We start from the raw sequence: 57,671 nt of genomic DNA, 5'->3' as shown, positions 1-57,671 counted from the left end.
TCTCGTGACGGCCATTACTTCAAATCCCTCTAGTGAATTTGTTGAGCCTTATTTGCAATCCCTAGGTGAAAGGTTTCCGAAATCCAAGATTATTGCGTCAGGATATCAAATCCTTGGACAGAATTTTAATTTGCCTCCAAACATTATTTTGATGCAATATTTGAAGGAGATAAAAGAGTACATCAATTTACTACCTACAAATGCAGCCTTATCTTAGCCCTTAATTTGAGCTGACATTGTTTTGAAGGGGTTTTCTGGTGTAATTTTTAACCTGATAATTGTTAATTGCTTAATAAATATCGTGATATGGGTAAAATATTAAGTAGAATAAAGGTAAAATCACACATTTTTTATACTTTTGCCATCGCATTAGCCCAAAATATGCGAAAATCATGTCTTTCCCAAATGGAACCTTCTTGTTAAGCTCAGGAAATGCTGACATAGAAACTAGATTTTGCATCCTTGATCCTTTGGTTTTTATAAAGAAAATCTAAAGTTACGCCCAATTATAGCCCCACATAAACAAGTGAAATCAATTCAAATTTGATTTAGCCCAAAATAGGTCTCGACCTTTATTTATATGAAATTTTGGTTAGAAACTTAAGGTAGGAACCATTTCCATCCTGCTGTACCCACTTAAGTAATTTTTTTTTATTATTACACTTGTATTTTAAGGAAATTTTATGATTTCAACTTAACTTACCTATCTAATTTATAATACCATCACCCACTTAAAATTAAAAAGACGAATCTATAATTATCCATATATGATGAAAAATATTTCTTTTAGCACACAAAATCGTTTGGCTTACTACACGTTGATGTTTGTTCTTTTTACTCTTGGAGCTTGCCAATCAGGAGTGAAATTGCCAAGTGGAGATTCTGACAATGGAGGATTAACGCTTCCTGGTGGATTTGAGGCAGTTGTAGTAGTAGATAGCATTGGGAGAGCAAGACATCTTACTGTAAGGGACAATGGCGATATATATGTAAAGCTTAGGGTTCCTAATGAAGAAGGGCAAGGATTAGTGGCTTTGCGTGATACTGACGAAGATGGGAAAGCTGATATCGTTGAATACTTTGGTAGCTACCCTGATGAGGGGAACTATGGTACGGGTATGGAGATATACAATGGATACCTTTACTTCGCTACCGCCGGAGATGTATATCGGATAAAAATTGACCCCGAAACACTAATTCCCGAGGGCGAAGCAGAATTAATTATGCGTGATGATTATAAAAATGCATTTTATGGTCATGAGCACATCGCTAAACCACTTGCATTTGACAATGAAGGCAATATGTATGTGCCTTTTGGGTCTCCAGGTGATGTTTGTCAAGAGTTTAACAGGCGTCCAGGGTTACCAGGCATGCTTCCTTGTCCTCAGTTAGAATGGCATGGTGGTATTTGGAGATTTGATGCCAATAAGCCTAACCAAACACAGAAAGATGGATACTTGTATGCAACAGGAATCAGAAGTGTCGTAGCAATGGATTGGAACGATAAGGAGAATAGTCTTTATGTGGTACAACATGGGCGTGATAACTTGTACAGAACATGGCCAGATCTTTATTCAAGATGGGAGTCAGCTGTTCTTCCTTCTGAAGAATTTTTGAAGGTTGTAGAAGGTACCAATGGAGGATGGCCTTATTTCTATTACGATCACATTCGTGGTAAAAAACTTTTAAATCCAGAATACGGGGGAGACAAAGAATTGGCCACAGGTGCTGATACAGTGGCGATGCCTATTATGGGTTTCCCTGGTCATTATGCACCAAACGACCTGCTTTTTTATACGGGAGATCAATTTCCAGAGCGGTATAAAAACGGAGCATTTGTAGCTTTTCATGGAAGTACTATCAGAGGCCCATATCCTCAAGCAGGATATTTTGTAGGGTTTGTACCTTTCGAAGGGGATAAACCTTCAGGACCATGGGAAGTTTTTGCTGATGGCTTTGCCCAATTGGATACGATTGTGAATACTGGAGATGCAGCTGCGCGACCTATGGGACTTTCCATGGGACCTGATGGATCACTTTATATAACTGAGAGTGTAAAGGGTAAAATTTGGAGAGTGATGTATCCCGGAGATAAAGAAGACTTTGCAGAAGATGATTTAGCCGAACTTGCAAAAAGGAAGGAATCCAGAACCAATATAAGGAAGCCCGATGAAGAGAAAGACAATTTGGAAAAAGAGTTATTAGAAGTTGGTGCGCAAACTTACAATGTATATTGTGCCACCTGTCATCAGGGCAATGGGATGGGTGATGGTACCAGATTCCCTCCTTTAGCGAGAACCAAATGGGTTCGTGGCAATAAAAAGGAATTGATCAATGTTATATTGCAAGGTCTTGAAGGACAAATTGAAGTTGATGGTGTGCCCTATAATGGGATAATGCCGGCACATTCCTTCCTAAGTGATGCGGAAGTTGCGGGTGTGTTGACCTACATAAGAAAAAGCTTCGGTAACAACTCCTCTAGTATTTCAGCTAAAGAGGTGGCCAATGTACGTAAGGAAATTAAATGACATTCATTCAGCCTCTAACTTTAAATAGCTAAAACATGAAATTAATTGTGTCCATTTTAATTGTATTATTTGGGCTGATTCAAGGTCCTAAACCTAAAGCTATGAAAGAAAGCAAGTCACCTATGGCTGAGTACATTGTAAAATCAGTAGAAAAACCAATTACTATCGATGGTAACTGGGACAAGCCAGAGTGGAAAGAGGTTGAAGCCGCCTCAATAGCACTTCATATGGGGCCGGAACCGGAGAAATTTATTCCAAAAACACAAATAAAATTAAGATACGATAAGGACAATATTTATGGTATCTTCAAAGTGGAGGATAAGTATGTCAAATGTATCGTTCAGGATGTAAATGGTAGTGTTTCAGGTGATTCTTGTGTAGAGTTTTTCTTTGCACCTGATACTAACTCGCCTTTGGAATATTTTAATCTTGAGATCAATTGTTCGGGGGTTCCTTTGTTTCATTATGTAACAGTGCCAAGAAAAGAATTCAAAGTATTGAAGCCTGAAGAAATTAAACAAATAGAAATTGCACATTCAATGCCTGGTAAGGTAGACCCTGAAATCACGGAACCAGTTACTTGGTTTATTGAATTCAAAGTACCTTTGGCTTTATTAAAGGAATATAGAGAAATTACCAATCCAGCACCGGGTGTGACTTGGAAAGCTAATTTTTATAAGATTGCAGGCCATACCAGCAACCCACATTACTTTACTTGGAACGAGGTAATTAATCCTTATCCAGATTTCCATTTACCGAAATATTTCGGAAAAATAACCTTTCAATAAATTGCTATACCTATGAAATTATTAAAGCTCACCTTTGTCTTATTCATGGCGATTGTCCTACAAGGCATGGCCCAGGATTTTGACCTATTGATAAAAAATGGTCATGTAATAGACCCCAAAAATAAAATTGATGGGGTAATGGACGTTGCAATTAAGGACAAGAAAATTGCGAAGGTATCCAAAAACATTAGTGAAAAATCTGCTAAAAAAATCATTGAAGCCAAGGGTCTAATCGTTACACCTGGCTTAATCGATATCCATGGCCACCATTTTTTCGGAACTATAGCCCACAGGGATTATAACAATAGCTTTTCTTCTTTGCCTCCTGATGGTTTTACCTTTAGGGCAGGAGTTACTACTGTAGCTGATGCAGGAAGTCCTGGCTGGAAAAATTTTCAGATATATAAAGATCATGTGATCAATCGATCTAAGACCAGAATATTGGTTTTTATCAATATTGTGGGTGAAGGTATGAGTGGCGTAAGCTCTCGCGAGCAGGATACCACTGACATGAACCCTAAGATGACCGCTATGATTGCGAGACAAAACCCTGAAATTATTGGGGTGAAAATTGCCCATTATAGAGGACATGAATGGGGACCTTATGAGAAAGCTGTCAAAGCAGGTGAAATGGCAAATATTCCAGTAATGGTTGACTTAGGTGGTGCAGATCCTGCTTTACCACTTTCCACTTTGCTTTTTGATGTATTAAGACCTGGCGATATTCTTACCCATATGTATGGTGGAGATCATTCAGGACATGGTCCAAAAGAAGGTACTTTGAATGCAGAAGGTAAAGTTTGGCCACACTGGTTTGAAGCTCAGAAAAAGGGGTTGATATTTGATGTTGGACATGGCGGAGGCTCTTTCTTATTCAGAGTAGCCGTGCCTGCAACACAACAAGGCTTTTATCCCAACACCATTAGCACTGACATGCATACAGGTAGTATGAATAACGGTATGAAAGACATGTTGAATGTAGTCTCTAAAATGATGAACCTGGGGATGAGTTTACAGGAGGCCATTACCGCATCTACCTGGAAACCTGCTCAGGTTATTCAAAGAGAAGAATTGGGTAACCTATCTGAAGGAGCAGAGGCTGATGTAGCGATTTTCAGAATGCATGAAGGAGATTTTGGTTTTATTGATTCCTCTGGTGCTGCTGCTAAGGGTACACAGAAATTAGAAACTGAATTGACTTTAAGAGCGGGAAGAATTGTTTGGGACCTTAATGGAATTGGTGCCAAAATATGGGAATAACAATTCCTTTAAATAATTTATTATTGACCTAGTTTTTACTAAAAATAAAATTTGTTATGCTTAAATCATTTGTGTTTTTATTTCTTATAAGCCTGGTTTCTTTGCCTTTAATATCCAATGCGCAGCAAAGTCCTGAGCAAAAGTTAAAGGCAATGGGAATAACCCTGAAAACCCCAGCGCCTTTTACAGGCAGTATTGTAAAGGCGGTAAGGACAGGTAACTTGGTGTTCCTTTCAGGACATGGTCCAGTAAAGCCAGAAGGTGGAATGGTAACAGGTAAACTTGGAACTGAACTAACGGTGACTGAAGGTAGAGCAGCAGCTAAATTGGTTGGTATTGATTTACTTACCTCCCTAAAGGCTGAAATTGGAGATTTGAGCAAGGTTACAAGGATTGTAAAGGTTCTTGGTATGGTGAATGGAAGTCCTGACTTCATTGATCAACCTAAAGTTATGAATGGTTTTTCTGATTTTATGGTAGAAGTCTTCGGAGAAAAAGGAAGACATGCCAGATCAGCAGTAGGTATGGGGTCTTTGCCTGGTGGCATTGCCCTGGAAATTGAAATGATTGTTGAAATCGAAGACTAATCCTGCTTTTCATTTACAAATGAAGCAGATTGTCTTCCAAAATATATTCTTATGTTAAGTAGAAGAAAATTATTAAAAAGATTAGGTACCCTTCCTCTTGTAGGCGGCGTACTTGGCGCAGGCATCCCTCTATCTTCAGTACAAGCTGAGACAATGGTGGCAGCTCCCAAAAGGAACGTCATCAAAGAGTTGGGGCTTAGAAGTTTTGTTAATGCAGCAGGCACCTATACTGCAATGACGGCTTCACTAATGCCAGATGAAGTGATGCAGACCATTAACTTTACCTCAGATCATTATATAATGTTGGATGAGGTTCAGGATAAGGTAGGAGAAAAAATTGCTGAGCTTTGCCATGCCGAATATGCTACAGTTACAGCAGGATGCTGGTCAGCCATGGTTTTGGGTACTGCTGGTGTGCTTACTGGAAAAGACAGAAAAAAAATTAGCCAACTTCCTGATTTAACAGGAATGAAATCTCAGGTAATCGTTCAAAAATCGCATAACACAGGTTATGTTCATGCCCTTACCAATACGGGCGTTGATATTGTTGAGGTAGAAACTGCCGCTGATGTAGATCGAGCAGTAAATGACAAAACTGCAATGATGTGGTTCTTAAATTATCAAGGCCCGGCAGGAAAGATTAAGCATGAGGAGTGGGTTGCTTTGGCTAAAAAGCATGGCCTTCCTACCATGATTGATATGGCTGCAGATGTTCCTCCTGTTGAGAATCTATGGAAATACAATGACTTAGGTTTTGACTTGGTTTGTGTTTCAGGAGGAAAAGCCCTTAGAGGACCACAAAGTGCTGGGATTCTAATGGGACGAAGAGATCTTGTAGAAGCAGCAAGATTAAGTGCGCCACCAAGAGGGGGTACCATTGGTCGTGGAATGAAAGTAAATAAAGAGGAAATTCTTGGCATGTATGTGGCACTTGATACTTATATCAAGAAAGATCATGACAAAGAATGGAAAGAATGGGAAGCTAAAATTGCACATATTTCCGATGCTGTTTCAGGTATTGAAAGTGTAAGTACAGATGTGTCTGTTCCAGAGATTGCAAACCATACACCTTATTTGCAAATTGGTTGGGATCCTAATAAGATTAAACTTGATCAAGGAGAATTACGCAAAAGATTACGTGAAGGAAGTCCTTCTATAGAAGTGATAAGTGGTGGAGATAATGCAGTTAAACTTACTGTATTTATGTTAAGACCAAAAGAAGAGAAAATTGTTGCTAAGAGAATTGCTGAAGAATTGCAAAAAGCTAAAGTTTAACTGATGAATTTAAAATATAGATTATTACTTGTTGCGATGGTGTTTACCTGTAGCTTGGTAAGTGCCCAAACCTATGACATGCTCATCAAGGGTGGTAGGTTAATTGATCCGAAAAACAATATTGATGCTACTATGGACATCGCCATTAAAGATGGTAAGGTGGCTAAAGTGGCTAAATCAATCGCAGGAAAAGAGGCGGCCAAAGTTATTGAAGCTGATGGTCTTGTTGTAACTCCCGGATTAATTGATATTCATGGTCACGTATTTCATGGTACCGAGCCAAATCATTACTTAAGTGATGGACTTGTGGCATTGCCACCAGATGGGTTTACTTTCCGGGTTGGTGTTACTACTATTGTTGATTGCGGAGGTGTTGGATGGAAAAACTTTGATACTTTCAAAAAGAACGTTATTGATGCTAGTAAAACCAGGGTATTGAGTTTTATGAATATCGTAGGTGAAGGAATGCGTGGTGGAGCCTGGGAACAAAATACAGGTGATATGGATGCCAAATTGAGCGGCATGGTAGCCAAGCAAAACAAGGAACACATTGTGGGATTCAAGGTGGCCCATTATGGCAACCGTGACTGGATTCCAATAGACCGAGCTGTAGAAGCGGGCAGGATAGCTGAAATGCCTGTAATCGTTGATTTCGGTGGTTCTAATGCATTTGAACCGCTTTCAATTCGTGAATTGTTTTTTGAGCGCTTGAGACCAGGGGACATTTACACCCATACCTATGCTGAGCTTAATGGTTCAAGGGAAACAGTTATAAACCGTTCCAGCAGAGAGTTGGAGCCATTTATTTTGGATGCGCAAAAAAGAGGGATTATTTTTGATGTGGGATATGGTGGAGCTAGCTTCGAATTCAAGCAAGCGATTCCTGCTTTGGCTGCTGGGTTTTATCCAAACACTATCAGTACGGATCTTCATACTGGAAGTATGAATGCTGCTATGAAAAACATGCTTAATGTAATGACCACCTTTATGGCAATGGGAATGGAACTTCCTGATGTCATTGAAGCGAGTACTTGGAAACCGGCTCAGGTAATTCAAAGGACAGAATTGGGGCACCTTTCTGAAGGAGCAATAGCCGATCTTAGTATTCTAAATATTAGAAATGGTGATTTTACCCTTTGGGATAGAACTGGACAGAAAGTCCCTACAAATAATAAATTTGAGTGTGAATTAACCGTAAAGGACGGAAGAGTGGTTTATGATTTAAATGGGCGATCCATTCAATAATAATAGATACCATAAAATGCGATGAAAAAAGAAAAAGTCCTTCGAAAGAAGGACTTTTTTTATGCTTAAATACTTTTGGTAAAAATTATACCTGAGCTTCCAGTTTATCCGCAATTACAGATTTAGGAACTGCACCTACTATTTTGTCTACTACCTCTCCACCTTTAAAAATCAAGAGGGTAGGAATGCTTCTGATTCCAAATCTGCCCGGGATGTCTTGGTTGGCATCTACATCTAATTTACCGATGGTGACCTTACCTTCATATTCTCCTGCAAGTTCTTCAACTATGGGTCCTATCATTTTACAAGGTCCGCACCATTCTGCCCAAAAGTCTACCAATACTGGTTGTTCAGATTTGATTACTTCATCAAAACTGCTATCTGTAATTTCTATCGTTTTTGCCATTTTAATGTAATTATGGTTTTTATTAAAATATATAACTTAATCAGTTTCACCATTAATAAGTTCCAGACTGATCAAATTAATTTTAATATCAAATGATCTTATAGGCCACTTCTGGTATTTGATCCAAGGCCTGTATGAGTTCATTTGATGGATCTATCCGGTACTTTGAGGATATTAGATCCAGGGTTAAATTTTCTTTATTGTCTATAATATTAATATATAATTTTGCCTCCCCTTTGTATTTTTGTGTGATGGCTTCTAGTTTTTCCATCAGTTCCAATCCAAGGTCATCCAGGTCAATATGAACCCTTAAACCTTTGATCATTTTACTTCGGATTTCATTAAGCAAAGTAATTTGAGTGATTTTAAATTCAAATTCTTCGGGGTTGAATCGTTTGGGTTGCACAGATCCCGTGATATATAAAAACCAGTTGGGCATGAAATATTCCTTGAATCTCACATAATCCTCTCCAAATATGAAAAAGGTATGTCCACCATGATAATCTTCCATGGTAAGCGTGCCAAATGGTTTTCCATTTTTTGTCGTACGGTGTGCAAAAGTGGTTACTGCTCCTGCAAGTTTAATTTCGCCTTTTGATTTAAGTTGCGCAGTGTCGGCGAGTTCAGGTAGTCCAGTGTTGGTAAAAGCTTCTATTTCTACCTTATACTGATCCAATGGATGCCCTGAAATATACAGTCCAACTACCTCCTTTTCAATGTTTAATTGTTGCAATTGGCTAAAAGGTTCCATTTGTGGAATTGTAGGGACAGGGATATCTAAACCTCCCCCTCCTCCAAACATAGAAACTTGTGAACTCTCCTCCTCTTGGATAACTTTTTGGGCATATTTAACAGCTTTTTCCAGGAGTGAGGCTTCACCTTCTGGTGCTTCAAGGTATTGCCTGCGGTGAAAGTCTACAAAACAATCAAAACCACCTGCCATTGCCAATACTTCCATGGTTTTCTTGTTGACAGCTTTAAGGTTTACCCTTTTGGTAAATGAAAAGATGTTTTTGTAGAGTCCGGCATTTTCCCTTTCTTCGATTATAGCGTTGACCGCAGCATTACCTGCACCCTTTATCGCTGCCATCCCAAATCTTACCTGCCCTTCCATGTTTACTGTAAAATCACTTTTAGATTCATTTACATCAGGACCAAGTACTTGAATGCCCATTCGTTTACACTCCTCCATAAAGAAAGTAACCTGCGTTATGTCATTCATGTTATTGCTCAGCACAGAGGCCATGTACTCCGCAGGGTAATGCGCCTTCAGGTAAGCTGTTTGATATGCAATCCAGGCATAGCATGTAGAGTGGGACTTGTTAAAGGCGTAAGAAGCAAAGGCTTCCCAGTCTTTCCATATTTTTTCTAGTTTTTTACTGTCGTGACCTTTTGCAGCTGCCTGGTTGACAAACTTTGGCTTCATCTCATCCAGCACATTTTTTTGTTTCTTACCCATGGCCTTACGCAAGACATCTGCTTCACCTTTGGTAAAATCAGCTAGCTTTTGCGAAAGTAGCATTACTTGTTCCTGGTAGACGGTGATTCCATAAGTCTCCTCCAGGTATTCCTTCATGTCTTCCAGATCGTAAGTGATGGGCTCTGTCCCATGCTTTCTTTTAATGAAACTCGGAATGTATTCCAAGGGACCAGGTCTGTACAAGGCATTCATTGCGATAAGGTCAGCAAATACAGTAGGTTTCAATTCCCTCATGTATTTTTGCATACCGGCAGATTCATATTGGAATATACCGACAGTTTCGCCTCTCTGGAAGAGCTCATAGGTCTTGACATCGTCAATGGGGAAGTTTTCAGGATCCAGTAATATGCCGTGGCGCTCATTTATGATCCTTACTGCATCCTTGATCAGGGTTAGGGTTTTAAGCCCCAAAAAGTCCATTTTCAGTAAGCCTGCACTCTCAACAACAGAGTTGTCAAATTGGGTACATACCATTTCGGAATCCTTGGCAAGTGCTACGGGCACAAAATTGGTGATGTCATCCGGAGTAATAATCACCCCACAGGCATGTATACCGGTGTTTCTTACTGAGCCTTCCAGGACCTTGGCCTGATTAATGGTTTTGGAACTTTCATCATTTCCTTTTGAAATTCGAATAAGCTCCAATGCTTTCTCTAAATTGTCGTTGTTGTTTTTAAGCTTGGCTGAAAGCTTGGCCCGGTCATTGGCCAATTCAAACAGCGCCTTAAGTTTGATATCCGTTACAAGCTTTGCCAGCCTGTCGGCTTCAGGGAGGGGAAGGTTAAGCACCCTTGCTGTATCCCGAATGGCAGATTTGGCCGCCATTGTTCCATAAGTGATGATCTGTGCCACCTGATTGGCGCCATATTTTTTTATAACGTAGTCGATTACCCGTTGTCGTCCTTCATCGTCAAAGTCAATGTCAATATCAGGAAGTGAAACCCTATCGGGGTTAAGGAATCTCTCAAAAAGCAGGTCATAAGCGATGGGATCCACATTGGTAATTGCTACGCAATAGGCAACCGCAGATCCTGCGGCAGAACCCCTTCCGGGCCCTACTGAGACGCCCATGTCTCTGGCAGCACGGGTAAAATCCTGGACGATCAGGAAATAGCCCGGGTAGCCAGTCCTCTGTATGGTTTCCAATTCAAAATCCAGCCTTTCCCTAATTTCATCCGTAATTTCCGGGTACCTTTTTTTAGCTCCTTCGTAGGTGAGGTGGCGTAGGAAGGCATTTTCACCCCTTTTACCTCCATCTTCATCGTCTTTAGGATCGACGAACTCCTCCGGAATATCAAATTTGGGCAATAACACTTCTCTTGCCAGCTTGAAAGGCTCAATTTTAGACACGATTTCGTCAGTACATGTGATGGCATCTGGTAGATCAGCAAAGAGTTTCTTCATCTCTTCTTGAGACTTGAGGTAAAATTCATCGTTGGGAAACCCATAACGAAATTCTCGCCCTTTTCTTCCTATGTATTTCTTAGGCTTCTCGACCAATTCTCCATCCTTCACACACAATAAGATATCATGCGATTTGGCATCCTCCTGCACATTGTAATAGGTGTTATTGGCAGCAAAATACTTGACGTTATATTTTTCCGCCCATTGGAGCATTACTTCATTTACCTTTTCTTCTTCAGGAATGCCATGGCGGTTAAGCTCAACATAGAAATCTTCACCAAATTGCTCTACCCACCAGACAAAGGCTTCTTCTGCCTGGGTTTCACCTACATTGAGAATGAGGTAAGGGATTTCTCCCCATAGGCCACCTGTGGTAGCAATGATGTCCCCTTTATATTGTACAAGAATCTCCCTATCTATTCGAGGCAAATAGTAGAAACCTTCGATGTTGGCATAGGAAGACAGTTTAGCAAGATTATGGTAACCTGCTTTATTTTTAGCCAATAAAACGGTTTGATAGCCATCGTCTTTATTGGATTTATTTTTCCGGTCTCGGCTAAGATTGAATTCACAGCCAATAATGGGTTTAATGTCGTTGTTAAAAGCTTCTCGTACGAAGTTAAAGGCTCCCATCATATTGCCATGGTCAGTCATGGCCAAAGCAGGCATTCCTAAACTTTTTGCCCTTTTAATGATGGCGGGTATTTCTGAGGTAGACTGAAGTATGGAAAATTGAGTATGGACGTGCAAATGCGTAAAAGGTGTATCTTTGAGATCTGAAATGTCAGCACCATCTGCTGCCTTAAGGACTTTTTTGGCCGTTAGCTTAACATCATCTTTGGCCGCAGCAAAATTAGCGGCCTCAAGATTAGGGGCTTCATATACTATTTCCTCAATAGTGACCCCTTCGACGGGTGGTTGTACTCCTTCTTTTATAAGTCCGAAAAAACTCTTCGCTGTAGCGTCTACATCATAAGCCGCATCATGCGCATCTCCAAAACCTTCCCCAAACAATTTCTGGTGGAGCTCAATCAAGGTAGGCCACTTAAATTTCCCGCCTTTCCCCCCAGGGATAGCACAAAATTCCGTAGAAATATTCTTGGTATCGAGTGGCTCCTTTTCCAGGTCTTCAACGGACTTGTTGGTCCTCAATAATTCCGCCCCCACAATGGATATATCGAAGCCAATATTATGGCCAACAAGAAAGGTGGATTTTTTGAGGTCTACTTCAAATACCTCCAATACCTTGCTCAGCTCATGCCCTTCTTTGATGGCTCTTTGAGTGGAAATACCATGTATTTTCTCAGAGTTATAAGGGATGGTGAAACCTTCTGGTTTTACTATAAAATTATTGTTAGAGATAAGCCGCCCTTTATCATCATGTAGTTGCCAGGCCAATTGAACCAATCGTGGCCAATTCTCCAGGTCGGACATAGGGGCATTGTAATTGCGAGGAAGCCCAGTAGTCTCAGTGTCAAATATCAGGTACATATATGTCTATTGAAAAGGGAATGAAAATCATTTTTTGACTAAATGGTCCATTGGACAGAAGCTTTGTTCTGACCAAAACCATTTGGTTTATTTTAACCTCAGGAATGCAATGGGGGCTGATGTATCTTCAAAGTGCTGAATCAGTTCAGCCAATCCTCGCCATTACTGAGTACAAGCTATTTTAATCACTTAACCCGTTGTTTTTCTTATTATTACAGTTGTTTATAAGAAGGGAAAAGGTCATGTGTCAAGATTTCTATTGCGAAATCCGAGTTAAAAATACAGGTAATAAAAGGTTTCTACCAGTTTAATTTGAAAAATATCTGAGGCAAAAAAAAAGCCTGTTAACAGATAAACTGTTGACAGGCTTTAAAGCTTGAAAATCGTAATGTATTATTTGTTGATTAAAAACTGATCGACCTTCTCTCCATCAACATTGATGGTTTGGGCTTTCATTGTTTTCCCATCGATTGTAATGTATTGGTACAGGTGGTCTGCTGGAAACTGAATTTCCGCATAGGAACCTGTTTCTACATCTTTGTTTTTTCCAGTGGTACCAACAGAAATCCAGTAAATGGTCCCATCCTTAGGGCTTTTTACAATTTGCCCGTTGTTGATAGGTTTAGACCGCATATAGTAATGAAAATGCCCACCCATCACCATGTCAACATGGTATTTGTCAAAGAGTGGTCCCCATTCCGCCTGTATGTCCTCATATGGTTCTACTGCATTGAAAGGAGGAAAATGAAAAACGGCGATTTTCCAGGTTGCATCTGTTTCTTTTAATTTTTTCTCAATCCATTCCGTTTGGTCTTCATTGGGAAAAGTAGAGTCTATCATTAAGAACAGGGCATTTCCATAATTGAAAGCATACGAACGTCCTGCCATCTCAGGAGAAGGACTGTCTGAGGGGTAACTCAACATTTTTTCAAACATCCATGCGCCAAGGCCATCTTGACTATCGTGATTGCCAGGAACTGCCATAAGCGGTTTTCTTGCTACAGTACCTCCTGCATATTGAAACAACTTGTCCCAATCATCCCTATATAAACCGGTATTTACAAGGTCTCCAGCGATATAATAAAAGGCAATGTCTGGGAATCTTTTTTCTGCTTTTTGAATGTTATTTCCCCAAATTTCAGAAAGGTGAACATCACCGGACCAAACAAATGAAAAAGGTTTGTCTTTATCTGAGGCAGTGGTAAATGTTTCAGGGGATGACCAACCGGCTTCATCATTTCCCACAATATAGCCGTATTCAGTTTCGGGCGTCAAGGACCTGAGCTTGGCTGTAAATCTATTCATGTATCGGTCATTTTGAAGGAGACGGTCTTCCATCAGGAATTTTTCTGCCTCAGTTTCTAAAGTGTCGTTGGTTCCATTTTTCCAATATTTGGCTTTTCCAGAGGCGACTGTTTCCGTTGTTCTCCATTGGATGTCCATGGAGTTTTCCGGTGATTCACTCCAGGTAAGGAGTATCTGATCAGGTTTCTCAGCAGTAGGGAAAGCCGTAGTTCTAAAGGCATCTACCATATGCGCTTCCCTTGCTCTACCCCTAATTGTCGTCAATAATTTTTGTCCTTTGAGCGCATCAGGAACTTCTGTAAGCGTCAATCCACTCCAGTCGTGATACGTGAAAGCACCAACATCAAAAACTTCAATGTGTTGTTTTGCCGGGAATACTGGAGTAATTTCCAATTTCTCTTCAGTATTTTGTGGGGCAAGGCCTATAAAATAAACAGGCCTGTGTTTGCCAAAACCGTTGATACCCAACTGGATTTCTCCTGTATCAAAATCTTTCTGCCATACCTCATAGGTATCATGTTCATTTTTCACTTCCAGGTCTGTGAGTGTAAATCCCGCAGGTTTTATCCAGAAAGGAACGACTTCTTGTCCTTTATTTCTCATGAGAGAAACAGTAGTAGGGACATTTACCTTTACTTTCCAATATTGTGTAGCAAGGGATTCTTTCTCTTCATCCGTGAGGTATTGGGCCGCATAATTATGCGATATGGTATCAAGCGCTTCTTTATCCAACTCCTTATATAGGCGGGTTACCACCTCATCCATCGTTTCTTTTACCGAAGGCAAAGCTTTTTCATCTTTTTTTTGAGGTCCGCATGAGCTGAAAATCAATACAATGCAAACCAATAATAGTGGGAAACTTTTCATAAACAGATTAAAATTAGTGGCCATTGTTCTCCAAAGGCCGATTTTGGTATCAAATTATATTACGTATTAAAATGAAATCAGGCCACTTTAAGCTATGGTTAAGTTTGATAACGATTATTTAACAATAAAAAAGAATTGAATTAAATAGTCTCTTTTTTATAACCCATGGTATTTACGGTGGAGGGCATTTATATGAAAAAGAAAAAAGCAGAGGCTCTAATGCAGAGACTTGTACAAAATAAGATTTCACGGCCGGAGTTTGAGGAACTTTTAGGAAGTCTTGAAGATCCAGAGATGGTGAACGGGATGGAAGAAAGTATGCGGAATCATTTTGAGGAAGTCCTTAAAGATTACAACGATGAGTTAAAATCAAATACAGAAGATAAAAAAATAAACAATCAAAGTTTTAGTAAAACGCAAAAAGAAAAAGAATAGAGGTCCTTCAATGGACAAGGTTTGGAGAATCAATTCCAATTAATAAAATGAACGCAAAACTGAAAATTCAAATCAATCAATTATGAAAAAACATCGTACTAAAAAAATGATGAAGTGGATGGTGCCACTTCTCTCGGTAGGTATTCTATCTACTGGTTCAGTACTGGCGGAAGCCAATGGAAATCCTGCGATAGGGAATTCTTTTGCACCTGCTTTTACTGTCGAGGAGATGGTTGCCGTCACTATCAGAGGAAAAGTTACCTCCACAAATGATGACTCAGGCTTGCCTGGGGTAACCATTTTGGAAAAAGGAACAAGCAATGGAACAGTTACCGATATTGACGGGACTTATAGTATTGACATAGCAGGACCTAATTCAATATTGGTGTTCTCTTATGTAGGTTTTGAAAGTCAGGAAATTACTGTAGGAAACCAATCAAGTGTAAATGTAAGTATGGTCGAGGCGGCAACAGCCATGAATGAAGTAGTTGTAACAGCGCTTGGAATCAAAAGAGATCAAAGATCACTTGGTTATGATGTATCTACTGTATCTGCGGAGGATGTGACTCAGGTGTCTCAAGAAAACATTTTGAGTTCTCTTGCAGGTAGGATGCCAGGTGTGACCATCAACCAAACAAGTGGGGCAGGTTCATCTATAAGCATGGTGATTAGAGGTGCGAGTTCATTGACATCTGACAACCAGCCTCTATTTGTAGTAGATGGAGTACCAATGTCAAACTCTCTGAATAACAATTCTCAAAATGGGGATGGTAATCAGGTCGATTATGGTAATGCGATTTCCGATATTAACCCTGATGATATCGCGAATATCAGTGTGCTTAAAGGCCCAAGTGCAGCAGCACTTTATGGTACTCGTGCCGGTAATGGTGTGGTTATCATTACTACCAAATCTGGTAGCAAAGGAAAAGGAATGGGTGTTTCTTTCTCAACAAGTAATGTATTTGAACAGCCTTCTCGATTACTCGATTTTCATTACCAATATGCCAATGGTAACAGAGAAGGTGTATTCAATGACGGATCTGCTTATTGGGGTGGCCCACAGTTGGATGTAGGTAACTTAGCGCAACAATGGAACAGCCCGGTTGATGAAAATGGAAACGTAATCCCAACGGAGTTAAAATCTTATCCGAATGCCATGAAGGACTTCCTTCAAACCGGTATCACTTCAAACAATAATATCGCCATTAGTGGAGGAGATGACAAGGCTACTTATAGGGTGTCTTATGGAAATATGATCCATCAAGGTATGATCCCTAATTCTGATTTGAACAGAAATAGTATTTCTACCTCTGTTTCTTATGATATTTTGGATAAATTGACGCTAAACACAAACTTTAATTATACCAATAGTAGCTCTAACGACAGGCCGAGTACTGGTGATAGGAGGGGAAATGCGCTGGAAGCTATATATGCTTCTTCCTACATCGACTTTGAGCAAATGAGTGGTATTTGGGTGCCGGGTCAGGAAGACATTCAGCAAATTAGAACTCCAAATGGAGATAACCCGTATTTCATAGCTTATGGAATTGAGAATGCTTTCCGTAGAGACAGAATTTATGGCAATGTTTCTTTGGATTACAAATTCTCAGATAATTTAAATTTAGCTGTAAAGTATTCAATGGATCGATCTGATGAGAACAGGGAAACAAAGATTCCTTATAGCTACAGTAGAATGGCCAAAGGTGGTTATTACAATACCGACATGTTGAATCAGGAATCTAATGCTGATGTCTTATTAAGTTATAATAAAGATTTTGGGAATTTAGATTTCAATGCTTCTGCGGGTGGAAATATCATGAGTCGATTTGGGACTTCCTCTTATGTAGGTGTTGGAGGTGACAGGAATAATGGGCTTGTGGTACCTGGTATTTATAATGCGCAAAATATACCAGCTGATAACAGGTCTGTTTCTAGTGGATATTCTGAAAAGAGAATTTACAGTGTTTATGGTTTGGCTTCTTTTGGGTATGCCGATCAATTGTATTTGGATTTGACAGCTAGAAATGACTGGTCATCTACATTACCACTAGACAATAATTCTTATTTCTACCCTTCAGCATCTTTAAGCTGGTTGGCAAACTACACGCTGAATCTTCCAGAAAGCATTGACATGTTGAAAGCAAGAGTTGGTTGGGCAAAAGTAGGAAATGATACAGGTCCTTACCGTTTGGTGCAAAACCTATCTACAGGCACTTACAATTCTATTAATACTGCTTCAGTACCTTCAGGAATAAACAACCCTGATTTCTTACCTGAAGAAGCGACTTCTATTGAGGCTGGTATCGATTTGAATATGTTCGCCAATAAGTTAAGGTTTTCAGGAACGTATTATGTGATTGAAAATAGGAACCAAATATTTTCAGTAAATCTTCCTAGATCTTCAGGATACAGTAGTAGATTGATTAATGCTGGATTGATCCAAAGTAAAGGTTTGGAATTGGCTTTAGGTGGTACCCCACTTGATAGAAATGGTTGGAAGCTAGATGTTGATTTTAACTGGAGCAGAAACAGAACAAGTGTTATTGAGTTGGTTGAAAACTTTGATAGGATTACCCTTTGGGGAGAGAATGGTGGTGGAGCAATTACTTTTCTAGGTGACCAAGTTGGTGACTTGTACAGTAGAGGTTATGTAGAGGTAGAAGATCCAAATTCTCCTTATTACAAATGGCCTGTATTGAGTAGTGCTGGAGAATGGCAAGATTTGTCTTCTGACGATGCTTTAAGAAAAGTAGGTAACTTCAACCCTGATTTTATATTGGGTATGCAGACAGGAATAAGTTATAAGCGATTTGTTTTGAATGCAAGTTTTGATTGGAGACAAGGTGGTGAATTCATGTCTTTCACTTACAGGTATGGAGAGTCTGATTGGAAATCTCAAAGACAACTTGATGATTTAATCCCAGGTGGATTGTACTCTGAAGATGAATTGGCTGCTATGTTGAAGTCAGATCCTGAAAAATACATTATCCCAAGTCCAGGAAACTTCCCTCGTGTAGGTGGTCATACTGCTGAAACAGGTGGGTTCTATATCGATGAGAATGGTAGCGATGGTGCTTTCGTTCCTGGTGTAATCCAAACTGCCGGTGCAGATACACCAGACAATTATGCAGATGATGTATACGAAGAGCATTTAGGTGGTTCTGGAACCAATATTTATCCTATCACCAATACCTATCCTTGGAGTTTTAATGAGCAGGTTACTTTTGATGCTTCATTTATCAAATTAAGAGAATTGTCTTTAGGGTATAGGATACCTAACTTCAGTGTATTTACGAATGCTACATTCTCAATCTATACTAGAAATATTATGTTGTGGACAAAAGCTGATATAGGCATTGATCCAGAAAGAGCATTCCAAGCCTCAGGTTCTTCTTTCAAGCAGGGAATCGAGCGTCAAAATGTGATGCCTTGGAGTGTGCCAATTGGGTTCAAGCTTAATTTCAATCTTTAAAGGTCCTTAATTTACATATCATGAAAAATTTATTTGAATTTAGAAAGATAGCCGTATTTCTCCTGGGACTTATCTTGGTCACCGGTTGTGATGACCAACTCAGTGAGATCAATACCAATCCATATGGTATTGACCCGGCCAATGCCAACCCTAATCTTTTAATGCCAACAGTGCTGACTTCTTCAGCTCAGAGCTATTTGGGATTAGGATTCAATGACATGGCTGGTGCCATGCAATACACACAGAAAAATGGTTGGTACAGTAGTCATAATAATTATGAATGGGTATCCAGAAACTGGACAGGATGGTATGATATCCTGAGAACAAACGATTTGATGATTACTAGGGGAGAAGATTTGGACAATGCCTTTTTCCAGGGAATGGGCCTTACCATGAAGTCTTTTGTTTACGGAAATATTGCGGATTTATGGGGAGATGCTCCTTATACCGATGCCCTAAAAGGTGACCAAGGAAGTGATCAATTTCAATTTCCAAAATTTGACAGTCAAGAAGTTATTTATGATGGTATTATTGCTGATCTAAATCAAGCTGCATCTTTGCTTGCTTCTGCATCAGCAGAAGGCGTAACCGCTGGGAATGACCTTATTTATGGTGCCAATGTCGATAGCTGGAGAAGGTTTACCAACTCCTTATTGTTAAGGTATTATATGCGATTGTCAGAAAAGAAACCAGATGTTGCCAAAGCTGGAATTGAAGCCATCTATAGCAGTGGGATCTATATTCAGGATCCTTCTCAGGATGCCAATTTGGATTATACAGGTGGATCAAATGATATTTGGATCACCAGACACGTTAGGTTAAACCCTGATGATTTCCAAAGATACCAGGCTTGCCAGACCTTTATTGACCAATTGACAATGACAGAGGATCCCAGACTACCTGTTTGGTTTGATTCTGTAAGAGTACAATGGGTAGAAGATGCAACCCTTGCTGTTGCTGCAGAAAGCTTTATTAGAGCTGATGGTGAGCCTATTGAGTCAATCTATACTTTTGATGAATTCGAGGAAGAGTATGCCGATGTAAAATTTACGCGGCATTTTAATCCTAATTTGGCGGATTACAATTCAGATTTATATGTAGGCTTGCCAGCATCTATCCTTACGCCAGAATCTTACAATGGGAATCCTATTCCAGGTCAAGGAACTCAAAATCTGCACGTTTCTCAATTGGATCCAATTTATAGTACTCCTGGATCTACAGGAGATATCCTTAAAGCTAGAATTATCTCTGCTTCAGAAGTAAGTTTTATCTTCGCTGAAGCAGCCTTGAAAGGCTGGAATGTAGGTGATGCTGAGATGCATTATAATATGGGAATCGAACAATCTCTAGAAGTTTGGGGAAAAGGCGATATGTACGATGAATTTATTGCCAAATCTGGGGTAATGTTTAACAGTTCTATTGAACAAGTAATTACTCAAAAGTGGGTAGCTAACTGGTCCAATGGTACTGAAGCATTTGCAGATTACAGGAGAACAGGTTTCCCTGACTTAACTGCAGGTCCTTTGTCTCCTCAACCAGAGGTAGCTATCAGGTTCCAATACGGAAATGATGAGTACAACAACAACCCAGATAATATTGATGCTGCACTAAACAATCTTGAAGTAACTGATTATTCAGGTAACTTCGGACAAGATAGCCAGTGGTCAAAACCTTGGTTGTATCAAGGAACTAACATACCTTTTTAAGGTATTGATTAGGTATTGTTTATAATTAAAAGGTTCTCTGTCGATTTTCGGCAGAGAACCTTTTTTATTTTAGCTACTATAAAAAAGGTTCTTAACCGAACAGCAAATTTATTTCTAGTTTTTAGTTTAGCGTTTTTTAGCTCCCACTTGTTAAGCGCTCAGGAAGTAGATTTGGAAAAGACAAAGGACCTGTCGATGCCTGGGGATTTTCCCGATCGTATTATTTTGCAACCTACGGTTAACCCATTGGAAACTCTGGCAGGATTGAAAATGTTTGACGCACAGAAAGCCCCTTGGATGGAGAGGAAAGCCTCGAACACTCAAATGTATCAGCTGATTGAGATAGTGAGAGACAAGCTCGAATTTAAGGTTTACAAGGTGATGCGAGAGGTTTATGGTAAAAATAAATCAGGCAGTAATAAGCTGATTAATCCTATACCAAATTCGCCAGAATATGGATAGGAATGGCAATTGTGATTGGTAAGGAATAAAAATGGAAAAGTCAGGATCATGCGACCCTGACTTTTTTTAATACCATCTCCCAATGGAGTTCTTGAGTTGGGTTATTTTGACTTAGACCCAATCAAATCTTTTTTGCATATGAGACATTTCGCCATGACTGCTTATCAAAATTAGCGTAAGAATAGCCAATAAGACAAAAATGAGCAAAAGGGCTTTCCGCCAAATTTTTGATTTGGCTGGGCGTTCCTGAAAGGAAGGGCTATACTTTGGAATTAAGACAAGTATAATGATGAAATTGACAATGTAAAGGAATTGCTCTATCCTATAGAAGCTTAAAAAAGAGCCTGTAATAAAGATGGTGAACAATATGTAAGTACCGAAAAAGGTTTTGAAAACCATGGATATCTCCTTGTAGCTGATCTGTTGGTTTTGAAGCTCTTTTTTAGCTGAAAACAGTTTGATCCAATAGATGGCTAAAGCCAGGAAGATGACAAGGGCAATTACTTGAACAGCAGTCCTCCAGGTTTGTGGCTGGCTAACGAAGGCCCCCAAAGTATCGGAGAAATCCTTCATTATAAAAGATTGCTGCCAAACAAAGAAGGGAACAAGCAGCAATAGGCCAACAGCAGGAATGGTGAGGTTGCTAGTTGTAAATTTAGTAGTGGCTTTCTCTTCCGGCCATTTTGAGGTAAAGGTTCCATAGGCCATTCCTGCGCCACCAAAGAACCCAAGAGAATATTCCATTACATTCCACATGTTGAAGGGAATTTCGGCGACATTGCCGAGCACTTGTAAAAAATTACCAAAAGCGAAACCAAAGCCGGCTCCCAATCCTGAATATACAGCTACTCTCATGGCGCTGTATTGTTTGGTTCTAGCCATATAATACAACATGGCGATTCCTGAACCAGCACATATTCCCCAGGCTTCAGAACGTGGAGGTGTCATTTCAAAACCAAGTTGCTCAATGATTAAATAATAAAAAATGATACCACCTACCGTCATTTCCATAACCACCTGGTGCCATTTAATTTTTTTCTCCGGATGATCGGCCAACACCAGACCAAATAGACCACCTCCAATTAAACCATAAAGGCCGCCAACAGCCAATAAGCTGGCCAATCCGTAGTACACATTAATAAAATCTACGCCTCTGCCATACCCAACAAGAATGCCATAGCTCATCATACCACCAAATCCCCATCCTACGGCTCCTGCAAAAGCAGCCTTTATGGCCTTATTGTACCAATTTTCTTTTTTTGCCAATAGTATGATACTCAGGCAGCCTATTCCTCCTGCCCAGGCTGCCCCTTGTTCATGGCCGAATTGTCCACGAATGGCCCAGGCCGTGGCCAAAGCCATACCAGCGATAATGATGGAAATGATTGTGTTTTTATCTAAATGTTTCATACAGGGTATTAGGGTAAGGGTTGATAATTGATACAGGCGTTAATATCCTATAATACCCTAGCCTCCTGAAAAGTACCATTCTTAACAATGGCTTTTTATGAACGGTAACAATTAATTATTTCGTAAGAAAGAGTTTAAGAGATATTTATGACTGCTGAAGATGAAAGTGAAGTTATTTTCCAGCGAGGTACCTTTTCCGGTATTCTATGGGATTGCATCCTTTTACCTGTTTGAACTGACGGGCTATGTTTTTGCTATCATTTAACCCCAAATCCATGGCGATTTCAAAAACGGTCTCATCTGTTTCGAGAAGTTTCTGGGTGAATTTTTCAATCCGAAGGTTGAAAATATATTTATAAATGGGATACCCTGTAATTTGTAGAAATCGCTTTTCCAGGCTTCTTCTGGAAAGAGGCACTTGTTTTACTACCTCATCTACCTGGAGGTTTTTTTCGATGTTTTTATGGATAAATTTTAAGGAAGAAGCAATGTGATCATCATTCGTGGCATAGATATCAGTAGACTGTCGGGTAATCACCTGAGTTGGCTTTACCAGGATGTCATAAAAGTTTGCCGCACTAGTCCTGATCATTTGTTCCATCAACTTGGCAGTATCATAGCCCCCTTTTTCTATGTCCAGACCGATACTGGACAGCGGTGGATCGGACAATTCACAAAGCATTTCATCATTGTCAACGCCCAATACGGCGACTTCTTCAGGGATTCGGATTTTATTTTGTTTGCAGGCCTCTGTGATGTGCAAACCCTGATTGTCATCACAGGTCATTAGTGCGATTGGTTTTGGTAAGGACAAAAGCCATTTACTCAAGGAATTACTCTTGTAATACCATAAATCCGTTGATCGGGACTTTCGATGTTCAAAGTAATTGACTTTGTAACCCATGGAATTGACTTCTTTTTCGAAGCCTTCTGCCCGTTCTCTAGACCAGACAATGTCTTTGAATCCATAAAAGGCAAAATTTTTAAACCCTTTTTTCAAAAAATAGTTGGCGCCGATTTCACCTGCCTCGTGATAGGAACCAGTGATATTGGGAATCTCGGTAAACCTTTCCTTAAAATCCTGAGCGACCACAGGAATTTTAGATTCAATAAGCAATTCCAGGTCTATATCGTTGTATAACTGACCTATTATCCCATCAGCGCCCCAATCCTTTGCCCATTCCAATATTCCTTTGATCCCAATGGTTTCTCTGTAATAAAGTGGCATGCGGCAATAGGTCCAAGGGCCATGTTCGGTGGAATACTTGGAGATTCCCTTTAATAAACTTTTGCTGTACTCCTCGGCAAAATCAAGGAGTAAAATAATCTTATACATGTATTACTTAAAGATATCCTTCAAACTCTTAGTAGCATTGGTGACCAAAGGTTTGGCCCAAATACCAATGCTCAAGATATATCCTAAAGTAATCAAAAGAAATAACATGGACAATTTTAGTCCTACAAGTTCTGCCAAGCCGCCGATTACCAGTGGCACTATTGCACCTCCAGCTATACCTGTGCACAATATTCCTGAAAAGGTCCCATGGTGATTGGGTACTGAATTGAGTGCCAATGAAAAGATAATAGACCACATAACAGAAGCGAAAAAACCTGTCAATGGAAAGGCAATTAAAGCAACTTCTGCAGTTCCAAAGAGACCTGCAAGCAAGGCTATAATTGCGCCTATAGTGAAGGATATCAAAACCGTTCGGCTGTCAAGAAATTTCAGCAAAACCAGCCCTAACAAACAACCGATTGTAAGCAAACCCCAGAAATAGGAAATGACAATGGCACCTGTAGTAGATGGGTCTATGCCATGGTAGGATTGAAGGAATTTTGAAATCCAGTTGGCTATACCCTGCTCTGTACCTACATAACAAAATATCCCCAGGAAATACAGCAACACGTACTTATTCGCTAACAGTTCTTTAAAGGCTACACCAACATCAATTTTTTCATCAGCCTTGAGTTCTACCTTCGGAAATCTTGCGAAATAAACAATGATGACCATAATAAATGCAATGGCAGCAAATACCCAATACAATGAAACCCATTTTAGGTCTTCAGGAACCATAGGGTTTAAAAAAGAAAAGAGAAGGGAATCGTTAGAAGTATGAATATTTGTAACCAAATAACTGTAAAGCATAGGGCTCAGAAATGATGCTGCCCCAAAAGCCAGTTGCCCCATCACTGAATTAAAAGCAAAATGTTCTTCACCCCCCGCAGTTCTTAGTAGTGGATTAATGACTACCTGAAGTACTGCCATGCCAATCCCAATAATAAACAAAGAGGTCAAAGCAACCGAAAAACTAGGGATAAATGCAAATAATAGGGCACCAATAAAAGCCATGGTAAAGGCAAATATCAGCATTTTCTTTTCTTTGAATTTCTCTACTAAAATACCAGAGGGAATAGACATTACTGCATAGGCCACGAAAAAAGCAAAAGGTAAAAAACCTGCCAGGCCAATACTAAGGGTGAAACTGTCAATGATATCCGGAATGATTGGTCCAAGAATGTTGGTAAGAAATGAAATGACGAAAAAAATCAATAAAATCAAGGCAACAATCAGTGTGTTTTTTTTCATGTCATTTAAATTATTGAGCGTAACAGTTATATTCGATGGATAAGTTTGCTGGGTTAGCACAGACTTATGAACCAACAAAGTCGATAATTTTAAAGCGCTTTTTTGGTTTATTTTATTGATGAATCCACAAGTGCAGCAGCTCCAAGGAGTGCAATATCCGCATTTTTAGTCAAATGTATTTTCAATTTTTTCACAGATTCTGGATAAATAAAATTGCAAAAGGTTGCGCGCATGGCTTCTTCGAAAAACGGGAAGGCATTTGCAACAGAACCACCTATTACAATGGCTTGTGGATCATAAGTATACATTACTACTTGAACAGCAGCGCCAAAGTGTTTTCCAAAGGCATTCCATTGGTCTATGGCCTCTTTGTCGCCTTTTTTAGCGGCTGTGAATGCATCTAACGCAGTAGTTTGGTATTCAGCACTAAAGAAATTTCCACTGGCATAATATTCAATATTATGCTCAAGATATGGAAGCAAGCCAATTTCTCCAGCACCACAGTTTACTCCGGCATAAAGCTTGTTCTCGATGATTATTCCTGAGCCAAGCCCTGTTCCTATGGACATGCCAACCATATTGCTATAATTTTTACCCATTCCAAATTTGTGCTCTCCAATGGCAAAACAATTGACATCGTTATTGACGAATACCGGAAGGTTGAACTCCTTTTCAAGAATATCTTTTAATGCTACCTTGGTCCAAGAGGGGATATTAGTTACGTTATAGACTATCCCTTTTTCTACATCCACAACCGAAGGTACGCCAATACCTATACCATCTACATCATGTGCAGTAAGTGGTTCAATAAATTTCATCACTTGGTCAAGTGTGGATTGAAGGTTGGTTTTTTCTTTCAAAAGCGCTTTTGTCTTATGAATGATTTTCCCTTCGTGCTCTATACCTACCTGAATTTTAGTTCCTCCTAAATCTATTCCTATGTTCATTATAATAAGTCGGGTATCTTTAAAAAAAATCAACGACAAATATATCTTAATTTTAACCTTTTAACAACTAATAAAATATATTTCAGGCCAAGTTAAGGTTAATTAACATGCTGAAATACAGGTAATAATAAGTTTATATTTGTGCTGAAATTCAAGAGGTATACTTGAAAAGTCGCGTTAAGGCTATTTGAAAGCCATTGTTTTTTCAATAGTACTAAACGGTAAATTGTTGTAATGTAATTATGAATTATGATTGGGGCTGGGTTTGTCCATGTAGAAAAGCTACGTTTATCCCGGATTATGCAATGGGATTTCCAGACCTTTTTCAGCCTGTCCAGACTTTTCTTCAGGGGAAAAGTTGCAATTACGAGCAAATCAGACCATTTGTAGATTGATGGCTAGCACTGTTATGAAAAAACATAAGATAGCAACGGTTGACAGTTTTAGAAATGATTTCAAAACGCAATAGATTATCTATTGCAAATTTATTTTAGGCACATATAAATGGTTATAGTGAATCTAAAATAGTCTGATTGAATAAGTGTTTTATATTTTTATTGCTAAATAACCTATACTATATTTAATTAAATCCAGAATGATGAAAGAAAGAGTGAAAACATTATTTATTATTGGGTTCTTTTGCCTGCTTGGTTTATCTCCATTTGCGCTTGTAGCTCAGGAAGAACCAAGTGGAATCTACCTCACATGGCAAGAGGACCCTACTACCACCATTACGATAGATTGGCACCTTAATAATAGCACAAGCCAAGTACTTTCCTATCGAAAAAAGGGCACGGATAAGTGGGTTGAGGCGACTAGTAAAGTGACTGATTTCCCTTTCTCAGATCGTAAAATCCACAGGGTTTCTCTGAAAGGCCTGTCTGCTAACAGTGCTTACGAATTAAAATTTAATGCTAAAAGTAAAATTTACTATTTCAAGACAATGCCAAAGGATATTTCCAGAAGCCCCATTAAGTTTGCGATAGGCGGAGATACCATGCATGATAAGGCTGTAATGGAGAAGACCAATAGACAAGTTCTACCTTATAATCCAGATTTTATAATTATTGGAGGAGACCTGGCTTATGGCAATGGAGATGGGAAAAACGTAAATAGATGGTACGATTGGTTTGATGCTGTTAAGAATACCCTGATTCAGGAAGATGGACGTATCATACCCATGATGTTAGGAATAGGAAATCACGAAGTGAAGAGTGGTTACAATGATGAGGACATTCCAGAACATTTGAAAGTTGAAAAAAGAAAAGAAAGTGCACCATTTTATTTCAACCTTTTTGCATTCCCAGGGCAGCCAGGGTATGGCGTGCTGGAATTTGGTAAATACCTAAGCTTTATCTTCTTGGATTCAGACCACACCAATGCAATTGATGGCCCACAAAAGGATTGGTTAGCCCGTGAACTTGCCATTCAGAAAGAGAAGAAAACGTCGCATGTGATGGCCGTTTATCACGTTCCAGCTTACCCTTCAGCGAGAGCCTTTACCGGTACTACTCAAACCATGATAAGGGAACATTGGGTACCTTTATTTGAAAAATCAAATATGCAGTTAGTGTTTGAAAACCATGATCATGCCTATAAACGCACCTATCCAATAAAAAACAACAATGTGGATGAGGATGGAATTGTCTATATAGGCGATGGATCCTGGGGGACCAGACCCAGAGAGGTGCACGATGCTGCAAGTACCTGGTACCTTGAGACCTCCCAATCTGTGAGGGCCTTCACCTTGGTGACCCTTCAGGGCAAAAGTTATAACATTCTTACAGTAGACGAAGATGGAAAAATCATCGACAGTTATCCAAGTAATCCATTGATAAAACCATGAAAAATTCTCAAAGATTAATTAGATGTGCTTTTTTTGCACTTATTGTATTCCTAAATACTGCCTGTGGCGGAGGGGATAAATCAGAAGCAGTCACAGAGGAGTCCGAAAGTACTCAGGTGCCCACGCTTGTAACGGAAGATTATGAACATATCTTCGGAGAGGACAGGCCCTTTGCTCAATGCCATGCTTCTACAATCACCGGCCTTGGTGATGGGAATTATTTGACAGCCTGGTTTGCAGGATCCTATGAAAAACACAATGATGTAGGCATTTGGATCTCCAAAGGGAAACCTGGGAATTGGTCTGCTCCAGAACTGCTTGTAAAAGTAAGAAATGAGCCACACTGGAATCCAGTTTTATTCAATGCCCCTGACGGAAAAGTTTACTTGTATTTTAAGGTTGGGAAAGAAATAGATTATTGGGAAACCTGGGTGCAGTATACTGAAGACGGTGGTATTACCTGGTCCGAAGCAAAAGAATTGGTACCTGGAGATAAAGGTGGACGTGGCCCGGTGAGAAACCATATGTTGGTTTTATCTGACGGCACATGGCTTGCTCCTGCATCTGATGAAAAAAACAAAGTCTGGACGGTATTTGTAGACCGGTCTGAAGACGGTGGAAAAACATGGAATGCCACTGATAAGCTAGCCATGGACCGTACCGTAATTACTGAAGAAGGCGTTATTCAACCGGCTCTTTGGGAGTCAAAACCCGGACATGTACACATGTTGATGAGAAGCAGTTCAGGGAATATTTGTCGATCAGATTCAGAAGATTATGGTAAAACCTGGTCAGAAGTGACAGAAATAGAATTGCCTAACAATAACAGTGGGATTGATGTTGCCCATATTGAAGGAGAAAAGATCGCTTTGATTTATAATCCTGTAGCTGAAAACTGGGGAGATCGTTTTCCAATTTCCATTGCTGTTTCTGAAGACAACGGTAAAACCTGGCCTTTAAAATTTGAAATCGAAAAAGGTGATGGAGAAGATGAACTTTCCTATCCAGCCATGTTTTATGAAGATGGTCACCTCGTCGCTTGCTACACCTGGAATCGACAGACTGTCGCATTCTGGAAAGGAAAGCTTGAAGGGATTTAAAACTAGACAAACTATGAGAACTTCAGTCTGGAACCTATTAATTTTATTTTTGATCTACCAACCGGTATTTAGCCAACATGAAATGACATACGCTGAAAAACTAGGCTTTCCTGAGGGGAAAAAAGTAGTCATCTTTCATGTAGATGATGCAGGGATGTCTTTTGAGTCCAATGAAGGGGCAATTAAATCCATTAAGGAGGGTGTAGCTACATCTTGTAGTATCATGATGCCCTGTCCATGGGCAGCAAGTTTTGTGAAAAAGGCACTTAAAGAGCCTATGGATGCAGGACTTCACTTAACCTTAACTTCTGAATGGAAAGACTTCAGATGGCCTCCAGTAGCAGGGAAGGCCGCAGTTCCTGGCCTGGTTGATAATGAAGGTGCGCTTTGGCCCTCTGTAGAAGAGGTAATCGCCAATGCGACTCCTGATGAAGTGGAACTAGAAATTCGTGCACAAATCGATCGTGCCCTATCATTGGGATTTAAACCCTCCCACATGGATAGTCATATGGGCACATTATTCTATCATCCTCCTTTTCTGGAACGCTATATAAAAGTGGGAATTGAGTATGGGATTCCTGTCATGTTTCCTGGCGGTAATAATAAATTGCTTGGTCTTTCGATGAACAACAACATCATCAAGCAATTGAAGAAAGAAGGAAAGTATACGGAAGGCATGAAATTACCTGGCAATTCACTTATGGACAAGGCTCCTATTGTAGGAAAAACAATCTGGGATGCTGGATTGCCAGTCTTGGATGACTTACATTCGATAAGTGGAAATTGGTCACCAGATTACGAAGTCGACGACGAGGGATTAGGTGCTTATAAAGTAGAAAAATGTAAGGAGTTACTGACTGTTATGAAACCTGGTTTGGCCATGGTGATTGTTCACAGTATAGGGGATAGAAAAACCTTTGACAGAATCAGTGGTTCAGGAGGTTCCAGGTATGCTGACATGCTGGCCATGACATCACCGGAACTTCAGAAATTCATTGAAGACGAAGGGATTATCTTGACTACATGGACTGAAGTTATGGAAAGAAGAAAGAAAGTAAAATGAAGAGATTAGTATTTATAAGTTTGTTTTTACTTAATATCTCTGCTTTTGGACAATATATACCAAAAGAGAAAGTAGTGGTAAATGAAACGCTGATTTTTCCACTTCAAAACAATCATGTACATGGGAGTAGTATTGTTGCCCTGCCCAATGGTGATTTACTAACGGCCTGGTTTGAAGGGTCGGGAGAAAGGAAAGCAGATGATGTTCGGATAATGGGGGCCAGACTTAGAAAGAAAGAAACCCAATGGGGAGAGCCTTTCTTAATGGCAGACACACCTAATTTACCAGACTGTAATCCTGTGCTTTTTCTAAACCAGGAGGGAAAGCTTTTTCTGGTATGGATAGCCGTGCAGGCCAACCGATGGGAACAGTCTATACTACGTTTAAGGACTAGCTCAAGCTATGACAATGCAGGAGCACCATTATGGAGCTGGCAAGATAATATTTTACTTAAACCAGGTGAAGAATTTCATCAGGAAGTGGTTAAACGTTTTGAGGAATTGCCTCCTAATAATGCTGGCTGGTCTGAATATGCACCTCTTTATGATCAAATGATCATCGAAGCAAGCAAGGACAGTAAGAAATCCAGTATTGGATGGATGACAAGAATTAAACCTCTGGTTCTCCAGTCGGGAAGGATACTTTTACCCCTTTATTCGGATGGGTTTAACTTTTCCATGGCCGCCATTTCAGATGATGATGGGGCCACTTGGATCCCTAGTAAACCAATAGTTGGTAGGGGACCAATTCAGCCGGCCTTGAGCCAAAGAAAAAGTGGGGAAATTATGGCAATAATGCGAGATAGCGGAGATGCTCCAACGAGGTTGCATAAAAGCTATTCTACTGATGAGGGGATGACATGGACTGCCTCCGAAAAATCAAGTATTCCCAATACTGCCAGTGTGGAACTACTAGTGTTGGACAATGGATTGTGGCTATTCCTTGGCAATGACATTGATGATGGCAGGTACCGCCTTTCCTTATACATTTCGGACGATGAGGGGCAAACCTGGAGAAGTAAGGTCTATTTAGAGGATGAGAAAAAAGATTTTGGAGGCTTCTCCTATCCTTCGTTGATCCAAGATATGAATGGAGTTGTTCATATTACTTATTCCTACCACCTCAAAGAAGGGGGCAAATCCATTAAGTATGTAAAAATTGATCCAAATAATTTCTAATTTAAATAGCCCATCTTTATTAAAAATTGTATTATAATTAATTGAATCACTTATCGGTAATAGGTAAGTCTGATTCGGTTTTAGTAGTTAGGTTAGGTAATTTTTGTCCGCTCATGTTATAGCAACGGGGCGGACAAATTTATTTAATGGCCTTTTTCAAGGTTAACATTTCAATTTGAATCCGTTGTAGTCGCACGATGGGTTCACCAATCTATTTTTATCAACCATATTATTTTACAATGAAATACTTACAGTCAAAGCTTCTTGTTCTTGCTGGATTGCTAATAGGTTTATCAGGCCTTCAGGCGCAACAATTGCCATCAAGCAGCCAAAGGACCCATCAGGATGTTCCTTTTGTCCAGGAATATAGCATCAAATATTATTCAGATGAACATTCAGCAGACCTGAAGAAGGTGTTTGCTGATAGAAATGGTACTGTCCAGATTTTAGGGACAAAAGGCCTATTTAGAACCCATGCAGGAGCATTCTTGTATCCTGGCTCCTTTACGCCCGACAAGACCTACCTGGCCATGAAAGATAAAAACGTCCGTAGTGTGACCACTGTGGAGGATCAATTCGTCTACCTGGACGACAAGGCGGTATTTAGCAATGCCTGGGCTGGAAGCCTTTATCTAAAGCATGAACTTCCGGGTGCCATTCATTTTGCACATGGAGAAGATTTTTCTTTTTTGGTGTCTGATGGAAGCAATATCCATCTTGTAAACCAGGAAGGGATTATTTATAAAGGTAAGATTAGTGGATCACCTGTTATAGCAATTACTTATGACGAAGCCACAGACAGGTTTTTACTTCTGGCAGAGAATAAAGTAATGGCCTTTTCTGCTTCCAGCAAAAAGCTTCAGACCTTAGCTGAAGGTTCAGGCTTTACCAGTTTTGTTGTTCGGGAAGGAAAGAAAAAACTTGCCGTAGGTACAACAGATGGCTATTTCGAATGGGACCTTCTCACAGATAAAAAAGTAGGCGCAAAGCACAATGCTTTGCCATGGCCATCCTTGACCAGCCTTACCGAAATCAACGGATTGCTTTGGTTTGGTTCAGAGCAAGGAGCTTTTATGGAAAAGGAAGATGGTGGATTTAACTATTACTATGGAGAAAGATGGTTGCCAGGCGACAAGGTGCTTCATATAAGTCAAAAAAATGAGGACGAGGTATTGATATTGACAGACAAAGGTCTGGGAAAACTAGTATTTATGTCACAAACATTGGCAGAAAAAGCTAGCCATTATAGCAAACAAGTGAGAGACCGACATATCCGTCATGGATTCAATGCTACATTGGTTCAGATGGAAAAAGGCAATGTAAACAGCGGTAGAATAGGTGATTCAGACAATGATGGACTTTGGACTTCCATGTATTTGGGCGGTGAGGCATTCCGATATGCGGCCACTGGTTCTGCCGATGCATTACAGAATGTGAAGGAATCTTTGGATGCCCTGGAACGGTTATATACTATAAATAACATTGAAGGTTTCCCTGCCAGGTCTTTCTCCAGAAGTGGTTTCAAAGACCAACTTGGGGGATCTATTCATTGGCAAGATGCTTCAGATCCTGAGTGGGTTTGGAAAGCAACGACGAGTAGTGACGAAGTGATCGGGCATGTTTTTGTCTTTGGGGTAATTGCGGAATTGGTAGACAATGAAGCGTTACGCCAGCAGGCCATTGGTCTTTTGGATCAGCTAATGACTCACATCGTAGAAAATGATTGGTACCTAATAGATTTTGATGGCAAACACACTACCTGGGGCAGGTGGAATCCTGAATATGTCAACGGATTCCCTACCATGGTAGGTGACAGAAAGTTAAATTCCTCCAATATCATTGCCATGTTGCAAACGGCTTACCACTTTACAGGCAAGGAAATTTTCAAAAAAGAAGCTTACAAGCTTATGGACAAGCATGGCTACCTTGAAAACCTGATGCGTCCAATGGAAGGAATTGGTAAAGCCAAAGAGGGAAGTGATGATTGGGCTGCAATGCTATCCGAATCCTGGAATCATTCTGATGATGAGATGTATTACATGGGGTATTGGGGTTTGTACCGCTACGCCTTCACAGATGAATTGAAAGAAAAATACAGAATTGCTATTTTGGATCATTGGGAGGCAGAGCGTCCTGAGAAAGATGGCCTATGGAATATTTTCACTGCCTTGGTTGATAGAGAAAACTTTGACCTTGAAGAAGCAGTTTGGTACCTACAGGAGTATCCGCTGGACATGATCAGTTGGAATACTAAAAATAGCCATAGAAAGGACATTGAGTTACTCGATGCGAATTTCCGTAACCAAGCTACTAAAGAAGTGCTTCCTCCGGATGAATTAAAACTGCGGAGACACAATGGCAACAGGTTTGACCTGGACGGTGGAAACAATGGAAGGGAAGAATATAGCGCTGGCGATATTTGGCTTTTACCTTACTGGATGGGTAGATATCTTGGTGTCATTAGTGATCCCATTTCTAAATAAGAAAGCAAAATAAATAGTCCATCTATAATTAAATGAGGTATTAATAAAGAATGGATCGTTTCTCTATGAAGGGATAAATAGAATTAATTTTAGATTAGGTATATAGATTTGTCCGCTTTTGTTCACCAGCAAAGCGGACAAATTCATTTATTGCCTAATTTTTACAGAATTAATAAAAGTGCTGAGGATTAAATCCGGAGAGTGATTGATTTGAAAACCATAAAAATCAACTTTTATCAAGTCCTTAGGATGGGGCGATCGATTCATCAGTCTATTATTATCAACCATATTATTTTACAATGAAATACTTACAGTCAAAGCTTCTTATTCTTGTTGGGTTGCTCTTGGGATTGACACATGTCCAGGCGCAACAACTGCCATCAAGCAGCCAAAGGACCTATCAGGATGTTCCTTTTGTCCAGGAATATAGCATCAAATATTATTCAGATGAGGGTTCAGCGGACCTGGAAAAGGTGTTTGCTGATAGAAATGGCACTGTCCAGATTTTAGGGTCAAAAGGACTATTTAGAACTCATGCAGGAGCATTCTTGTATCCTGGCAGCTTTACGCCAGACAAGACCTACCTGGCCATGAAAGATAAAAACGTCCGTAGTATGGCCACCGTGGAGGATCAATTCGTCTATCTGGACGATAAAGCTGTATTTAGCAATGCTTGGGCAGGAAGCCTTTACTTAAAGCATGAACTTCCGGGAGCCAATCATTTTGCCCACGGAGGAGATTTTTCTTTTTTGGTGTCCGATGGAAGTAATATTCACTTGGTGACCAAGGAAGGACTCAGCTATAAAGGAAAGATCAGTGGATCACCTGTAATAGGAATAAGCTATGACAATGCTATAGGCAGGTATTTGCTTTTGGCAGAGAATAAAATAATGGCTTTCTCAGCGGACAGCAAAAAGCTTCAGACCTTGACTGAAGGTTCAGGCTTTACCAGTTTCGTGGTTAGAGAAGGAAAGAATAAACTTGCAGTAGCTACTACAGATGGTTATTTCGAATGGGACCTTCTAGCTGATAAAAAGGTTGGCGCAAAGCACAATGCAGTGCCTTGGCCATACTTGACCAGCCTTACGGAGATCAACGGATTGCTTTGGTTTGGGTCAGAGCGGGGAGCATTTATGGAAAAGGAAGATGGTGGGTTTAACTACTACTATGGAGAAAGATGGTTGCCAGGCGACAAGGTGCTTCATATTAGTCAAAAGGGCGAGGACGAAGTATTGGTCTTGACAGACAAAGGTTTGGGAAAACTTGTGTTTATGTCACAGACATTAGCTGAAAAAGCTGATTATTATAGCAAACAAGTAAGAGAGCGCCATATTCGACACGGTTTTAACTCGACCTTGACAAGAATGGAAAAAGGCAATATGGACACAGGTAGATTGGGGGATTCAGACAATGATGGACTATGGACTTCCATGTATTTGGGTGGAGAGGCATTTCGATATGCGGCCACTGGTTCTGCCGATGCTTTGCAGAATGTAAAAGAATCTTTGGATGCTTTGGAAAGGCTTTACACCATTAATCCTGTTAAGGGCTTTCCATCAAGGTCTTTTTCAAGAAGTGGGTATATTGATAAATTGGCTGACCCAGACAGGTGGCAACACGCATCTGACGAAGAATGGGATTGGAAAGCCACAACCAGTAGTGATGAAGTAATTGGCCATGTTTTTGTTTTCGGAGTAATCGCTGAATTGGTTGACAATGAAGCGTTGCGCAATCAAGCAATAGGGCTATTGGATCAGTTAATGACCCATATTGTCGAAAATGATTGGTACCTGATAGATTATGATGGCAAACATACGACCTGGGGCAGGTGGAATCCTGAATATGTCAATGGATTCCCTACCATGGTGGGAGATAGGAAATTAAATTCCTCCAATATCATCGCCATGTTGCAAACGGCCTACCATTTTACAGGCAAGGAAGAATATAAAAAGGAAGCTTACATGCTGATGGAAAAGCATGGTTACTTAGAGAACCTAATGCGACCAATGGAAGTAATAGGTAAAGCGCAAGAGGGAAGCGATGATTGGGCAGCCATGTTGTCCGAATCCTGGAACCACTCAGATGATGAGATGTATTTTATGGGATATTGGGGTTTGTACCGCTATGCCTTTACAGATGAATTAAAAGAAAAGTACAGGCTTGCTATTCAGGATCACTGGGAGTCAGAGCGCCCTGAGAAAGATGGTCTGTGGAATATTTTTGGTGCCTTGGTCAATAGGGAAAACTTTGACTTGGAGGAAGCTGTATGGTACCTTCAGGAGCATCCTCTTGACATGATTAGTTGGAATACGGCGAACAGTCATAGAAAAGACATCAAGTTGTTGGACCCGAATTTTAGGGAACAATCTACGGATGTTGTCCTTCCTCCCGATGAATTGATGATACGCCGGCACAATGGTAACAGGTTTACATTGGACGGAGGAAATGGTGGTACGCAAGAATATAGTGCTGGAGATATATGGCTTTTGCCTTACTGGATGGGTAGGTATCTTGGTGTAATTAGTGATCCTTTGATTAAATAAAATGAGCTTTCAAAATAAAATTCAATCCGGAGAATTGGTTGTTGGTACTTGTGTTACCTCAAATAATCCTTTGTGGCCAAAAACATTAGCCTCCTCCGGATTGGATTTTGTATTTATAGATACAGAACACATCTCTCTTTCGCGTAAAGACCTTGCAGAAATGTGTCAAACGTATGCTGGAAGAGGAATTACGCCAATTGTAAGGGTTTATAAGGCAGACCATCACCTAATTTGTCATGCCATAGATGCTGGAGCGGTTGGTGTGGTTATTCCTTATGTAGAATCTGTCAGCGATGTTGACGTTTTAATTGGGGCTACCAAATTCAGGCCTTTAAAAGGAGAGAAGTTAAACCAGTACCTGAAAGGTAAAGAAAAGTTGACCCCCGTGGTAAAGGACTACCTTGATCAATACAATGCAGGGCATTTAAGCATTGTAAACATTGAAAGTGTTCCTGCTATAGACAGGCTGGAAGAACTGTTGTCTATTCCAGGACTTGATGGGGTGTTTATTGGTCCTCATGATTTATCTGTAAGCATGGGTATTCCAGAAGCGTATGATCACCCTGAATTTATATATGCAGTAAGGAAAATTATCAAGACGAGTAGGAAATTTGGCTTAGCTGTAGGAATTCATTTTTCAGAAGCTATAGAAAGGCAAATTTTCTGGATAAAGGAAGGGGTAAATATGGTGGTACATAGTTCGGATTTTGCTTTATTTACACAAAGGTTAAATTCAGACCTTGATCAGGTAAGAAAGGCCTCTGGAGGAAAGGTTACTATCAAACCTAAACCTGGAAACAGCCCAACAATTTGAAATTTTCTTGTGAACTTTTAAAATAGATTTATAATGACAAAAATTACTGAGCAGCCTTCTTTGTATCGGCATTTAGAAAAGATGTCTGTAGCAGAATTGACCGCAAATATCAACAATGAAGACAAGAAAGTAGCCCTTGCAATAGAAGAGGTCTTGCCCAAAATCAACTTAATGATTCAATCCATTGTCGATAAGCTTGAAAATGGAGGAAGGCTATTTTACGTAGGTGCTGGTAGTGGAGGACGACTTTCAGTACTGGATGCCATAGAACTGCCCACCACTTATGGAATCCCGAAAGGAAAAGTGAATGTCATTTTAGCAGGTGGAGTAGACCGCTTGATCGAGGCAAGAGAAGAAAAAGAAGACGATCCAGATGCTGCATGGGAAGCTTTGCTTGGCTATGAGGTTTCGGATAAAGATTTTGTCTTAGGGATTTCCGCAAGCGGTACCACCCCATTTGTTTTAGGGGCTTTGAAAACTTGTAGAGAAAAGGGAATACTTACGGGTTGTATTGTCAGCAATCCTGAATCGCCTATTGCTGCGAATGCAGATCATCCAATAGAAGTATTGACCGGACCGGAATTCGTGTCAGGAAGTACCAGGATGAAGTGTGGAACAGCTCAAAAAATGATTTTTGATATGCTTTCCACCACTTGTATGATCAGGATGGGTAGGGTAGAAGACAATAAAATGGTCAACGTCTTACTTATCAATGATAAGATTGTGGACAGAAGTGTGAAAATGCTAATGGAAAGGGCTGGACTGACTGATTATGATAAAGCCAAAGCACTTTTGATGGACAAAGGATCTGTGAAAGCAGCCCTTGATTCCTTAGGGAAATAAAATTGCCAGGTTTTCCTGAAAAATAGAAAGGGTTCTGAAAATTTATTTTCAGAACCCTTTTATGTTTTGTGAAATAAGCAGCTTAATTCACCACTTTTTCTGCCAACACAATAATTTTATTGTCATTAACCTCTACTACTCCTCCATCTACTATGAGGGACTTTTGTCCTTCAGAAGTAGTGTAAGAAACGGCACCTTTTACAAGGGCTGATATTATAGCAGCGTGGTTTTTCAATACTTGAAAGGAACCATCGGCTCCAGGAAAGGTAGCCTCAGAAACTTCTCCTTCAAATACTTTTTGGTCCGGTGTAATGATCTCTAAATGCATGATATATTTTATAAGAGGGTAATACCTCAGGTATTACCCTAATAAAGTGCTATTATTTTACTTCTGCCAACAATTTTTCACCTTTAGCAATGGCATCTTCTATACCACCTACTAAGTTGAATGCTGCTTCAGGCAAGTGATCCAATTCTCCATCCATGATCATGTTGAAGCCTTTGATAGTATCTTTGATATCTACCAATACTCCTTTAAGACCTGTAAACTGTTCAGCTACGTGGAAAGGTTGAGAAAGGAAACGTTGTACCCTTCTAGCGCGGTGTACTACCCTTTTGTCTTCTTCAGAAAGTTCTTCCATACCCAAGATAGCGATGATATCCTGAAGTTCTTTGTAACGCTGAAGTAGTTCTTTAATATTTGTAGCACAATTGTAGTGCTCGTCACCAACTACAGAAGGTTCAAGAATTCTAGAGGTAGAATCCAAAGGATCTACTGCTGGATAAATTCCTAGTTCTGCAATTTTTCTTGAAAGTACAGTTTGTGCATCCAAGTGAGCAAAAGTTGTTGCTGGTGCTGGATCTGTTAAATCATCAGCAGGCACATAAACGGCCTGTACAGAAGTAATGGATCCATTTTTTGTAGAGGTAATTCGCTCTTGCATCGCGCCCATTTCGGTAGCGAGTGTAGGCTGGTAACCCACAGCTGAAGGCATCCTTCCCAAAAGGGCTGATACTTCAGAACCTGCTTGTGTAAAACGGAAGATATTGTCAATAAAGAAAAGAATATCTTTACCTGCTCCATCACCTTCACCGTCTCTATAATACTCTGCTAGTGTTAATCCAGTCAAAGCTACTCTTGCACGTGCTCCAGGAGGTTCGTTCATTTGACCGAAAACGAAAGTTGCTTTGGAATCTTTAAGTTTTTCCAAATCCACTTTTGATAGATCCCATCCACCTTCTTTTTCAAGAGACTCAACGAAATCATCACCATAGGTTACAATTCCTGATTCGATCATTTCTCTGAGCAAATCATTTCCTTCCCTGGTTCTCTCACCAACTCCTGCAAATACAGAAAGACCTGAATATGCTTTAGCAATATTGTTGATCAGTTCTTGAATAAGTACTGTTTTACCAACACCAGCTCCTCCAAACAAACCAATTTTACCACCTTTTGCATAAGGCTCGATCAAATCGATTACCTTAATACCTGTATACAATACTTCCGTAGAAGTAGACAGGTCTTCAAATTTTGGTGCTGACCTGTGTATAGGTAGTCTGTTTTTGGATTCAGGTTGAGGCAAACCATCAATGGCTTCTCCTACCACGTTAAATAGCCTTCCTTTGATATCGTCTCCAGTAGGTACTGATATCGGGCTACCAAGGTCTCTTACCTCCATACCTCTTACCATTCCTTCCGAAGAGTCCATAGCAATGGTTCTTACCCTGTCTTCGCCTAGGTGTTGTTGAACTTCAAGAATTACCTTTTGGCCATTCTCTTTTGTGATTTCAAGTGCATCAAGGATATTTGGCAGTCTACTCCCCTCAAAGGAAACATCCACAACAGGACCAATTACCTGAGTTATCTTACCAGTATTCGCCATTGTTATATTTTAAGATCTATTGGAACAATACTTTTTAATTCGAGTGCAAAATTAGTTAATATTGCTGAATACCAAAGGATGTTTTAAAAATTAATGCACTTTGATACAAATTTTTATAGCACTATATATTTAATTAAAGATTTTCACCCCTTTTTCGCCTCTCTTTTGGCCTGCTAAAAAATTCTTCTGGCCCTTACCCATCTTTTTGACCAGTACTTGGACTGCAAGTTGTCCTCAGTGACGCCTAAAGAAGTGGAGGCATGAATGAAATAAGTTTTACCCGTTCGTTTTTCCAGGACTATACCTGCATGTGTGACTTTATTCCTTCTGCGACCAGTTGCGAAAAAGACTACATCGCCTTTTTTCAATTTAGCTTTAGTGACTTTCTTACCAATTTTGCTCTGCGCTGCCGATACACGAGGCAGGGTCACACCTACACTTTTGAACGAAAGGTAAACCAATGCCGAACAATCCATACCTGATCGGGTATTCCCTCCATACCTATAAGGAGTGCCTTGATAGGATTTAGCGGTATTGATGACCTGCTGAATGTTTTGCTGTCGAATCTTCCTGGAGGAAGAACAAGAGCTGCTGAATAGGAGTAATAAACCAAAAATAAAAAATAGAAAGTTGCTGTTTTTTTGAAGTTTAATCATAAATGAGATCAGTTATTCCGTTCCTTACATAATTGGAGCTTTGGCAAGGTGCCTCATACCTTTCATTATCGCACGATTTCAAAACTCATGACTTAAATTGCCGTTTAAAAACATTAAGGTAGTTCAATTCGGTCAAATTACTTCGCCAGAAGGATGCTATTTTTGAATAAATTATTTACTTTTAATCATTAATGGAGGGTAGATCCCTCCAAATTTGTTATCCTTCCACCCAAAAGCCTAATACAAAATCACCACAACATAGCATTCGATGAGTAAAGAGGACTTCAGCAGGCTTAGCATACAAAAGAAAACGCAGAAATTGTATACTGAAGGCACATTCGTAGTAGCCATTCGGTATTATACGCATAAAGTTAACCTCTATCTTTTGGGAGAGGAATACGTTGAAGTTTTTTATAACCACAAGCAGGACCGAATTGATAAAATTGATTTTTTGAATCACAGGCATTCAAGAATGAAGTTCTACCTGGATCAGATCAGTCTTAGTGAGATCTAATTGAATTGCTTATTCACCACCCTGCATCAACTTGGCATGGATTTTTAATACCTGAGGAATTACCAGAGTTGATTCATCGTTGGTAATTATATAATCCGCAAGCTTGTTTTTTTCTTTGTCCGTTAGCTGCTTTTCAATAATTTGTTTGATTTGAGCAATGCTTCGTTGTTTATCTCTTGATTTTACCCTTCCTATTCTTATCTCTTCTGAGGCGGTTACATGCATGGTGAAATCCAATGCTTTGTAAGAACCTGTTTCAAATAATAATGCGGCTTCTTTTAGCACATACTTTGTCTGTTGATTAGAAGCCCATGATTCGAAATCTTCACTTACTGCAGGATGTACAAGACTATTTATAAGTGCTGTTTTATCAGGATCAGAAAAAACAATCTCTCCGAGGTATTGGCGATTAAGTTGGCCATTTTCAAAATAGGCTGAAGCACCAAATTTTTCAACAATTAATTTTTTTAAAGGGAGATGATGCGCCATCAGCCACTTTGCTCGGTCATCCGCATTGTAAACCGGAATATTGAGGAGAGCAAAAATTTTCGATATTAAGGTTTTACCAGCCCCAATTCCGCCACTTATACCTACCAATATAGGCATAACCCTACTCATAGATCAAATCAAAACTATCTGGAGAGAAGTTAATGTCCCGAAGGAAAGAACGACTTACATTTAGAGTGACCGCAATAGAACTGTCCTCTCTATTTCTGTTGTTGTAATTTAATATAGCGGAGAGATTCAAGGCCTCAAGCTCATTTTGTTTCCTTTCGTCGACTAAAAATTGAAGGGTTACGTTTTTGGCATCACCTTCAATGTCTACGTTGGCCGGAAAATATAATTTTTTCACCTCCAACTCCAGTGTTTTCTCTAAGAACGCCACTACTTGAAAGCTTATCTGTACTGTTTCTTCATCGAGGGTTAAAAAATCCCTTTTAGTTTTGTCCAGTTCAAGAGGCAGTAATTTAGAATAATGGTTTTTGATATTATTTTCTCCAAGCTGAACGAGTAATTTACCCTCGAGTTGTTCGATGACGGAGATTGGTCCCTTTACAGTTACATATTCAGGATCCATGGTGATAGGAGATGCGAAATCGTAATTTTCGGCCAAGGAATTGGCGGAGGTGTCCGGGATAATTTGGATCTTTTTTGAAACAATTTTATCGATACTGAAAAACAACGTATCCTGAACGATGCGTACCAGATTTGTTGATGAAATATGCTCGGACATTTGTTGCGTAATCTCATCAGTAATTAAGTAAGGTTGGTGAGAAGGATCCTCCAATTGTATTTCCAATGGATCTTGGCTTACTCTTAAATGTTTTTTCAAAAGGTCCCAACCATTCCCGTTGATTTCTATCTTGACCTCGTTTGGCAGGCTTTGAACTGCCATGTACTCTTCCTCATCAAATTGAATAGAGATGGGTTGATTAACTATAGTAGTATAATTGTCCTTGTTTAGGGCATTAAGTAACCAAAAGGTGGTAGCCGTGACAACGCACAGGACTACCACCTTCAGATTGGAAGTTTTATTTGGTCTAAATTTCCGGAAATAATTACTGAGTGTACTCAAGTATACGGGAAATTACTTTTCAGTTGATAATTTCTTTGTGTAATCAAGAGATAATGCAGATTTTTCAACCCTTATTTTTACCCCTTTGTCCAAATCGATAGTCACGATGTCACCCTCAACGGAATATACTTTTCCGTGGATTCCACCTACTGTCACAACTTGTTCTCCTTTCTTAATATCAGAGATAAATTTGGCCGTATCCTTTTGTTTTTTTTGTTGGGGCCTGATCATAAAGAAATACATGATCAGAATGATACTACCAAAAAGAAAAACTTGACCCATGATGCCACTACCCATGACACTGTCTACTTGAAGCAATATTGAATTGTACATTTTTATCGTTTTACTGGACCTGCTGAAGGTGCGGTGGATGTTCCTGTTGATCTCTTAACTTCTCCTTTTAATCTTAATCGGGTTACACTTGGAGAAGTGTTGGCCTGAATGGTGACGGTTGGACTTTGAACACCAGATTTGCCTCTGGAATTGAACTCTACCTTTACGAAACCTTCATCACCTGGTTTAACAGGTGTTTTGGACCATTCCGGACTTGTGCAACCACAAGATGCCTGGATATTGGAAATAATCAAAGGAACCTGACCTTCGTTTTTAAATTTGAAAAGGTGTTCTACAACTTCTCCCTCATTGATGGAACCAAAGTCAAAGATCTCTTCTTCAAAAGCAAATGCTCCGACTGTGGATGGATCCGCAGGCTGTACATTTTGTGCACTTGAAGGAGTCACTACCTGATTTTGCTCCAGCTGGGAAATTTTTTGTTCCAATTCCTGGATTTTATCATTATCGTTACTTCCTTTTTCACTACATGCTCCTGCCATAATCAGTGTCAGGCCTAATACCCACACTGAAAGATTAGAATACTTCATAAATAAAACTGTTTTAATTTTTATTGTTGTCGTTATTGATTTGGTCAATAAGTTTATTGACATCATTAAGCAAATTTTCTGCTTTGGATTTTGCTTCTGTGATGACCTTATCTCCTTCAGATCTGGCAATATTGTCCGGTAGATGTTTCTCATCTATCAGCTCATTGATCAGATCTTCCAGCTCATTGCGGTATTTTGCTAGTCTGTAGGATAATTTATCTCTAGTATTATTTCCTGCGTCAGGGGCAAAAAGCACCCCTAATGTAGCACCCAAACTTGCTCCTAGAGCAAATGCGAATAATGAATTACCTTTTTTACCCATTTTTATGTTTTTATTTATTATCTATAAGCCCTCTACCACTCTTACGTATTTTTCCGTTTTCGGTTAGTTCTTTTGACAATGTATCCAAAAGACCGTTTACAAACTGCTTACTTTTCGGAGTACTATACGTTTTGGAGATATCAATATACTCATTTATGGACACCTTGGTAGGGATACTTGAGAAGTTTACCATTTCTGATAAAGCCATTATAAGTATTACCCGGTCTGTTAAAGCAATCCTTTCTACATCCCAATTTTTGGTGGTATTGGCAATTAATTCACTGTATTCCTTCTCTGAGGCTACGGTAAAGTTATAGATATCCTGAAAGAATTCTTTATCCTCTTCCCAGTTTAATGCCAATTCCGGAAGGATTTCATCCGTTTCATCTTCAGTACCCGTAAGGGTTTTTATAACCTTGGAAGACAAACTTCTAACGATTGATTTGTTTTCCGACCAATTTAAATCCCTGTCTTGAAAGAAACTTATAGTAGCCTCACTCTTAAAAATTATCTTTTTGACAATAACCTGTAAAATCTCCTTGTCCTCCTCGAAGCTTGGATTTTCTATGGTCATGTATTGCTGATACTCCTCGTTGGGCTTCACCAGTTCTCTATACCATTCTTTGATTTCCAGCTCCAACTCCTCTATATCTACACCAAATCTAAGACAATCTTTTTTGAAAGAATGATTCTGTGCGATAATCTGTAAGGCTTTATTTGAACCTAAATTATAGGTTGCAGGAAGGGTGATTGCTGGTTGGTCTTCAAGTTTCCTCTTCTTTAATTTTTCTTTCCGAACATGCTCTCCAAATGCAACCAACATACTGATTGCAAACAAATACAACCCTGGAATGTTTTCCACTGCGGTCAGCATATTTGTTCGTAAAAATTCCTTGTCCTTTTTATTGTTTGAATTATAAAAGGCAAGGGCCTTTACCGCTGTTTCTTTTACCTTTTCATTGTCACTTTTTTCCAATGAAAGTTGTGATTGATCTCTGTTTTTGATAAAAACCTGAATACATCGCTCTGCTTCTTTTTTAAGGAAACTCTTGTCTTGTACCTCCATTGAATTAAGATCTGGTAGAAAGGCTTCTTTTATAAAGTCTTGAGCCAGATTTGCATTGGAAAGTTTGCACTGGTGAAAAGCATATAACGTTTGAAATGCTTTTACTCTGAGGATTCTCCTGTTTAACATTAACTGAAATTAAAGAACGTGATAAGTGTTAATTGACAGGTAGGACAGAAGCAGCCTTTCCCCATCAAAACTAAATTTTCTGCAAATTAGTAAATGTACCTGCAAAGGACAAATATTTGATCTCACATGCTGTAAAAAACACGAGACCTACCATGATATTTTCAATTGTCCTATATCTTTTATCCTTTTTAGCGCTTTTTGAAGTGCTGCTTCATGAGGAGATATTCCCTCAGAACCAGCCAAATCAAATACCTCCAAACAAGTACCATATATATTTTCTGCCTTTTCTAACGCTAAAGACTTCTTGTAATTCCCCTGATATTCCTGGTAGACATTAATTAAACCACCGGCATTGATGAGAAAGTCCGGGGCGTAGAGTATTCCATGGTCCATTAGCATTCTGGCATGTACTTGTTCCTTGTCCAATTGATTATTGGCTGCACCTGCCACAATATCACAAGTCAGAACGGGTATGGTTTGGTCATTTAGCTGACCTCCCATAGCGCAAGGGGCAAAGATGTCCATCGGAAGGTCTTGAATGGAAGTGGCGGAGACTACTTCTGCACCCGTCGATGCCGCTACTTTAGCCGCCCTATCGGTATTAAGATCGGCCAACATTATTATTGCATTCTCTTTGGTTAAGTGTTCGGCAAGGTGTTTACCTACCTGACCAACTCCTTGGATCAGGACTCTTTTACCTTTCAGCGAATCACTTCCATAAGCCTTTTTTGCCGCTGCTTTCATGCCTAAGTAAGTGCCATAGGCAGTCACAGGTGACGGATCTCCGCCGCCTCCCTGGCTCTCAGGCAACCCTGTCACATGCTTTGTTTCCATGGCGATGTATTCCATGTCCGCAGTTTGGGTATTCATGTCTTCAGCGGTGGTGTACCGGCCTCCTAAACTTTCAATAAACCGACCAAACCTCCTTAAATAGGCCTCTGTTTTCATTGAAGGGTCTCCTATCAAGACGGCTTTTCCACCGCCAATGTTCAACCCTGAAATAGATGCTTTAAAGGTCATCCCTCTGGATAATCGCAACACATCTTTAATCGCATCTGCTTCATTCGTATAATGCCACATTCTGGTTCCCCCAAGAGAAGGACCAAGGACGGTATTGTGTATCGCAATTATGGCTTTTAGACCGGTTGGCTTGTCATAGCAAATTACCAATTGCTCATGCTCCATTTCCTCCATCTGGGCATAGATTTCATTTATCTTCGGTTTTTCCTCCGTTTTGATTGCCGCCATTGAACTTTGATGTTTATAATATGTTATATTTGAGTTCAGTTAAAAACAGATGTGTACAGAATTTAATGTATTCCATCTGCCTTTCATTTGCAATATAACACAATATTATTCAAGATATTGTGGTTTAAAAAGTCATTTATTTTGTGAAGCCCCTTTGGAGATTAAATAAATACCTATATAAATATAAGCTGTACCTTTTCTTAGGCGTAGTTTTTACATTTATTTCAAACTTTTTTGTAATAATTCCGGCGCGACTTGTCGGGATTGCCATCGATTATGTGGTAGAAAGTTTTAGCTATTATCAGGTATTTGATGATGGTGAAGTAGTACAAGAAGCTTCCAGATCTGAGTTCCTGAAATACATATTGGTCTTTGGCTTGCTTATGCTTGCCATGGCTCTGTTGAGAGGGCTTTTTCTGTTTCTCATTCGCCAGACTATCATTGCGATGTCCAGGCTGATAGAATATGACCTCAAAAATGAAATTTACGCCCACTATCAAACGCTGCCCTTAAGCTTTTTTCGACAAAATAGTACCGGCGACTTGATGGCCAGGATCACTGAGGATGTTTCCAAGGTTCGTATGTATTTGGGACCTGCCCTGATGTATGGCATTAACCTAACCATTTTGTTTCCAATGGTGATCGGGTATATGTTCACCGTAAATGTACCTCTTACCTTGTATTCGCTGTTGCCTCTGCCTGTTTTGTCTGTGAGCATTTACCTGGTCAATAACATGATCAATAAGCGCTCGGAAAAGATACAGCGCAGCCTTTCGGGATTAAGCACTTTTGTACAGGAAGCCTTTTCAGGCATTCGTGTGATCAAATCTTTTGTAAGGGAAAAAGACAGCGCCAACCAGTTTCAGAAAGCAAGCGAAGACTATAAAGAAAAATCAATATCACTTACCAAAGTGCAATCCTTATTCTTTCCCTTGATCATGGCCTTGATTGGATTAAGTACCATCCTTACTGTATATGTGGGAGGAATTCAAGTGATAGAGGGCGCCATAGGATATGGGGTAATCGCAGAATTTATTTTGTATGTCAACATACTTACCTGGCCGGTGACTTCTCTGGGTTGGGTAACGAGTATTGTACAAAGGGCAGCTGCTTCTCAAGCCAGAATCAACGAGTTCATGGATGAGCAAAATGATATTTTAAGTACTGAGCACCTGGAAAAAGAAATCAAAGGACATATAGAAGTTCAGAACCTTTCCTTTGTTTATCCTGATTCGGGAATAAAAGCCTTGGATAAGGTGAGTTTTGAAATCAAAGCCGGTAAATCATTGGCCATTATTGGTACCACTGGTTCTGGAAAGTCCACCATTGCCAATCTCCTTATGCGTACTTATGATGCTACCGAAGGAAGGATTCTGCTGGATGACCACGATATCAGAAGTTATGACATCGCCAATCTCCGGGAACAAATCGGGTATGTCCCTCAGGATGTGTTTTTATTCAGTGACTCCATCGCCAATAATATTGGTTTTGGTATGGGCAAGTCGCTGGATATGGCGCAGATAGAGCAAGCCGCCAAAGATGCAGATGTTTATAACAATATCATTGAGTTTCCACAAGGATTTGAAACCCGCCTTGGTGAAAGAGGAATGACGCTTTCCGGTGGTCAGAAGCAAAGGGTGTCCATCGCCAGAGCCATTGTGAAGTCTCCAAAGATTCTTTTGCTTGATGATTGTCTTTCTGCTGTAGATACCAAAACAGAAAATGCGATCTTGAATGCCTTGGAGAAAATTATGAAGGACCGAACCTCCATTATCATTTCCCATCGGGTTTCCTCCGCCAAGCTTGCAGATCAGATCATCGTATTAGATGACGGCGCTGTTATCGAAAAAGGCAGTCACGCGGAATTGATGTCCATAAAAGGGGCGTATGCGTCCTTGTACGATAAACAAACCCAGCAAGCCGGCGAGGTAGATTGATTTAAGGAAGAAGCATTATAGTTGGATAAATAATCCTGCAACGGCAAACTGAACCAAGGTGAAATTGTACACCTCGTCCACATCAGCACCTCCCTCCAAAAAGCGGTAGCCTGCTTTTATAGCGATATGATCTGTGAGTGGAAGTCTTGTTCCTAAAAACAAATCAAAAGCCCTTCCCGGGCCTCCAGCCAGGCCATCTCCTTCAAAGTAAATCAGGTTTTCATTTCCCAAATCATAGGCGGTGTACAGGTGCAATAAAGGCACAAAGCCAAAATCATCTTTTTTGTCGCTAAGTCCCTGGTCGTTGGCCAGGCGAACTTGTGCATCACGGATTTTGGCAGTGAAGCCAACACCCACGAGCCAGTTTCCTGCAGAAATGATGTCCCTACGGTAAGTCAGCCTATAACTGTTGAACTGGTAATAGCCCTCCAAAGCTTGTCCTTGCTCAAAAACACTGGACTCAAAGTTGATGTCTCTATTGGCAGTGCCTTTATAATTAACGCCCAATGGTGCATAAAGGGCAAAAATATGGTTCTTCTCATTGAAAGTATAGCCCAATCTTATTCTATAAGGTATAACAGGTCCTTGTGCTTCAAAATCGTCTTGGAAACTAAAAAAAGTTCCTGTGGTGTTGGGAATGCGCACATCATTATAGCCCGGAAATGCCAGCCCTGTCTCGGCATCTATCGTTATCTGGGCCTGAGTAGGAGTGGAGAAAAGAAACACGAGGAAAGCTAAAGGAATAATTAAAAGTCTATACATGGAGTAAATGTTTTTAGGGTTTAACTTAATATTTTAGTATCAAGTATTGTGCCTTTTTCCTGTGCACTTTGGTTTCTTCTAGTACTTGGAGCATTCATAAGATTTGTCAATAATTTTTTGGATGGATCTTGCAAAGCTGTGTTAAGCATAAAAGTCCGAAAGGAGACTATATTGGAAAAGGATTAGCCGGTAACAAATAGAATTTTATGTGTGGTTCCATATCCGCTTGCACCTTCCCTCCTTCCGTTGTATATTTCTATCCATTGTAATCAATTCTTTCAATAGCTCAAAATGCCAAATGAAAACAATAATCGGACTGCTACTGACTTTTTCTTTCTTTTCTGCCAGCCTGGCACAGGAGCTTACCTTGGTCAAGAACAAGAAATCTGACTTTACCATCATTATTCCCGAGCAACCTACTGTGGAAGAAATTCAGGGAGCCAAGGTCTTGCAACACTATTTGTACAAAATCTCTGGCGCCAAGCTTCCCGTAAGGCAGGACCGAGGACTTCCTGGCGACAATGAAATCCTGGTAGGAAAAGTGGCTCGTCCCGAGACCTCCAATTTGCCCTATGACCAAATGGGTAAAGATGGGCTGTATATTGGAAACAATGGCAAGCAACTTATCCTTACTGGCGGGCCAAAAAAAGGCGTTGAGTATGCTGTCTACACTTTTCTTGAGCAGTACCTGGGCTGTAAAAAATACACTTCAACTTTTGAAGTTATTCCTGAACAAAAAACCATCAAAATACCAGCGATAGATGATTTGCAGGTACCTGATTTCACCTTTAGGGAGGTGTTTTATAATGATGCCTATGATCCCAAATTCATGGATTGGCACAAGTTGCATACGCATAGTGAGCGGGGCAATATTTCCGCTGAATGGGGGCACTGGGTACATACTTTTCATAGCTTTCTCAACCCAGAAGAATATGGTGTAAGTCATCCCGAATATTTTAGCTACTATGATGGCAAGCGACATCCTGGCATGGTACCTTCCTGGGATGGGAAGAGTGTGCAACCCGAATCTCAGCTTTGCTTAACCAATCCAGCTGTTCTTGAGATTGTGTGCGAAAACCTCCAAAAAGCCATCGATAACAAACCGGAAGCCTTGTATTGGTCCGTTAGCCAGAATGACAATGTGAATTATTGTCAATGTGAGCATTGTGCGGCATTGGATGCCAAATATGCCGCTTTTGCTCCAGAGGAGAAAATGTATGCTACCCATGGTGGGCAATATCCTGCCCTGGGGATGGGCTCCATGTTGACCTTTGTCAATAAGGTAGCTGAGCGCTTTCCAGATAAAATCATCTCTACGCTGGCTTATCAATATACCCGAGTTCCACCCAAGGACATTGTGCCTCGTGAAAATGTCAACATCATGCTATGTAGCATAGAGAGCACTAGAAATGAACCCATGGAATCGGGAGATCCAGACTTCAGCAATGACCTGAAAGGTTGGGGCCAAATTACAGACAATATCCTGATTTGGGACTATAACATTCAGTTTGCGAATTTGCTGGCTCCTTTTCCTAATCTCCGTACCCTACAGCCCAATATTTCCTTTCTCCGTGACAACAATGTCAGTGCAGTATTTGCCCAGGGCAATATTCAGTCAGGTGGTGAATCGGCCGAAATTAGGGCCTACCTATTGGCCAAATTGCTTTGGAATCCAAACCTGAATGTGGACCAGGAGATGGATGAATTCTTTAACGCCTATTATGGAAAGGCATCCCCTTTTGTTAAAGACTATATTGACCTGCTTCATGACAATAACCAAGGATTTACGGGAAGAAAAATGTCCATTTTCGGAAGTCCAAAACAAGAAGAAGACAGTTTCCTCAAACCAGAATTAATAGCCAAATACAATGCACTCTTCGATAAAGCAGAGAAGGCAGTCCGAAAGAATCCCGAACAACTCAGCCGAGTAAAATCTGCCCGACTTCCAGTATCCTTTGCCATGCTTGAAATCGCTAAGGAAAAAAATGGGAGTAAATGGGAGACTTACCAGGTTGGAGACCAGCAAAAAGTCAAACTTCCAGAGGAAGTAAGCAAACTACTCTACGATTTCTATTTTCAATGCATGGATACCGAAGTCAGCAGACTCTCCGAATGGCATACCACGCCAAAGGAATACCTTCGTAATTATCAATTATTAATTGTTAATGAATAGGTTTTTAATTGTTAATTATCAATGGTTAATTGTTAATGTTGGTTATCGTGAAATAGTGCATTAACACTTACTCTGCTTTGTAGAAGTTGTTTTGAGAGCCTAGCCAGTTTTTAATTATTAATGATCAATTGTTAATTATTAATGTTTGTAGTCGTGAAACGTTAGCTTGACACTGGTTCTGCTTTGTAGAAGTTGTACTGAAAGGATAGGGCCAGTTTTTACGAAGTAAAAACCGATACCGCTTACGATTGCTTAAGGGAGGCGTCAAATCCTCACTATAAACGATGGCCATTCCTTTTTAATTATTAATGTTTGAGGTCGTGAAACGTTAGCTTGACACTGGTTCTGCTTTGTAGAAGTTGTACTGAAAGGATAGGGCCAGTTTTTACGAAGTAAAAACCGATACCGCTTACGATTTCTTAAAGGAAGCGTCAAATCCTCGCTATTAACGATGACCATTCCTTTTTCATTATTAATGTTTGTAGTCGTGAAACGTTAGCTTGACCCTGTTTCTGCTTTGTAGAAGTAGTACTAAAAGGATAGGGCCAGTTTTCACGAAGTAAAAACCGATACCGCTTACGGTTTCTTAAAGGAAGCGTCAAATCCTCACTATAAACGATGGCCATTCCTTTTTAATTATTAATGTTTGTAGTCGTGAAACGTTAGCTTGACCCTGTTTCTGCTTTATAGAAGTAGTACTAAAAGGATAGGGCCAGTTTTCACGAAGTAAAAACCGATACTGCTTACGGTTTCTTAAAGGAAGCGTCAAACCCTCGCTATTAACGATGACCATTCCTTTTTCATTATTAATGTTTGTAGTCGTGAAACGTTAGCTTGACACTGGTTCTGCTTTGTAGAAGTTGTACTGAAAGGAAAGGGCCAGTTTTTACGAAGTAAAAACCGATACCGCTTACGATTTCTTAAAGGAAGCGTCAAATCTTCGCTATTAACGATGACCATTCCTTTTTCATTAACAATTAATAATTAACCATTAACAATTATTCTTTGTTGTTCGTAAGATGCTAGTAACCAGCTTAATTAGCTCAATAGCGTCTGCGTTGATACTTAAAAATTGTTCGTCACTTAGGTAGTTTGTTTCTTTTAAAAGTTCAAGCCAATAAATCGTTTCGTTTATTTATTTTTGAGCAATTGCCAATTTATGAATAAAATCTTTCTTGCTTTCAGAATGCTCACTTTCCCGTACCATTGCACCAACACTTGTACCACTCCTTAAAAGTTGCTTCGAAAGAACAAATTCTTTCTTTTGCTCACACAAAAACTGGAATAACTTGACTACCCTGACCGCAAACGCAAAGCTCTTGGTTTTAACAATGTTCTCCTTCATAACATTTATAATTATTAATGATTAATTGTTAATTATTAATGTTGGTTACCGTTCACCTTTGTCCCCACACAGGGACTGCTTCTTAGAAGTTGTTATGAGAGGACAAGTCCAGTTTTTGCGTAAGCAAAAACTGACGAACCTCGGCGGTTGCTTACATCAAACGCCTAACTTATAACGTATAACGACAACCACCTCATTTTCACTTCATTAACAATTAACAATTAACAATTAATAATTATTAAATAAACCAATCGCTTCGACCAACGCTTCCAAATCCCCAGGAAGGTGCCAGGCAGACAATATGATGCGGTTAACTGGAGGGTTGGCGGGAAATGGATAGGGGAAGGAAGACAGTGCAAACCCTTTTTGATGCAATACATCTACCCAGTGTTCAGGGGCAAAGGAAATGACAGGATACTGGGCTAACATTTTAAATTCTTCCATCTGAGAAACAGCAGAGAACATGTAGTGGAGGTTTTTAATTAGCTTTTGCTGCTGACTTTTGTAGATCTCCTGACCCTCCAAAAATGCATTTAGAAATGCTGGAGCAGGAGGCGAGGAGGTGCGGTAAACAGGGTTTTCTCTAACCTGATGAATCAAAGACTGATTTCCAAGGATAATTCCCGCCGGAAGGGCAAGCGCTTTGCCCAGGGAACCACAAACCATTAGTTCCACAGGAAGGTTTTTCCATTGCGAATAGGTGCCAAAGAGACCATCACCCAGAATGCCAAATGCATGGCTGTCGTCTATTAATAAGTAATACTTATTGGAGGGGGATAGTTTTTTCGTCCATTTGAAATCATGAATTTCGGGGATTAGTGGGTTTACTGCATTGGAAAGCAATAAGATTTTTTGTCCCATTAGGTCATGGGATTTAGCAATGCACTTTTTTTGCCACTTTTTGTGGGAAAGGTTCGAATGCTGTTGACTGCCAAAAGTGATGGCCGGATGAGTGTCGGGCGCAGTCCAGGTCAAGTCTACAAGTGAACCTAGAGTATTTAGTGCGAGTTGCCCAGCCATGAAGCCACTGCTTAGCAATGCGGCATCTGTAGCTCCTGCGGCGGCTGCAAAATGCGTTTCAAAAGCATCATATATGGGTAATTTCACATTGCTGTTGCGACTGGAACCATGGTTGGGTCCGTGTTTTAATATACTATCAATCAGTAATTGTCTGAATTCCGACTGACTGCCCATGCCCAGATAGGAAGTGCCACTAAAGTGGAGGTAAGGTTTTCCTTCATGAAAAATCTCTCTGTCCGGAAGATCGGTATAATAGGAGTGGCTCATGGTGAATAATTGGTTTATAAAAGTAAGGCACCCGTTCCGTTTCTGTCTGGAAATACCACGTGATCATCGAAAATTTCCACACCGCTGGCGATGTCTTTAGACAAAAGCATGGCGCCATCCATGTCTACATAGTCCAGCAAAGGAGCAATATGGGCAATAGCGGAAATGCCTACTGATGATTCGGTCATGCAGCCGACCATGGTCTTCATACCTAAAGTTTTGGCTTCCTTAAGCATACGCAATCCAGGCGTGATTCCCCCAGCTTTGACCAGTTTTACATTAATCCCATGAAAATAGCCATGGCATTTGGCTACATCCCCTTCGGTGATACAACTCTCATCAGCAATAACCGGTAAGGCACTTTGGGCAAATACTTTTTTCATTCCCTCGAAGTCGTCCTTAGGGAGAGGCTGCTCCATAAACTCTACATTCAGATCGGCCAGCTCTTTGGAGTAGGAGATGGCTTGATCCGCATTCCAGGCGCAGTTGGCATCAATTCTAAAAGCCGCATCGGTATGTTTTCGTAGTTCCCTGATGATCTCCATGTCATTGGCAGTTCCCAATTTGATTTTATAGAGTGGCCATTGCTGTTCCTGCATTTTCTCCACCATTTTAGAAATAGGGGCAATGCCGATGGTGAAATTGGTGACCGGTATTTTTTTCGGGTCAAGTTCAAGCAATTCGTAGAGTTTCTTACCCTGCAGCTTGGCATACAAATCCCAGGCAGCTATGTCCAGCGCACATTGAGCAAAAGGATTGTCTTTAAATAAAGGTGTCGTGATAGCCCAAAGTTGTTCTGGATGGATAGGCTTCATTGGGACTAATTTTTCTGCAACCAGTTTCAAGCAGGACTGCATATTGTCTAAGGTCATCCCATAAAATGGATTGGTAGTAGACTCGCCTAATCCATAATGCTCACCAGAAATTAGCTTAACAATCAAGGTGTCTTGAACATCCCTACTTTGGTGAGCGATGGTGAAGGTGTGTTTTAATGGCAGTTTATAAGGTAGTATTTCTAATTTCATAAAATGATAGAATTGAATTTTACAAGTATATCCTTTTGGTAAAAAACTGCCAGGTAATAGATTAACAATGGCAGGACCTTATTAAATTCGTCTTGTTGCTGTTTATTATTTCGGGAGTTGAATTTAATTAAATTTCGCCATATTTACATAGTAACCAAGATTCAGTAGCCTTATGAAGAATTCTTTTGGAATGAGTGTACTTTTTATTGTTCTCCTTTTTTTAGGCAATGGTTGTCAGCCTGCAAAGGAAAGCACAGACAGTATCAGCCCGGCAATTCTAGAGCGTGCATATGTTCAATACAAAGCGCCAGAAATTGATAATAGGCGCTATGGCTATGAAGTAATTGCGCCTTTAATTGCCGAAAGAAAGGCCATGTTCGAAAGAACTGTACTTGGTGAATCCGTGGAAGGCCGACCGATAAATGCGTTGACCTATGGCGAAGGTACTCGTAAAGTGCTGCTTTGGTCTCAGATGCATGGCAATGAAAGCACCGCCACCATGGCACTTTTCGACCTTTTTAATTTTCTGGAGGGATCACCTGAAGATGGCTTTGAGTTCATTCGTTCGGCCCTTCGTGAAAATTTGCTGCTTCGTTTTATTCCCATGTTGAATCCAGATGGTGCAGAGAAGTTTGTCAGAAGAAATGCCCAACAAATCGATCTTAATAGGGATGCAGTTCGCCAAAGTACTCCAGAAGGCATTGTCCTTAAAACTGCCAGGGATGCTTTTGAGCCTGAATTTGGCTTTAACCTTCACGATCAAAACAGGTATTATAATGTGGAGGGGACTGCCCTTCCTGCCACCATTTCTTTTTTGGCACCTGCTTACAATCAGGCTCGTGAAGTAAATGCGGTGAGAAGTAAAGCTATGAAAGTGATTGTTGGAATGAATAAACTTTTACAGCAAGTGATTCCCGGTCAGGTTGGCAAATACGATGACAGTTTTGAACCCAGGGCTTTTGGAGACAATATTCAAAAGTGGGGAACCAGCACCATATTGATAGAATCAGGTGCTTATGCCGGTGATCCTGAAAAGCAATATATTCGGCAGCTAAATTTCATGATTCTACTAAATGCTTTGTATGATATTGCTACAGAGAGTTACGATCAGTATACGGAGGAGGCTTATCATGCCATACCGGAAAATGATTCCAAGCTGATGGATTTGTTGATAAAAAATGTAGAAACAGAGGCAGCTGATAATAAGTACCTGACCGATATTGGGATAAAAAGTAGCGAGGTATATCTGGATAGCCTATTGGTTATGAATGGGAAAATTGAGGATTGGGGGGACCTTTCCGTATACTACGGCTATGAGGAAATAGAGGCAAAAGGAATGACACTTGAGAAGGGAGAAATATGGACTGAAGTCATTCCCTTTGAAAAACTTGATAGGGCCAGAGTGATGGAATTGCTTAAAGAAGGCTATTTGGCTGTGGCTACAGACAAGTTAAATCAAGGGCAGGTTCATCAATTGCCAATCCTACTCTTTACTGAAGGGAATGCTCCCAACATGAACCCGAAATTGGAGGGTACTCCCTTATTTTACCTGACGGTGGAGGGAAAAAGGAATGTGGCGATAATAAATGGCCATGTTATCCGGCTGGACAGCCCAGAAAACATATCCTTTTGGCAAAAAATTGAATAAAAGCTTGAATTCGTGTAATTGTCTTTTAATTAATCACCTGTAATTATTATTTGCCCTACAATATTGATAGAAAGTGGGTGAAATGTTGTAATTGTTGCATTAAATGGTTAAAATCATAGATGTTTAATTTAAATAGAACCAAAATAACCTCATGCAAAGCAAGTCTACTGTAACAGAAATTAAAGAAAGATTTGATCAGGATGTTGAGCGCTTTTCTAATTTAGAGACAGGACAGCAAGCGACGATAGATGCACCGTTGTCCATGGATTTAATCGCAAATGCCGCTTTAGCTTGCAACCCTGAAGCAAAAAATTTATTGGATATAGGATGTGGAGCCGGAAATCTTTCTTTAAAGGTTTTGGAGAAATTTCCGCAGTTAAATAGTGATTTGCTAGACCTAAGCAAGCCTATGCTAACAAAGGCCAAAGACAGGGTTACCTGGGCAACAACGGGGAAGGTGAATACCATACAAGCCGACATCCGAGATGCAAAATTGGAAGAAGGTAAATATGATATTATAGTAGCAGCGGCTGTTTTGCATCACCTTCGAGAGGAGGAAGATTGGGAAAAAGTTTTCACCAAAATATTTAAACTATTGGCACCAGGTGGTAGTTTTTGGATATCAGATCTTGTTGTTCACGATGACCCTGAAATTCAGCAAATGATGTGGAATTGGTACGGTAGCTATTTGGAAAAACTTAAGGGAGCCGAATACCGCAAGAATGTTTTTGCATACATAGAAAAAGAAGACAGCCCCAGGTCTTTGCCTTTTCAGCTTAATCTTATGGAGAAAGTTGGATTTACCGGGGCAGAGATTTTACACAAGAATTGTTGTTTTGCTGCTTTTGGGTGTAGAAAACCTAAATAAGCATTTAGAATAAATAATGCTCTGGAAGAAACGTGCCTGCTACAAAAATATATGGCGGTACATTTCTTCCAGTTTGCTTACAGCGACCACCTCGATTGGGTATTTGTCTAGTTCGAGGCCTTTGATGGCATAGCGGGAAAGCATGATTTTCTTAAAGCCCATTTTCGCAGCTTCAGCAATCCTGTTTTCGATCCTGTTTACTGCACGCACTTCCCCTCCAAGACCAATTTCTCCAGCAAAACAAATTCCAGGATCAATCGCTTTGTCCTCGTAGGAGGATATGATAGAAGCCACAACGGACAGATCCAGTCCTGGATCATCTACTCTTATTCCACCAGCAACATTGAGAAATACATCCTGTTGACCCAATCGCATGCCCCCTCTTTTTTCTAAAACTGCCAATAACATGTTCAGCCTCTTGGCATCGTGTCCGGTGCTGCTCCGCTGTGGCGTGCCATACGTGGCAGGACTGACCAGCGATTGGATTTCGATCAATAGAGGTCTTTTGCCTTCCAGCATTGCCCCTATTGCCACACCGTTTAATTGTTCGTCCCGCTGGGTCATCAGGATTTCGGAAGGATTGGTGACAGGTCTCAGGCCATTGGCATGCATTTCATAAATGCCCAATTCATTGGTAGATCCAAACCTGTTTTTAGAGGTTCGAAGGATTCTATAGCTCAAGTGACGGTCTCCTTCAAATTGCAAGACAGTATCTACCATATGTTCCAGAATTTTTGGTCCTGCTATGGTTCCGTCTTTGGTGATATGGCCAATTAAAAAGACGGGTGTTCCCGTTTCTTTGGCAAACTTCATCAGCTCGGCAGTA

45 protein-coding genes and 1 pseudogene (2 of these 46 only partly in view) are annotated in these 57,671 nt (G+C 40.1%); 24 read left to right on the top strand and 22 right to left on the bottom strand.

Annotated elements, in window-relative coordinates:
• The 7 genes from AC0L7T_RS26955 to AC0L7T_RS26925 all read left to right on the top strand — a co-directional run.
• On the top strand, window positions 1–217 hold the 3' end of the coding sequence (locus tag AC0L7T_RS26955) for a MerR family transcriptional regulator (protein ID WP_473339826.1). It extends 680 nt beyond the left edge of the window; the window shows 217 of its 897 coding nt (coding positions 681–897); its start codon lies off the left edge, out of view; the stop codon is at window positions 215–217.
• A 550-nt stretch (window positions 218–767) separates the two neighbouring features.
• Entirely contained in the window at window positions 768–2,528 is a 1,761-nt protein-coding gene (locus AC0L7T_RS26950; RefSeq protein ID WP_473339825.1) for a PQQ-dependent sugar dehydrogenase, read from the top strand.
• 101 nt (window positions 2,529–2,629) lie between these two features.
• Entirely contained in the window at window positions 2,630–3,316 is a 687-nt protein-coding gene (locus AC0L7T_RS26945; RefSeq protein WP_473339824.1) for a carbohydrate-binding family 9-like protein, read from the top strand.
• A 12-nt stretch (window positions 3,317–3,328) separates the two neighbouring features.
• Window positions 3,329–4,576 (top strand): amidohydrolase/deacetylase family metallohydrolase, encoded by a 1,248-nt coding sequence (locus AC0L7T_RS26940; RefSeq protein WP_473339822.1) that lies wholly within the window; start codon window positions 3,329–3,331, stop codon window positions 4,574–4,576.
• Between the two features lie 56 nt (window positions 4,577–4,632).
• Window positions 4,633–5,163, top strand: coding sequence for a RidA family protein (locus AC0L7T_RS26935; RefSeq protein WP_473339821.1), 531 nt, complete (start codon window positions 4,633–4,635; stop codon window positions 5,161–5,163).
• Window positions 5,164–5,214: 51 nt separating this feature from the next.
• The gene (locus AC0L7T_RS26930; protein ID WP_473339819.1) at window positions 5,215–6,438 is read left to right on the top strand and encodes an aminotransferase class V-fold PLP-dependent enzyme; all 1,224 of its coding nucleotides are present in this window, start codon (window positions 5,215–5,217) and stop codon (window positions 6,436–6,438) included.
• Between the two features lie 3 nt (window positions 6,439–6,441).
• A complete protein-coding gene (locus tag AC0L7T_RS26925) occupies window positions 6,442–7,683 on the top strand; it encodes an amidohydrolase/deacetylase family metallohydrolase (protein WP_473339818.1) in 1,242 nt (413 codons plus the stop codon).
• Between the two features lie 85 nt (window positions 7,684–7,768).
• On the opposite strand, the gene trxA is transcribed toward AC0L7T_RS26925, so the two are convergent.
• The 3 genes from trxA to AC0L7T_RS26910 all read right to left on the bottom strand — a co-directional run bounded on the left by trxA (window position 7,769) and on the right by AC0L7T_RS26910 (window position 14,636).
• Entirely contained in the window at window positions 7,769–8,089 is a 321-nt protein-coding gene (gene trxA, locus AC0L7T_RS26920; protein WP_473339817.1) for a thioredoxin, read from the bottom strand.
• 88 nt (window positions 8,090–8,177) lie between these two features.
• Entirely contained in the window at window positions 8,178–12,464 is a 4,287-nt protein-coding gene (gene dnaE, locus AC0L7T_RS26915; RefSeq protein WP_473339815.1) for a DNA polymerase III subunit alpha, read from the bottom strand.
• Between the two features lie 393 nt (window positions 12,465–12,857).
• The gene (locus AC0L7T_RS26910) at window positions 12,858–14,636 is read right to left on the bottom strand and encodes a purple acid phosphatase family protein (protein WP_473339814.1); all 1,779 of its coding nucleotides are present in this window, start codon (window positions 14,634–14,636) and stop codon (window positions 12,858–12,860) included.
• 192 nt (window positions 14,637–14,828) lie between these two features.
• On the opposite strand from AC0L7T_RS26910, the gene AC0L7T_RS26905 reads away from it, so the two are divergent.
• The 4 genes from AC0L7T_RS26905 (at window position 14,829) to AC0L7T_RS26890 (ending at window position 20,711) form a co-directional block, all read left to right on the top strand.
• Window positions 14,829–15,071, top strand: coding sequence for a hypothetical protein (locus tag AC0L7T_RS26905; RefSeq protein WP_473339813.1), 243 nt, complete (start codon window positions 14,829–14,831; stop codon window positions 15,069–15,071).
• Between the two features lie 82 nt (window positions 15,072–15,153).
• Window positions 15,154–18,543, top strand: coding sequence for a SusC/RagA family TonB-linked outer membrane protein (locus tag AC0L7T_RS26900; RefSeq protein ID WP_473339811.1), 3,390 nt, complete (start codon window positions 15,154–15,156; stop codon window positions 18,541–18,543).
• A 20-nt stretch (window positions 18,544–18,563) separates the two neighbouring features.
• Window positions 18,564–20,249: a SusD/RagB family nutrient-binding outer membrane lipoprotein gene (locus AC0L7T_RS26895; protein ID WP_473339809.1), complete on the top strand. Its 1,686-nt coding sequence runs from the start codon at window positions 18,564–18,566 to the stop codon at window positions 20,247–20,249.
• A gap of 171 nt (window positions 20,250–20,420) precedes the next feature.
• A complete protein-coding gene (locus AC0L7T_RS26890; protein WP_473339807.1) occupies window positions 20,421–20,711 on the top strand; it encodes a hypothetical protein in 291 nt (96 codons plus the stop codon).
• 111 nt (window positions 20,712–20,822) lie between these two features.
• Here AC0L7T_RS26890 and AC0L7T_RS26885 read toward each other — a convergent pair whose 3' ends face one another.
• The 4 genes from AC0L7T_RS26885 to AC0L7T_RS26870 form a co-directional block, all read right to left on the bottom strand.
• Window positions 20,823–22,121, bottom strand: a complete 1,299-nt coding sequence (locus AC0L7T_RS26885; RefSeq protein WP_473339806.1) for a hypothetical protein — start codon at window positions 22,119–22,121, stop codon at window positions 20,823–20,825.
• A 172-nt stretch (window positions 22,122–22,293) separates the two neighbouring features.
• The gene (locus AC0L7T_RS26880; RefSeq protein ID WP_473339805.1) at window positions 22,294–23,457 is read right to left on the bottom strand and encodes a DNA-binding transcriptional regulator; all 1,164 of its coding nucleotides are present in this window, start codon (window positions 23,455–23,457) and stop codon (window positions 22,294–22,296) included.
• 3 nt (window positions 23,458–23,460) lie between these two features.
• A complete protein-coding gene (locus tag AC0L7T_RS26875) occupies window positions 23,461–24,708 on the bottom strand; it encodes an MFS transporter (protein WP_473339804.1) in 1,248 nt (415 codons plus the stop codon).
• A 107-nt stretch (window positions 24,709–24,815) separates the two neighbouring features.
• Window positions 24,816–25,655, bottom strand: a complete 840-nt coding sequence (locus AC0L7T_RS26870; protein WP_473339803.1) for an ROK family protein — start codon at window positions 25,653–25,655, stop codon at window positions 24,816–24,818.
• Between the two features lie 595 nt (window positions 25,656–26,250).
• Between AC0L7T_RS26870 and AC0L7T_RS26865 the strand changes: the two genes are divergently transcribed.
• The 8 genes from AC0L7T_RS26865 (at window position 26,251) to AC0L7T_RS26830 (ending at window position 37,525) form a co-directional block, all read left to right on the top strand.
• The gene (locus AC0L7T_RS26865) at window positions 26,251–27,501 is read left to right on the top strand and encodes a purple acid phosphatase family protein (RefSeq protein ID WP_473339802.1); all 1,251 of its coding nucleotides are present in this window, start codon (window positions 26,251–26,253) and stop codon (window positions 27,499–27,501) included.
• The gene (locus tag AC0L7T_RS26860; protein WP_473339800.1) at window positions 27,498–28,601 is read left to right on the top strand and encodes a sialidase family protein; all 1,104 of its coding nucleotides are present in this window, start codon (window positions 27,498–27,500) and stop codon (window positions 28,599–28,601) included. Before AC0L7T_RS26865 ends, AC0L7T_RS26860 begins: the two co-directional genes overlap by 4 nt.
• A gap of 13 nt (window positions 28,602–28,614) precedes the next feature.
• The gene (locus AC0L7T_RS26855; protein ID WP_473339799.1) at window positions 28,615–29,664 is read left to right on the top strand and encodes a polysaccharide deacetylase family protein; all 1,050 of its coding nucleotides are present in this window, start codon (window positions 28,615–28,617) and stop codon (window positions 29,662–29,664) included.
• Window positions 29,661–30,842 carry a sialidase family protein gene (locus AC0L7T_RS26850; RefSeq protein ID WP_473339797.1) on the top strand — a complete coding sequence of 394 codons (1,182 nt, stop codon included), beginning with the start codon at window positions 29,661–29,663 and terminating at the stop codon, window positions 30,840–30,842. Before AC0L7T_RS26855 ends, AC0L7T_RS26850 begins: the two co-directional genes overlap by 4 nt.
• A 239-nt stretch (window positions 30,843–31,081) precedes the next feature.
• Entirely contained in the window at window positions 31,082–33,325 is a 2,244-nt protein-coding gene (locus AC0L7T_RS26845) for a hypothetical protein (RefSeq protein ID WP_473339795.1), read from the top strand.
• 299 nt (window positions 33,326–33,624) lie between these two features.
• Window positions 33,625–35,868: a hypothetical protein gene (locus AC0L7T_RS26840; RefSeq protein WP_473339794.1), complete on the top strand. Its 2,244-nt coding sequence runs from the start codon at window positions 33,625–33,627 to the stop codon at window positions 35,866–35,868.
• Window position 35,869: 1 nt separating this feature from the next.
• Complete coding sequence (locus AC0L7T_RS26835; protein ID WP_473339793.1) at window positions 35,870–36,682, top strand: HpcH/HpaI aldolase family protein; 813 nt, start codon at window positions 35,870–35,872, stop codon at window positions 36,680–36,682.
• A gap of 33 nt (window positions 36,683–36,715) precedes the next feature.
• Complete coding sequence (locus AC0L7T_RS26830; protein WP_473339792.1) at window positions 36,716–37,525, top strand: N-acetylmuramic acid 6-phosphate etherase; 810 nt, start codon at window positions 36,716–36,718, stop codon at window positions 37,523–37,525.
• A gap of 82 nt (window positions 37,526–37,607) precedes the next feature.
• On the opposite strand, the gene atpC is transcribed toward AC0L7T_RS26830, so the two are convergent.
• The 3 genes from atpC to AC0L7T_RS26815 all read right to left on the bottom strand — a co-directional run bounded on the left by atpC (window position 37,608) and on the right by AC0L7T_RS26815 (window position 40,064).
• Window positions 37,608–37,853 (bottom strand): ATP synthase F1 subunit epsilon, encoded by a 246-nt coding sequence (gene atpC / locus AC0L7T_RS26825; protein WP_339924044.1) that lies wholly within the window; start codon window positions 37,851–37,853, stop codon window positions 37,608–37,610.
• A gap of 52 nt (window positions 37,854–37,905) precedes the next feature.
• On the bottom strand, window positions 37,906–39,408 hold the full coding sequence (gene atpD, locus AC0L7T_RS26820) for a F0F1 ATP synthase subunit beta (protein WP_473339789.1): 1,503 nt from the start codon (window positions 39,406–39,408) through the stop codon (window positions 37,906–37,908).
• Between the two features lie 173 nt (window positions 39,409–39,581).
• Entirely contained in the window at window positions 39,582–40,064 is a 483-nt protein-coding gene (locus AC0L7T_RS26815) for a C40 family peptidase (protein ID WP_473339788.1), read from the bottom strand.
• Between the two features lie 268 nt (window positions 40,065–40,332).
• Between AC0L7T_RS26815 and AC0L7T_RS26810 the strand changes: the two genes are divergently transcribed.
• The gene (locus tag AC0L7T_RS26810; RefSeq protein ID WP_339924041.1) at window positions 40,333–40,578 is read left to right on the top strand and encodes a hypothetical protein; all 246 of its coding nucleotides are present in this window, start codon (window positions 40,333–40,335) and stop codon (window positions 40,576–40,578) included.
• A 9-nt stretch (window positions 40,579–40,587) separates the two neighbouring features.
• On the opposite strand, the gene coaE is transcribed toward AC0L7T_RS26810, so the two are convergent.
• The 7 genes from coaE to AC0L7T_RS26775 form a co-directional block, all read right to left on the bottom strand.
• Window positions 40,588–41,184 carry a dephospho-CoA kinase gene (gene coaE, locus AC0L7T_RS26805; RefSeq protein ID WP_473339786.1) on the bottom strand — a complete coding sequence of 199 codons (597 nt, stop codon included), beginning with the start codon at window positions 41,182–41,184 and terminating at the stop codon, window positions 40,588–40,590.
• Window positions 41,185–41,188: 4 nt separating this feature from the next.
• On the bottom strand, window positions 41,189–42,094 hold the full coding sequence (locus AC0L7T_RS26800; protein ID WP_473339785.1) for a YbbR-like domain-containing protein: 906 nt from the start codon (window positions 42,092–42,094) through the stop codon (window positions 41,189–41,191).
• A gap of 72 nt (window positions 42,095–42,166) precedes the next feature.
• Window positions 42,167–42,487, bottom strand: coding sequence for a preprotein translocase subunit YajC (yajC, locus tag AC0L7T_RS26795; RefSeq protein ID WP_473339783.1), 321 nt, complete (start codon window positions 42,485–42,487; stop codon window positions 42,167–42,169).
• 2 nt (window positions 42,488–42,489) lie between these two features.
• Window positions 42,490–43,035: a DUF1573 domain-containing protein gene (locus tag AC0L7T_RS26790; RefSeq protein ID WP_473339782.1), complete on the bottom strand. Its 546-nt coding sequence runs from the start codon at window positions 43,033–43,035 to the stop codon at window positions 42,490–42,492.
• 13 nt (window positions 43,036–43,048) lie between these two features.
• Window positions 43,049–43,357: a YtxH domain-containing protein gene (locus AC0L7T_RS26785; protein ID WP_020891943.1), complete on the bottom strand. Its 309-nt coding sequence runs from the start codon at window positions 43,355–43,357 to the stop codon at window positions 43,049–43,051.
• A gap of 10 nt (window positions 43,358–43,367) precedes the next feature.
• Complete coding sequence (nusB, locus tag AC0L7T_RS26780) at window positions 43,368–44,552, bottom strand: transcription antitermination factor NusB (RefSeq protein WP_473339780.1); 1,185 nt, start codon at window positions 44,550–44,552, stop codon at window positions 43,368–43,370.
• Between the two features lie 147 nt (window positions 44,553–44,699).
• Window positions 44,700–45,800, bottom strand: a complete 1,101-nt coding sequence (locus AC0L7T_RS26775) for a Glu/Leu/Phe/Val family dehydrogenase (protein ID WP_473339778.1) — start codon at window positions 45,798–45,800, stop codon at window positions 44,700–44,702.
• A gap of 143 nt (window positions 45,801–45,943) precedes the next feature.
• On the opposite strand from AC0L7T_RS26775, the gene AC0L7T_RS26770 reads away from it, so the two are divergent.
• Window positions 45,944–47,737, top strand: coding sequence for an ABC transporter ATP-binding protein (locus tag AC0L7T_RS26770; protein ID WP_473339777.1), 1,794 nt, complete (start codon window positions 45,944–45,946; stop codon window positions 47,735–47,737).
• A 15-nt stretch (window positions 47,738–47,752) separates the two neighbouring features.
• Here AC0L7T_RS26770 and AC0L7T_RS26765 read toward each other — a convergent pair whose 3' ends face one another.
• The gene (locus AC0L7T_RS26765; RefSeq protein ID WP_473339776.1) at window positions 47,753–48,499 is read right to left on the bottom strand and encodes a hypothetical protein; all 747 of its coding nucleotides are present in this window, start codon (window positions 48,497–48,499) and stop codon (window positions 47,753–47,755) included.
• A gap of 298 nt (window positions 48,500–48,797) precedes the next feature.
• On the opposite strand from AC0L7T_RS26765, the gene AC0L7T_RS26760 reads away from it, so the two are divergent.
• The gene (locus tag AC0L7T_RS26760; RefSeq protein ID WP_473339775.1) at window positions 48,798–50,672 is read left to right on the top strand and encodes a DUF4838 domain-containing protein; all 1,875 of its coding nucleotides are present in this window, start codon (window positions 48,798–48,800) and stop codon (window positions 50,670–50,672) included.
• A gap of 991 nt (window positions 50,673–51,663) precedes the next feature.
• Here AC0L7T_RS26760 and AC0L7T_RS26755 read toward each other — a convergent pair.
• The 3 genes and pseudogenes from AC0L7T_RS26755 to AC0L7T_RS26745 all read right to left on the bottom strand — a co-directional run bounded on the left by AC0L7T_RS26755 (window position 51,664) and on the right by AC0L7T_RS26745 (window position 54,329).
• Window positions 51,664–52,017, bottom strand: a pseudogene (locus tag AC0L7T_RS26755) (four helix bundle protein).
• A gap of 228 nt (window positions 52,018–52,245) precedes the next feature.
• Window positions 52,246–53,304 (bottom strand): aminotransferase class I/II-fold pyridoxal phosphate-dependent enzyme, encoded by a 1,059-nt coding sequence (locus AC0L7T_RS26750; protein WP_473339774.1) that lies wholly within the window; start codon window positions 53,302–53,304, stop codon window positions 52,246–52,248.
• A gap of 14 nt (window positions 53,305–53,318) precedes the next feature.
• A complete protein-coding gene (locus AC0L7T_RS26745) occupies window positions 53,319–54,329 on the bottom strand; it encodes a dipeptide epimerase (RefSeq protein ID WP_473339773.1) in 1,011 nt (336 codons plus the stop codon).
• 172 nt (window positions 54,330–54,501) lie between these two features.
• Between AC0L7T_RS26745 and AC0L7T_RS26740 the strand changes: the two genes are divergently transcribed.
• Window positions 54,502–55,977, top strand: coding sequence for a M14 family metallopeptidase (locus tag AC0L7T_RS26740; protein ID WP_473339772.1), 1,476 nt, complete (start codon window positions 54,502–54,504; stop codon window positions 55,975–55,977).
• Window positions 55,978–56,128: 151 nt separating this feature from the next.
• On the top strand, window positions 56,129–56,845 hold the full coding sequence (locus AC0L7T_RS26735; RefSeq protein WP_473339771.1) for a class I SAM-dependent methyltransferase: 717 nt from the start codon (window positions 56,129–56,131) through the stop codon (window positions 56,843–56,845).
• Between the two features lie 39 nt (window positions 56,846–56,884).
• Here AC0L7T_RS26735 and radA read toward each other — a convergent pair whose 3' ends face one another.
• Window positions 56,885–57,671, bottom strand: the 3' portion of a protein-coding gene (gene radA / locus AC0L7T_RS26730; protein WP_473339770.1) for a DNA repair protein RadA. Its footprint extends 590 nt past the window's final position; 787 of the gene's 1,377 nt are visible here — the last part of the coding sequence; its start codon lies beyond the right edge, outside the window; the stop codon is at window positions 56,885–56,887.

The sequence above is a fragment of the Cyclobacterium sp. 10D3-21 genome, from assembly GCF_055809755.1.
Note: the sequence above shows the minus strand (reverse complement) of the source record. Positions and strands in the feature narration are given on the sequence as shown.

Coding starts and splice junctions, on each gene's coding strand:
- AC0L7T_RS26840 (WP_473339794.1), top strand. CDS start 33,625: ATGAAATACTTACAGTCAAAGCTTCTTATTCTTGTTGGGTTGCTCTTG.
- atpC (WP_339924044.1), bottom strand. CDS start 37,853: ATGCATTTAGAGATCATTACACCGGACCAAAAAGTATTTGAAGGAGAA.
- AC0L7T_RS26765 (WP_473339776.1), bottom strand. CDS start 48,499: ATGTATAGACTTTTAATTATTCCTTTAGCTTTCCTCGTGTTTCTTTTC.
- atpD (WP_473339789.1), bottom strand. CDS start 39,408: ATGGCGAATACTGGTAAGATAACTCAGGTAATTGGTCCTGTTGTGGAT.
- AC0L7T_RS26910 (WP_473339814.1), bottom strand. CDS start 14,636: ATGAAAAGTTTCCCACTATTATTGGTTTGCATTGTATTGATTTTCAGC.
- AC0L7T_RS26950 (WP_473339825.1), top strand. CDS start 768: ATGATGAAAAATATTTCTTTTAGCACACAAAATCGTTTGGCTTACTAC.
- AC0L7T_RS26935 (WP_473339821.1), top strand. CDS start 4,633: ATGCTTAAATCATTTGTGTTTTTATTTCTTATAAGCCTGGTTTCTTTG.
- coaE (WP_473339786.1), bottom strand. CDS start 41,184: ATGCCTATATTGGTAGGTATAAGTGGCGGAATTGGGGCTGGTAAAACC.
- AC0L7T_RS26750 (WP_473339774.1), bottom strand. CDS start 53,304: ATGAGCCACTCCTATTATACCGATCTTCCGGACAGAGAGATTTTTCAT.
- AC0L7T_RS26860 (WP_473339800.1), top strand. CDS start 27,498: ATGAAAAATTCTCAAAGATTAATTAGATGTGCTTTTTTTGCACTTATT.
- AC0L7T_RS26940 (WP_473339822.1), top strand. CDS start 3,329: ATGAAATTATTAAAGCTCACCTTTGTCTTATTCATGGCGATTGTCCTA.
- AC0L7T_RS26875 (WP_473339804.1), bottom strand. CDS start 24,708: ATGAAAAAAAACACACTGATTGTTGCCTTGATTTTATTGATTTTTTTC.
- AC0L7T_RS26810 (WP_339924041.1), top strand. CDS start 40,333: ATGAGTAAAGAGGACTTCAGCAGGCTTAGCATACAAAAGAAAACGCAG.
- AC0L7T_RS26850 (WP_473339797.1), top strand. CDS start 29,661: ATGAAGAGATTAGTATTTATAAGTTTGTTTTTACTTAATATCTCTGCT.
- trxA (WP_473339817.1), bottom strand. CDS start 8,089: ATGGCAAAAACGATAGAAATTACAGATAGCAGTTTTGATGAAGTAATC.
- AC0L7T_RS26745 (WP_473339773.1), bottom strand. CDS start 54,329: ATGAAATTAGAAATACTACCTTATAAACTGCCATTAAAACACACCTTC.
- AC0L7T_RS26735 (WP_473339771.1), top strand. CDS start 56,129: ATGCAAAGCAAGTCTACTGTAACAGAAATTAAAGAAAGATTTGATCAG.
- AC0L7T_RS26930 (WP_473339819.1), top strand. CDS start 5,215: ATGTTAAGTAGAAGAAAATTATTAAAAAGATTAGGTACCCTTCCTCTT.
- AC0L7T_RS26815 (WP_473339788.1), bottom strand. CDS start 40,064: ATGATTAAACTTCAAAAAAACAGCAACTTTCTATTTTTTATTTTTGGT.
- AC0L7T_RS26900 (WP_473339811.1), top strand. CDS start 15,154: ATGAAAAAACATCGTACTAAAAAAATGATGAAGTGGATGGTGCCACTT.
- AC0L7T_RS26775 (WP_473339778.1), bottom strand. CDS start 45,800: ATGGCGGCAATCAAAACGGAGGAAAAACCGAAGATAAATGAAATCTAT.
- AC0L7T_RS26855 (WP_473339799.1), top strand. CDS start 28,615: ATGAGAACTTCAGTCTGGAACCTATTAATTTTATTTTTGATCTACCAA.
- AC0L7T_RS26870 (WP_473339803.1), bottom strand. CDS start 25,655: ATGAACATAGGAATAGATTTAGGAGGAACTAAAATTCAGGTAGGTATA.
- AC0L7T_RS26785 (WP_020891943.1), bottom strand. CDS start 43,357: ATGGGTAAAAAAGGTAATTCATTATTCGCATTTGCTCTAGGAGCAAGT.
- AC0L7T_RS26760 (WP_473339775.1), top strand. CDS start 48,798: ATGAAAACAATAATCGGACTGCTACTGACTTTTTCTTTCTTTTCTGCC.
- AC0L7T_RS26880 (WP_473339805.1), bottom strand. CDS start 23,457: ATGTATAAGATTATTTTACTCCTTGATTTTGCCGAGGAGTACAGCAAA.
- AC0L7T_RS26885 (WP_473339806.1), bottom strand. CDS start 22,121: ATGAAACATTTAGATAAAAACACAATCATTTCCATCATTATCGCTGGT.
- AC0L7T_RS26865 (WP_473339802.1), top strand. CDS start 26,251: ATGATGAAAGAAAGAGTGAAAACATTATTTATTATTGGGTTCTTTTGC.
- AC0L7T_RS26845 (WP_473339795.1), top strand. CDS start 31,082: ATGAAATACTTACAGTCAAAGCTTCTTGTTCTTGCTGGATTGCTAATA.
- AC0L7T_RS26740 (WP_473339772.1), top strand. CDS start 54,502: ATGAAGAATTCTTTTGGAATGAGTGTACTTTTTATTGTTCTCCTTTTT.
- nusB (WP_473339780.1), bottom strand. CDS start 44,552: ATGTTAAACAGGAGAATCCTCAGAGTAAAAGCATTTCAAACGTTATAT.
- AC0L7T_RS26925 (WP_473339818.1), top strand. CDS start 6,442: ATGAATTTAAAATATAGATTATTACTTGTTGCGATGGTGTTTACCTGT.
- AC0L7T_RS26945 (WP_473339824.1), top strand. CDS start 2,630: ATGAAAGAAAGCAAGTCACCTATGGCTGAGTACATTGTAAAATCAGTA.
- AC0L7T_RS26905 (WP_473339813.1), top strand. CDS start 14,829: ATGAAAAAGAAAAAAGCAGAGGCTCTAATGCAGAGACTTGTACAAAAT.
- AC0L7T_RS26895 (WP_473339809.1), top strand. CDS start 18,564: ATGAAAAATTTATTTGAATTTAGAAAGATAGCCGTATTTCTCCTGGGA.
- yajC (WP_473339783.1), bottom strand. CDS start 42,487: ATGTACAATTCAATATTGCTTCAAGTAGACAGTGTCATGGGTAGTGGC.
- AC0L7T_RS26790 (WP_473339782.1), bottom strand. CDS start 43,035: ATGAAGTATTCTAATCTTTCAGTGTGGGTATTAGGCCTGACACTGATT.
- AC0L7T_RS26835 (WP_473339793.1), top strand. CDS start 35,870: ATGAGCTTTCAAAATAAAATTCAATCCGGAGAATTGGTTGTTGGTACT.
- dnaE (WP_473339815.1), bottom strand. CDS start 12,464: ATGTACCTGATATTTGACACTGAGACTACTGGGCTTCCTCGCAATTAC.
- AC0L7T_RS26830 (WP_473339792.1), top strand. CDS start 36,716: ATGACAAAAATTACTGAGCAGCCTTCTTTGTATCGGCATTTAGAAAAG.